The organism is Melioribacteraceae bacterium (assembly GCA_019638015.1).
Taxonomy (GTDB): domain Bacteria; phylum Bacteroidota; class Ignavibacteria; order Ignavibacteriales; family Melioribacteraceae; genus JAHBUP01.
The window spans coordinates 1268773-1326443 of the sequence record JAHBUP010000001.1 but is presented as its reverse complement, the minus strand read 5'-3'; the positions used below and the strand labels follow the sequence as shown (position 1 = coordinate 1326443).

Annotated in this window: 51 protein-coding genes (2 of these 51 only partly in view); 6 read left to right on the top strand and 45 right to left on the bottom strand. The window is 35.1% G+C overall.

The window, feature by feature from the left end:
• On the top strand, positions 1 to 954 hold the 3' portion of the coding sequence (locus tag KF816_05315; GenBank protein MBX3007434.1) for an LptF/LptG family permease. The gene continues 129 nt to the left of window position 1, outside the view; the window shows 954 of its 1083 coding nt (coding positions 130-1083); its start codon lies beyond the left edge, outside the window; its stop codon occupies positions 952 to 954.
• Between the two features lies 1 nt (position 955).
• Here KF816_05315 and KF816_05310 read toward each other — a convergent pair whose 3' ends face one another.
• From KF816_05310 to KF816_05285, 6 genes are all read right to left on the bottom strand, one after another.
• The gene (locus tag KF816_05310) at positions 956 to 3169 is read right to left on the bottom strand and encodes an adenylate/guanylate cyclase domain-containing protein (GenBank protein MBX3007433.1); all 2214 of its coding nucleotides are present in this window, start codon (positions 3167 to 3169) and stop codon (positions 956 to 958) included.
• A 5-nt stretch (positions 3170 to 3174) separates the two neighbouring features.
• Positions 3175 to 5580 carry a hypothetical protein gene (locus tag KF816_05305; protein ID MBX3007432.1) on the bottom strand — a complete coding sequence of 802 codons (2406 nt, stop codon included), beginning with the start codon at positions 5578 to 5580 and terminating at the stop codon, positions 3175 to 3177.
• 36 nt (positions 5581 to 5616) lie between these two features.
• Positions 5617 to 6306, bottom strand: coding sequence for a FecR domain-containing protein (locus tag KF816_05300; protein MBX3007431.1), 690 nt, complete (start codon positions 6304 to 6306; stop codon positions 5617 to 5619).
• A 14-nt stretch (positions 6307 to 6320) separates the two neighbouring features.
• On the bottom strand, positions 6321 to 7391 hold the full coding sequence (locus KF816_05295) for a hypothetical protein (protein ID MBX3007430.1): 1071 nt from the start codon (positions 7389 to 7391) through the stop codon (positions 6321 to 6323).
• Between the two features lie 153 nt (positions 7392 to 7544).
• Entirely contained in the window at positions 7545 to 7871 is a 327-nt protein-coding gene (locus tag KF816_05290) for a DUF3467 domain-containing protein (GenBank protein MBX3007429.1), read from the bottom strand.
• Positions 7872 to 7944: 73 nt separating this feature from the next.
• On the bottom strand, positions 7945 to 9084 hold the full coding sequence (locus tag KF816_05285; GenBank protein ID MBX3007428.1) for a tetratricopeptide repeat protein: 1140 nt from the start codon (positions 9082 to 9084) through the stop codon (positions 7945 to 7947).
• 196 nt (positions 9085 to 9280) lie between these two features.
• Here KF816_05285 and KF816_05280 point away from each other — a divergent pair, with 196 nt between their 5' ends.
• The 4 genes from KF816_05280 (at position 9281) to KF816_05265 (ending at position 13696) form a co-directional block, all read left to right on the top strand.
• Positions 9281 to 10369, top strand: coding sequence for an adenosine deaminase (locus KF816_05280; GenBank protein MBX3007427.1), 1089 nt, complete (start codon positions 9281 to 9283; stop codon positions 10367 to 10369).
• A 100-nt stretch (positions 10370 to 10469) separates the two neighbouring features.
• A complete protein-coding gene (locus KF816_05275; protein MBX3007426.1) occupies positions 10470 to 10715 on the top strand; it encodes a hypothetical protein in 246 nt (81 codons plus the stop codon).
• A 17-nt stretch (positions 10716 to 10732) separates the two neighbouring features.
• Entirely contained in the window at positions 10733 to 12382 is a 1650-nt protein-coding gene (hutU, locus tag KF816_05270) for a urocanate hydratase (GenBank protein ID MBX3007425.1), read from the top strand.
• A 126-nt stretch (positions 12383 to 12508) separates the two neighbouring features.
• Positions 12509 to 13696, top strand: coding sequence for a phosphoglycerate dehydrogenase (locus tag KF816_05265; GenBank protein MBX3007424.1), 1188 nt, complete (start codon positions 12509 to 12511; stop codon positions 13694 to 13696).
• Between the two features lie 39 nt (positions 13697 to 13735).
• Here KF816_05265 and KF816_05260 read toward each other — a convergent pair whose 3' ends face one another.
• The 38 genes from KF816_05260 to KF816_05075 all read right to left on the bottom strand — a co-directional run bounded on the left by KF816_05260 (position 13736) and on the right by KF816_05075 (position 55748).
• A complete protein-coding gene (locus KF816_05260) occupies positions 13736 to 14494 on the bottom strand; it encodes a hypothetical protein (GenBank protein ID MBX3007423.1) in 759 nt (252 codons plus the stop codon).
• A gap of 50 nt (positions 14495 to 14544) precedes the next feature.
• Positions 14545 to 14895 (bottom strand): 50S ribosomal protein L19, encoded by a 351-nt coding sequence (rplS, locus tag KF816_05255; GenBank protein ID MBX3007422.1) that lies wholly within the window; start codon positions 14893 to 14895, stop codon positions 14545 to 14547.
• Positions 14896 to 15579: a tRNA (guanosine(37)-N1)-methyltransferase TrmD gene (gene trmD, locus KF816_05250; protein MBX3007421.1), complete on the bottom strand. Its 684-nt coding sequence runs from the start codon at positions 15577 to 15579 to the stop codon at positions 14896 to 14898.
• Positions 15566 to 16084, bottom strand: a complete 519-nt coding sequence (rimM, locus tag KF816_05245; GenBank protein MBX3007420.1) for a 16S rRNA processing protein RimM — start codon at positions 16082 to 16084, stop codon at positions 15566 to 15568. The genes trmD and rimM overlap by 14 nt, the downstream gene beginning before the upstream one ends.
• Before the next feature lie 12 nt (positions 16085 to 16096).
• On the bottom strand, positions 16097 to 16330 hold the full coding sequence (locus tag KF816_05240; GenBank protein MBX3007419.1) for a KH domain-containing protein: 234 nt from the start codon (positions 16328 to 16330) through the stop codon (positions 16097 to 16099).
• Positions 16331 to 16418: 88 nt separating this feature from the next.
• Entirely contained in the window at positions 16419 to 16844 is a 426-nt protein-coding gene (rpsP, locus tag KF816_05235; protein ID MBX3007418.1) for a 30S ribosomal protein S16, read from the bottom strand.
• Positions 16845 to 16868: 24 nt separating this feature from the next.
• Positions 16869 to 18200 (bottom strand): signal recognition particle protein, encoded by a 1332-nt coding sequence (gene ffh, locus KF816_05230; GenBank protein MBX3007417.1) that lies wholly within the window; start codon positions 18198 to 18200, stop codon positions 16869 to 16871.
• A gap of 55 nt (positions 18201 to 18255) precedes the next feature.
• Positions 18256 to 19140, bottom strand: coding sequence for an ATP synthase F1 subunit gamma (atpG, locus tag KF816_05225; protein ID MBX3007416.1), 885 nt, complete (start codon positions 19138 to 19140; stop codon positions 18256 to 18258).
• A gap of 3 nt (positions 19141 to 19143) precedes the next feature.
• Positions 19144 to 20691, bottom strand: a complete 1548-nt coding sequence (atpA, locus tag KF816_05220; protein ID MBX3007415.1) for a F0F1 ATP synthase subunit alpha — start codon at positions 20689 to 20691, stop codon at positions 19144 to 19146.
• 22 nt (positions 20692 to 20713) lie between these two features.
• The gene (gene atpH, locus KF816_05215) at positions 20714 to 21271 is read right to left on the bottom strand and encodes an ATP synthase F1 subunit delta (GenBank protein MBX3007414.1); all 558 of its coding nucleotides are present in this window, start codon (positions 21269 to 21271) and stop codon (positions 20714 to 20716) included.
• 2 nt (positions 21272 to 21273) lie between these two features.
• Positions 21274 to 21816, bottom strand: a complete 543-nt coding sequence (gene atpF / locus KF816_05210; GenBank protein ID MBX3007413.1) for a F0F1 ATP synthase subunit B — start codon at positions 21814 to 21816, stop codon at positions 21274 to 21276.
• Positions 21817 to 21851: 35 nt separating this feature from the next.
• Positions 21852 to 22070 (bottom strand): ATP synthase F0 subunit C, encoded by a 219-nt coding sequence (gene atpE, locus KF816_05205; GenBank protein ID MBX3007412.1) that lies wholly within the window; start codon positions 22068 to 22070, stop codon positions 21852 to 21854.
• 30 nt (positions 22071 to 22100) lie between these two features.
• Positions 22101 to 22940 carry a F0F1 ATP synthase subunit A gene (gene atpB, locus KF816_05200; protein ID MBX3007411.1) on the bottom strand — a complete coding sequence of 280 codons (840 nt, stop codon included), beginning with the start codon at positions 22938 to 22940 and terminating at the stop codon, positions 22101 to 22103.
• Positions 22941 to 23319: 379 nt separating this feature from the next.
• Positions 23320 to 23568 (bottom strand): AtpZ/AtpI family protein, encoded by a 249-nt coding sequence (locus tag KF816_05195; protein ID MBX3007410.1) that lies wholly within the window; start codon positions 23566 to 23568, stop codon positions 23320 to 23322.
• Positions 23561 to 23923, bottom strand: a complete 363-nt coding sequence (locus KF816_05190) for a polymer-forming cytoskeletal protein (GenBank protein MBX3007409.1) — start codon at positions 23921 to 23923, stop codon at positions 23561 to 23563. The genes KF816_05195 and KF816_05190 overlap by 8 nt, the downstream gene beginning before the upstream one ends.
• A gap of 9 nt (positions 23924 to 23932) precedes the next feature.
• Positions 23933 to 24772 carry a M23 family metallopeptidase gene (locus KF816_05185; protein MBX3007408.1) on the bottom strand — a complete coding sequence of 280 codons (840 nt, stop codon included), beginning with the start codon at positions 24770 to 24772 and terminating at the stop codon, positions 23933 to 23935.
• A 47-nt stretch (positions 24773 to 24819) separates the two neighbouring features.
• Complete coding sequence (locus KF816_05180) at positions 24820 to 25845, bottom strand: glycosyltransferase family 9 protein (protein ID MBX3007407.1); 1026 nt, start codon at positions 25843 to 25845, stop codon at positions 24820 to 24822.
• Positions 25833 to 26708: a hypothetical protein gene (locus KF816_05175; protein ID MBX3007406.1), complete on the bottom strand. Its 876-nt coding sequence runs from the start codon at positions 26706 to 26708 to the stop codon at positions 25833 to 25835. Before KF816_05175 ends, KF816_05180 begins: the two co-directional genes overlap by 13 nt.
• A gap of 3 nt (positions 26709 to 26711) precedes the next feature.
• The gene (locus KF816_05170) at positions 26712 to 28091 is read right to left on the bottom strand and encodes a GWxTD domain-containing protein (GenBank protein ID MBX3007405.1); all 1380 of its coding nucleotides are present in this window, start codon (positions 28089 to 28091) and stop codon (positions 26712 to 26714) included.
• A gap of 159 nt (positions 28092 to 28250) precedes the next feature.
• On the bottom strand, positions 28251 to 29282 hold the full coding sequence (locus KF816_05165; GenBank protein MBX3007404.1) for a PorV/PorQ family protein: 1032 nt from the start codon (positions 29280 to 29282) through the stop codon (positions 28251 to 28253).
• 20 nt (positions 29283 to 29302) lie between these two features.
• Positions 29303 to 32635: a T9SS type A sorting domain-containing protein gene (locus KF816_05160; GenBank protein MBX3007403.1), complete on the bottom strand. Its 3333-nt coding sequence runs from the start codon at positions 32633 to 32635 to the stop codon at positions 29303 to 29305.
• A 33-nt stretch (positions 32636 to 32668) separates the two neighbouring features.
• Positions 32669 to 35647, bottom strand: coding sequence for a TonB-dependent receptor (locus tag KF816_05155; GenBank protein ID MBX3007402.1), 2979 nt, complete (start codon positions 35645 to 35647; stop codon positions 32669 to 32671).
• A gap of 365 nt (positions 35648 to 36012) precedes the next feature.
• A complete protein-coding gene (gene serA, locus KF816_05150; GenBank protein ID MBX3007401.1) occupies positions 36013 to 37593 on the bottom strand; it encodes a phosphoglycerate dehydrogenase in 1581 nt (526 codons plus the stop codon).
• A 157-nt stretch (positions 37594 to 37750) separates the two neighbouring features.
• Positions 37751 to 38773 (bottom strand): hypothetical protein, encoded by a 1023-nt coding sequence (locus KF816_05145; GenBank protein MBX3007400.1) that lies wholly within the window; start codon positions 38771 to 38773, stop codon positions 37751 to 37753.
• Entirely contained in the window at positions 38748 to 39068 is a 321-nt protein-coding gene (trxA, locus tag KF816_05140) for a thioredoxin (GenBank protein ID MBX3007399.1), read from the bottom strand. The genes KF816_05145 and trxA overlap by 26 nt, the downstream gene beginning before the upstream one ends.
• A 30-nt stretch (positions 39069 to 39098) precedes the next feature.
• Positions 39099 to 40241 carry an acyl-CoA dehydrogenase family protein gene (locus tag KF816_05135; protein MBX3007398.1) on the bottom strand — a complete coding sequence of 381 codons (1143 nt, stop codon included), beginning with the start codon at positions 40239 to 40241 and terminating at the stop codon, positions 39099 to 39101.
• A 13-nt stretch (positions 40242 to 40254) separates the two neighbouring features.
• Positions 40255 to 41079 carry an SDR family oxidoreductase gene (locus tag KF816_05130; GenBank protein MBX3007397.1) on the bottom strand — a complete coding sequence of 275 codons (825 nt, stop codon included), beginning with the start codon at positions 41077 to 41079 and terminating at the stop codon, positions 40255 to 40257.
• A gap of 83 nt (positions 41080 to 41162) precedes the next feature.
• A complete protein-coding gene (gene dnaE, locus KF816_05125) occupies positions 41163 to 44618 on the bottom strand; it encodes a DNA polymerase III subunit alpha (protein ID MBX3007396.1) in 3456 nt (1151 codons plus the stop codon).
• A gap of 196 nt (positions 44619 to 44814) precedes the next feature.
• Positions 44815 to 45270 carry a dUTP diphosphatase gene (dut, locus tag KF816_05120; protein MBX3007395.1) on the bottom strand — a complete coding sequence of 152 codons (456 nt, stop codon included), beginning with the start codon at positions 45268 to 45270 and terminating at the stop codon, positions 44815 to 44817.
• A 78-nt stretch (positions 45271 to 45348) separates the two neighbouring features.
• A complete protein-coding gene (locus KF816_05115; GenBank protein MBX3007394.1) occupies positions 45349 to 46818 on the bottom strand; it encodes a polysaccharide biosynthesis C-terminal domain-containing protein in 1470 nt (489 codons plus the stop codon).
• Between the two features lie 50 nt (positions 46819 to 46868).
• Positions 46869 to 47291, bottom strand: coding sequence for an acyl-CoA thioesterase (locus KF816_05110; GenBank protein MBX3007393.1), 423 nt, complete (start codon positions 47289 to 47291; stop codon positions 46869 to 46871).
• Positions 47292 to 47311: 20 nt separating this feature from the next.
• Positions 47312 to 48262, bottom strand: a complete 951-nt coding sequence (locus KF816_05105; protein MBX3007392.1) for an acetyl-CoA carboxylase carboxyltransferase subunit alpha — start codon at positions 48260 to 48262, stop codon at positions 47312 to 47314.
• A gap of 2 nt (positions 48263 to 48264) precedes the next feature.
• Positions 48265 to 50250, bottom strand: coding sequence for a glycosyltransferase (locus KF816_05100; protein MBX3007391.1), 1986 nt, complete (start codon positions 50248 to 50250; stop codon positions 48265 to 48267).
• 11 nt (positions 50251 to 50261) lie between these two features.
• On the bottom strand, positions 50262 to 50978 hold the full coding sequence (locus tag KF816_05095) for a polyprenol monophosphomannose synthase (protein MBX3007390.1): 717 nt from the start codon (positions 50976 to 50978) through the stop codon (positions 50262 to 50264).
• Positions 50979 to 50990: 12 nt separating this feature from the next.
• Positions 50991 to 52394, bottom strand: coding sequence for a sugar transferase (locus tag KF816_05090; protein MBX3007389.1), 1404 nt, complete (start codon positions 52392 to 52394; stop codon positions 50991 to 50993).
• A 53-nt stretch (positions 52395 to 52447) separates the two neighbouring features.
• Entirely contained in the window at positions 52448 to 53608 is a 1161-nt protein-coding gene (locus KF816_05085; protein ID MBX3007388.1) for a glycosyltransferase, read from the bottom strand.
• The gene (locus tag KF816_05080; GenBank protein ID MBX3007387.1) at positions 53608 to 54804 is read right to left on the bottom strand and encodes a glycosyltransferase; all 1197 of its coding nucleotides are present in this window, start codon (positions 54802 to 54804) and stop codon (positions 53608 to 53610) included. Before KF816_05080 ends, KF816_05085 begins: the two co-directional genes overlap by 1 nt.
• Positions 54801 to 55748, bottom strand: coding sequence for a glycosyltransferase family 2 protein (locus tag KF816_05075; protein ID MBX3007386.1), 948 nt, complete (start codon positions 55746 to 55748; stop codon positions 54801 to 54803). Before KF816_05075 ends, KF816_05080 begins: the two co-directional genes overlap by 4 nt.
• A 116-nt stretch (positions 55749 to 55864) precedes the next feature.
• Between KF816_05075 and KF816_05070 the strand changes: the two genes are divergently transcribed.
• Positions 55865 to 56656: a hypothetical protein gene (locus tag KF816_05070; protein MBX3007385.1), complete on the top strand. Its 792-nt coding sequence runs from the start codon at positions 55865 to 55867 to the stop codon at positions 56654 to 56656.
• Between the two features lie 31 nt (positions 56657 to 56687).
• Here KF816_05070 and KF816_05065 read toward each other — a convergent pair whose 3' ends face one another.
• Positions 56688 to 57671, bottom strand: the 3' portion of a protein-coding gene (locus KF816_05065) for an oligosaccharide flippase family protein (protein MBX3007384.1). 102 nt of this gene lie beyond the right edge of the window; 984 of the gene's 1086 nt are visible here — the last part of the coding sequence; its start codon lies off the right edge, out of view; it ends in the stop codon at positions 56688 to 56690.

Sequence of the window (57671 nt, the reverse complement as noted above, 5' to 3'; positions counted from 1 at the left end):
GTGCCCACAAATATAATCTTCGAATATTACTTTGTATTTATTCCAGAAATAATAAGATTGATTACCCCCGTAGCTGTGTTATTGGCGAGTTTGTTTGTTGCCGGAAAAATGTCCAACCTCAATGAACTAACCGCATTAAAAGCAAGCGGAGTTAGCTTATACCGGTTTATGACACCATTTATTTTAACCTCTGTTCTTGTCTCCCTGTTAAGTGTTTACTTTGGAGGATTTGTTGTACCAGATGCCAACAAACGAAAAGTATATATAGAACGAGATTTCATGAAAAAAGGCATTGTGAACTTTAGCAATAATATTTTCTTTCAGGACTCCCCCAGCAGAATTATTTCTATTAATCATTACGACACCTACACTCAGTCTGCTAATCAAGTAAGTATTCAAGAATATAGCCCCTATGATAAAACCAAATTAATATATCGAACTGATGCATTTAGGATGGAATACGATTCGCTAAAAAAAGCATGGGTTTGTTTTGAAGGTGTAAGCCGTACTTTTACAGACAGCACAGAAATACTTGAAAAATTTGTCGCTAAAGAATTTTCGAATTTTTTTATAAGACCTTCCGATGTTCTCAAAAAGCAAACTAAGTCGGAAGAAATGACGCTTACGGAGTTATCTGAATTTTCAGCGGAGCAAAAGAGAACAGGAAACAACCCAATTGAAATTGATATAGAATATCATTCAAGAATAGCTTATGCGTTTGCATGTGTTGTGGTAGTATTATTTGGACTGCCAATCGCTTCAAATAAAAGAAGGGGCGGGTTGGCAATACAGTTTGGATTTAACTTGTTAATTACTTTCGTTTATCTGTTATTCATGAAAATAAGTCAAGCATATGGCAAAAGTGGAATGTTGAGTCCATTTCTGACTTCATGGTTTGCAAATTTTATTTTTCTAGCGGCGGCTATAATAAATATAGAACGCGCCCGTAAATAATTTATTTAGTCTTCAATTCAAAAACACCATCCCATTTTACATCCGGTGGAGTAATTATAAATGATTGGCACCTATCAGAATATATTTTTGAAGTATCATCATTAAACTCTCTACTAACAGAATCAAATAAAATTTTTGCTTGCTCAAATTCCTTTTGCTTGTACATATTTAATGCACGAGAATAATCCTCTAATAATTTTTCAACACTCGCATTGTTCAATTCTTCCTTCAATCCAATCAACTCAAAGACTTTTGTTGGTTTAACCTTCCCTTTTACTTTAATCAAATCTAATTCACGCGCCAGAAACTTATCCTTAATTAATTCGTAGGTCGATTCTCCAATCATAATTTTAGAATTGTACTGTTTATTCGCGCCTTCCAATCTCGAAGCCAGGTTTACATTATCTCCCATCACAGTATAATCAAACCTCTTAACGCCCCCCATATTGCCAACAATTACCTCGCCGGAATTTATTCCTATTCTAATTTTTAATGGTTGTTCACCGGTGGAGATCCATCTTTTACTAATTTCATTGGTTGATTTTTGCATCTCAAGTGCAGTAATACAAGCTTTATGTGCATGGTTTTCTACTTCAAGTGGAGCACCCCAAAACGCCATTATTGCATCACCTAAATATTTATCGAGCGTTCCCTCATTTTTTAGAACTATGTCGGTCATTTCATTTAAGTATTCATTTATAAACAAAACCAATTCTTCCGGTTGTTTACCTTCGGAAAAAGTGGTGAAGCCGGCAATATCACTAAATAGAATAGTAACATTTTTCTTTTCGCCGCCTAGTTTTAGTTTATCGGGATTATTCAACAACTCATTTACCACATCTTTGCTCACATAAGTGCTGAACATTCCTTTTATTAAAACATTCTGCTGTCGTTCTTTTATAAAATGATAGGCGGTCGATGCGAAATAACTTATTAGAATTGATACTGCTGGAGCAATTATTGAAATAATGAGTTTATGAGTTATGAAAAAATAGATACTTATTTGGTAAAGCAAGAAAATAGATAGTGAAACTATAATTAGATTTATGAGCTCCAGAAATAAATTGTTTTTTAATTTCAGTCTTCTAATTACATCTGTGATAAAGAAAATAATTAATACCAATATTATGATTTCTAATATCTCCGTTAACTTTGACTGCTTACTCAGAAAATCCCTATTCAAAACATTATTTATCGCGTTGGCATGTATCTCAACACCGTAAATTAGGTTGTCCCCCTCAAGATCCCCCTTCGCAAAAGATGTTGGAAAGAGGTCTCTATCTTCCGGCATTGTAGAACCAATTAAAACAACTTTATCCTTGAAAATACCGCTTTGCAATAATCCATCATCCATATCCCATGTATTAAGTTCAACTTCAAGTTCAATTTCATCAGTTGTTAAGAAATCTTTATCATCTAAAACATCTATAAATTTTATTTTGGGGAAAGTTGAACTGGGTCCATAAAAATTAATAAGATATGTATAGTTATCGAACATAGGAATTTGAGTTCCGTTAAAATCGAAATATCCATCTTTGCGCTGAGCAGTATAATCATGATTGAGATTATAATATTTATTCAATACGGCGCCGCCAAAACTTGGAATATTTTTATTAATTGATGAAGTAAAAACGTATGGCAGATACCTTCTAAAAACCCCATCATAATCTGGTGGTAATTGTACAATTCCAATTGAACTATCTGCATCATAAAAAATATTTGAGAAATTAATTTTTTGATTTTGAATCAGCGTATTTCTTTCATCAATACTTCTTTCTAAAACTTCATCTATTTTTCCCGCAAGTACAACTTTCCCCGATTTCCTTATTGCCGCTTTCATCAAAGAATCGTTTTTGGGCGAAAACTGATCGGGACCCAGCATATTAATATCGATGCCAATAGCTTTCACGCCGGCTTCAGTTAAGTTTTCTATAACATTAACATAAATTGATCTCGCCCAGGGCCATTTATTATAAGGTTGAGGAATTTGATCATACGAATCTTGAGTAATTTCTAATATTATAACTTTTGATGAGTCTTTAATATTTACCGGTCCCCGCTCACTAAATCGGGAATCAATAAATTTAAGCTCTAGTTTTTTTAGGGGACTAATAGTAAAAAATAATTCTTGAGTAAGTGTGATGCTTAAAATGAAGGCAAGAATAATTAAATAAAATTTAGAAAAATCTTTTTTACTACTCTTGCCCTGTTTCATTTTAATTATATAGTGAGCCTTGTAGTTAAACCAATAATTGAATTAGTTGACGATCCGGGAATTCTAAATATTCTAGCTTGAAAGCCCAAATTTAGATTAGCCAAGATATTATAATCGGCGAGTAACTCTAATGTTTGTCTTTCAAAATCACCAAAACTAGGAGCAAAATTAGCAGATAAGAGTAATTTATTCTCTAGGAGTCGATATCTTCCGCCAAAATTAACAGTAAAATAGCTGAATGGAATTCCCGCAATTTCGCTTGAACTAAAGAGTAACCCAAAATTTGAAGAGATGTCGCGAGTCCAAAAACTATTCACAGAAAATGAGCCGGTATTAAAAGAGGCGTCATTCTTCAACAAACTATTATCTTCTCTGCTGGAAGTAGTAAAGGAAAGTGAAGTACTATGGCGAACCAAATAATCTATATCATAAGATAGCTGAAGCAAAAACCGGTTTGTTAAATCATCAATTGCGTAGATGCCATACTTTGGATCAGTAATTTTTAACTCATTTGCATTTTGATATCTATTAAATCCTATGGTTATGTTTGGAAAATCAGCGCGCGGAAAAAGAGAAAGTGAAGCGCTATAAGTTTTATAAGTAATTGTAGAAATTTTTGTTTTTTGTAAATTATCCTTTAATTCTTCATAACCAATCGCCAGAAAAACCCGGTTATCGAACATTCTAATTCTATCTTGAATATTTAATCCCTTCACATCCGTTCGTATAAAAGATTGACCAAAAGATTGATACTCATTCCCTCTATAAATATATGAAGCACGAAGCGAGTTATTAAAATAATTTAGCGAAAGTGCTGATTCTCCAGCAAATGAGGCAAGTTCTTGGGGATTCCAAGGACCTAAATATTGGTTTACCGTTATGAATCTATCTATTATATCCCTAATATCTTTAACACTTTTAGGATCGATATCGAACGTGGAATTGTCACTGAATATGGAATCGATCTGAGCATCTGTTAAAGTTCCTGAGGCAATATCTTTATTAATAATTGATAGAGCGGCTTGCGTGGTAAATAAAATATTTTGATCATCAGCCGCAATTTTTAAATCGGTGCCAATTACAACATTTTCTTGAGGGCGAACACCAAAATCGATAGAACCGGGATCATCTTTTGCGTGTAAATAACTAAATCCAAGTTGGAAATTTTGACCGCTTCCAAAGGAGGGGCGTACGGCAAATATTTGCCGATTAAATGTGCCAAACCTCACCCGCGCGTAGGGTGAACCATATTTCTGCATATCAATTGGAATAATATCCGAACCGAGAGGTACATTTCCCGCGTTATATTTCTCAATTATATTCCCTTCAACTTTTCTCACGCTTTCACCGTAAGCCGCTTGAATATTAAACGCACCCAAATTTAAGCTACCATTAAAACCACGAATTCTTCTGCCATCAAGAATCAAATTTGGAAAGCGGGGAAATGCATCTCCAACTCTCAAATCCAGCCAATCTCCATTTTTTACCGAAGCGAAATATCTGTTGTATGGCTGTTGGGTTGATTTTTCCTCACTTGTAATAAAAGCGAATGCGTTAAATCTCCAATCGGACGCGGAGGCATTTAAGTCTGTACTCAAATTATTAAACCATGTACTTGATGAATTAAAGCTTTCATTTCGAGATTCACCTTTAATATTGCCCGAATATTTCCAAAGTGATTCGATGCTCTGAGCTACTTCAAAACTAACTATATTAAATGATTGATTGACAGTGTGGTATAAATTACCATCTTTATCGTATGCTTCTATCCTAACAATACCTGCGCCGCTTTTAAATTGCGCCCCCAAATTTTCACCGCTCAAAAGGATTAAATCTCCCGCCAAAAGCATCGATGAACTTATATCAATATTATTTAGAAATATTTTTGTTTTGGCTACGTCAATTGTATCTGGGGCTTTAATAAATGATATTGAAATAAGTAGATCCTCAATTTTAACATTCTCTCCCGCATCGGGGCTCAGCACCATAATCTCTTTATCTTTATTGGAAACGGTTGAAATCATTAGTTGAAACGGCGCAACTCCTTCGTTAACACCTATGGGAAAAGTTTGCATCGAGCCATCTTTGAGGGAAATTATAAAATAGTATTCGAGGAGCGGTGGTTTAGCAACTTCAGGGGGAATTGTCACTATTGCACTATTCCCGGTAATCAACATTTCAGATTTCGTGTACTCACTTTCTCCAAATTCCTTATAGGCAATATCGATATTCGAAATCGACTCAACAGAAATTAAGTTAACCACAATTGAAATTGGATTTTTTTCTTTTGCGTCACCTATTCGTACTTCAGATATATTATCGCTCACCTGCGCAATTACTGAAGTAGCAAACAAAAATGTCAATGTTATCAAATTACAAACTAGGGCACAGTTTCTAATTGTATTTTTCATTGTGTTATCCAAAAATTTTTGAAATTAAACAACCTTTTATTCAGCAGTATAGTATTCTATTATAACATCGCCTTGAGGCGTTTTAATTTTTATTTTTTTGGTATTTGTTCTTTGGGATTGAATATTTACCTGTTTGTCATCTTCAGTTTGAGAAGAAACTAGGATTTCTCCGTTAGGATTAATTAAAGCGGTATTGCCCCCAGATAGATCCTGATCACCGGTAGATGTTTGTAAATATACATTCCCGCTGTCCAATCTAACGGTTGTGGTTGAATCCTGATCATCAAACTCAATACTTCCGCCGGTACCGCGAATTGAAGCCACAACGGTAGGTGTAGTGAATTTAAACTCGTCGCCTTCCTCTTGAGTGGTAATTTCAAACCCAACCAGTCCTCTTTGAATGAAAGTGTTTTTCTTAACATTTTTATTTTCAGTTTCACCATATATTTTTAGAATTGCGTTTTCCCTTACTCGAATTATACTTTTATCTAGGAATGTTACAAGCGCAAGAGATTTGTCCCCTGTTTTCAACTCTTCTCCATCTTTGAGGGGAACAGTAAGTTTAGCCGGCTCCCAGTCATCTTTATCTACTTTTTTATGCGTTACATCTTTTACAATTTTTTTTACGAAAGCAATTGGATTATTTGATTTGGAATCTTTTTTCTCTTCGGTAGTAAAACCGAAGGATATTGAAACGGCTAATACGATTATTAAAAATTTTTTCATTTTAATTGCCCTCATTATTTGGCGCTAAACGAAATATCTGTTATAGAAGAGTTGTTCGCTTCAAGATAATTTAGAATTGCGGTTAAATCGGTAAACTGAAGCACCTGCCCATTTTCATCTTCCAATTGAATTTGTGAAGGATCAATTGAACCATTCGTTAAACTATCTAAGAAAGTTTGATCAACTTTATCTTTTAGCAAATTGACCAATCTTTGAATTTCGGGATTTACGGTGAACTGTCTCTGAAGACTAGCATTACTGTTTCTTGCTACAATTACTAATTCCCTTAAATCTCCTTCTGTAACCACTTCTCTTCCACTAAATGAAGCAACTGTAGAGACCTGCAAAGCTAAATGCATATTTTCTGTTGCTTCTCGTAATTTATACGCGCCGTCAAAAAGATTAATTGATGTAATAGCTTTATCAACTTCGGTGTTAACGAATGGATTTGAGCAGGATTGAATTGCCTCTTCAAGAGATTGACCTTCTCTCATTTCACAAAGTAATATTTTATATCTGACTGCTCCTAATGCGGGGTTCCAGCTTACTTGCGCAATACCTAGTTGTACTTCGGTAGCTTGATTATCGGGTAAATTAATTGATGGCGCTGTTGGGTTAAGAAAAACTAAGTCTTTTGAATCCATTGCAAGATAGTTATCAAACTCATCATACATTTGAAGTGTAATAGTAAAAATACCTGTCGGTTTTCCTCGTGCAGCTAAATCTTTTCCCCTTTTTTCATCTCCAGAAACATCTTTTAGTGAAATGTCCATACTTCCAAGCTGATCATTAAAAAAATTCTTTGGTGAAAAAACTTCGGTAGTAAAATTTAGAAGTTCTGCAGCAGATGAATTATAACTTTCTTGCCAGTCAACTCTTCCTCTAATTTTAACTTTTGGCTTATCTGTTATTATGCTTACAAAGAATATTCTCGGTTGCCCGGATAAATTGTTATTCAATAAAAATGCGCCCGGATCCAGCGAGGAAATATCTTGCATAACATCCAATTTTATCACATGCTGGGGAAAAATATCTGCACCAATCAATAATATAGCAGCGAATAAAAATATCCTAATTCGTTTCATATCAATCCCTTAATTATGATATTGAAATATTCTCTTTTAAACTAAAATTAAGCTAATTATTTATTTTGAGTAACTCAAGAAAGAATTTTGACTGGTGATTTGCGATAAGAAGCTAGTCCACTTGGCAAGTGAACTAGCCATTATTCCGAAAGTTTAGTTTATTGGGGTATTTTTTTCGGGATTTATAAAACCAAATTGAGGAGCATTTTGCTGATCAATTTTAATTTCACCAAATCTCGATTCAAAACGTTCAATATTATCTTTTAAAGCTCGAAGTAGCATTTTTGCATGTTGGGGTGTGGTTATAATTCTTGATAATACCCGCGCTTTTGGTACGCCAGGAACTACTCGAGTAAAGTCGATTACAAACTCGGCTGGAGAATGAGTAATAATTGCTAGGTTAGAATAAATTCCTTCAGCTTCTTTTTCTCCTAGTTCAATATTTATTTGTTGTGCTTGTGTATCATTATTCTGACTCATATAAACCTCATATCATAAAAAACCCACAATTCGAAAACAAACTGTGGGTTGAATTCCAAATTAATTTAATTTCTTATCTGTTTGCATCAGCTTTTTCAAAAGCTTCTAGTGATTTTTCCTGCATTCCAAGATTAGCGTAAACTCTTCCCAACAATTCCCATATTACTGGTTCTTTGGGATTAACTGATAAGTATTTTTCTAAATGAGGAATAGCTAATTTGAATTTTTCTTTATAAAGCTCATTGTTTTCTCCTTTAGCTTCCATCTCCTCTCTCATCTTTGCGCCCCATCTAACATAAGTAACCGCGAGGTTATATACCGCATTTGTGTACTCGGAATCCAGAGCAACTGCTTTAGTAAATTGTTCTTCTGCAGCCGGGAAATCGCCGGAGTTTAATAAGAGAACACCATAATTATATTTATAAAATTTATTATCCGGTTCTTGAACAACGCCCTTCTTAAAAGCGTCCATAGCAACTTCTAACTTATTAGCTCCAATATAGGCATTGGAAACTCGCAATAAAATTTCGCTGTCATCTGGAAATTTTTCTCTTCCTTTTTCTAATATCGAAATAGCTTTCTCAAAATTTACTTGAGCAGCCGCAGAATCGGCTTTGTCGTTTAGTTCATTTCCTTTATCCAAATATATTTGACCAAGCATGACATAAGCATCAGCTGATTTTCCGAATGATACTAACTTCTCGAGTGGAGAAACTGCCTTTTCATTTTCTCCCATGTTAATATATGTCATAGCTAAATTTGTATAGGTAATTTCAGAATCTGGTTCACATTTTATAGCTGAGATAAAAAGATCAGCCGATTTTTGAAAATACATTTTAATTGAATCAGCATCAGTGGTCTTTGAGGCATTATTGAAAACACTCACACCTTTATTAAATGAAGTAGCCCAATGGTAAAGTTTTGCTTCTTTGATTTGAGGAGCAAATTTATTACTTGCACTCATGGATTTATCAAATGCTGCTAACATTTCATCAATATTACCATCTTCACCATGCAGAAATCCAAGTAAATACCAACCTTCATCACTTAATGGATTTTTTGCTACTTCTTTATTGAGAGCTTCTTTAGCTTTCTCGTACTGCTTTTGATTGATATATAATTTTGCGCCGGTCAATTCAGCTGAAGCACATTGAAATGCCATAATACCGAATATCATCGATGCAAGGCTTAAGTAAATAAATACTTTTTTCATTTATTCTCCTAATTTTAGAAAGTTTATTTTTAACCGGGGTAAAAATAACCAATTTGAATAGGTATTTCAAGACAAATTAACCCTATTTTAATCAACGAAAGTACTGATTAATAATGCTATATCATTTAATTCATATTTTGTTATTAATTGATTTTAGAGGTACAAAGAGATATTTTTTGACGTAAAAAGGGATAAAATGAAAACTGAAGAAATCATTAGAGGAGTACCAAAAGTACAATTGCACGATCATTTAGATGGGGGGTTAAGACCGGCAACAATAATCGAAATCGCCAAAGAAATGAAGTACAGCAAACTACCAACTTCTGACCCCGCTGAACTGGCTGAATGGTTTCATAGAGGAGCAAATAAGGGAAATTTGGTGGAATATCTGCAAGGTTTTGAACACACTTGTGCAGTAATGCAAACTAAGGAATCGTTACGAAGAGTTGCTTATGAAATGATGGAGGATATGAAAAATGATGGAGTTTGTTATGTTGAGACAAGATTTGCACCGGTTTTTCATACCTCGAAAGGACTATATCAAGAAGACGCTGTAAATGCCGTTTTAGAAGGTCTTGAGAAGGGAAAAAAGGATTTTGGTGTTGGTTATGGCTTGATTATTTGCGGAATGAGAAATATGAAGAATACACTAGAAGCTGCTGAGCTTGCCGTTGGTTTTAGGAATCAGGGAGTTGTGGGATTTGATTTAGCGGGTGAAGAGGGAGGTTATCCTCCAAAAAAACATATTGATGCTTTCCAATATATTAAGGAAAAGAATTTTCATATCACTATTCACGCTGGAGAAGCGTTTGGGAAGGAATCTATTTGGCAGGCAATTCAAATTTGTGGGGCGCATAGAATTGGACACGCTACCCGGTTGATTGAAGATATGGTGTTTGATAAAAATGGTAATATTATTGCATTGGGTGAACTCGCCCAATATATCCTTGATACCCGCTTACCACTCGAAATATGTTTGTTAAGCAACGTTCATACCGGTGCTGTTGATAAAATTGAGAATCACCCATTCATAAAATTGTATAAATCCAAATTTCGTGTTTTCCTCAATACAGACGATAGATTAATGAGCGACACAACTCTCACTAAAGAGTATTTGACTGCAAGCGAATTGTTTGGGATTAACTTGGATGATATTGAAAAATTAAATATCAACGCAATGAAATCCTCATTTTTAAAACATACAGAGAGACTTGAATATATCTACAAAATAATTAAACCCGGCTACCAAAAAATGCGGGAAAACTTATTATCATTAAAAATATAATACAACTATGGCAAAACCTTTATTCAAAAACTACAACTTTCAATTCGATAAGAATGAAAAAAAAATTCTGATTAACTTCTGTAAATCAATCATAAAACAGATGGCGGCAGATGAAAAATTTTCGGTCGAAATTAAAACTTATAATTCTATAATCGATAAGCTTAACGAGCCGGCTGAAGAAGTAAAATTTACAAAGGATGAAAAAACTAAGCTGGTTCTTCATCTCAAAGAAAACATAAAACATATGGAAGTGATGCTCAAAAAAAGTGGTTTCCTAAAAAGATGGCTTTATAAATCTGCATTAACCCAGTATAAAAGCTTGATGGAAAATAAATTTAACAACTAAATTTTATTGAATACCATATGAGTAAAATTATTAAGGCGCCAACCGGTGCTAAAATTTCATGTAAGGGGTGGATTCAAGAAGCCGCACTAAGAATGCTGATGAATAATCTCGATCCGGAAGTTGCCGAACGTCCCGAAGATCTAATTGTGTATGGCGGATATGGAAAAGCCGCTCGCAATTGGGAATCGTACAATGCCATAATTAAATCTCTGCAAAACCTCGAAAACGATGAAACACTTTTAGTTCAATCGGGTAAACCGGTTGGTATATTCAAAACTCATGATAACGCGCCAAGAGTAATTATCTCAAACTCGATGCTTGTGCCCGATTGGGCAACTTGGGATGAATTCCGCAGACTCGATTCTCTCGGTTTAACAATGTATGGACAGATGACTGCCGGCAGTTGGATTTATATTGGCTCACAAGGAATATTGCAAGGGACTTATGAAACTTTTGCAGAGTGTGCTAGGCAGTATTTTAATGGTTCGCTATCGGGCAAATTTTTATTAACTGCCGGTTTAGGAGGTATGGGAGGCGCTCAGCCTTTAGCCGCAACTATGAATGGCGCCGCATGTTTGGGTATTGATGTTGACAGATCCCGAATTCAAAAAAGAATTGATACCGGTTATTTAGATATTATCACCGAAAATATTGATGAAGCGTTAAAATTAATTGTTGCAGCAAAGAAATCGAAAAAAGCATTATCAGTTGGATTGGTCGGCAACGCCGGTGAAGTGCTTCCGGAAATATTGAAAAGAAATATTATACCCGATATACTTACAGACCAGACCAGTGCGCATGATACTCTGAATGGATATGTACCAATGGGAATGAGTTTTGAGGAAGCAGTCACGCTTCGTAAATCTGATCCTAATAAATATATGGCATTGTCAAAATCAACGATTGTTACCCACGTAACAGCAATGTTAGAATTTCAAAAAAGGGGCGCAATTACTTTTGATTATGGCAACAATATAAGGGGTGAAGCAAAAGAAAATGGATTGACAAATGCTTTTGATATTCCGGGATTTGTCCCCGAATATATTCGTCCCCTATTTTGTGATGGTAAAGGTCCCTTCAGATGGGCCGCATTGAGTGGTGATCCTAATGATATTTTTGAAACTGATAAAGCTGTAATAGAGACCTTCCCAGAGAATTCCGCATTAATTAGATGGATTGAACTCGCACAAAAGAAGGTACACTTTCAAGGATTGCCTGCCAGAATTTGCTGGTTAGGTTATGGTGAAAGAGCAAAGATGGGAAAAGTATTCAACAAACTTGTTGCCGATGGAAAAGTAAGCGCTCCAATTGTAATTGGGAGAGATCATCTGGATTGCGGGTCTGTTGCATCACCAAACCGGGAAACAGAAGCAATGAAAGATGGAAGCGACGCGATTGCCGATTGGCCAATATTAAACGCGTTATTAAATGCAATTGGCGGCGCTAGTTGGGTTTCGGTTCATCATGGGGGCGGTGTGGGAATTGGGAAATCAATACATGCCGGAATGGTGGTTGTGGCTGATGGAACTCCCGAAGCAGAAAAAAGAATTGAGCGTGTACTAACCTACGATCCCGGAATGGGAATTATACGCCATGCCGATGCCGGTTATGAGCGGGCAATTGATAATTCTAAAAAATTCAATGTAAAAATTCCTATGATGAAATAGTTAATCGGTAATTAGAGTAATAGTTTCCTCCGAAAGTAGTTTGTTTAATTTATACGAGTTATTAACTTTCTTTCACTAAAAAATTATTTCACTTAATTCTGATGTTTAAGGAGGTAAAAAATGAAGATGAAAGTTTTAATAGCCGACAAATTCCCCGACCAGTATATTCAGAAGTTAAAAAATTCTGATATCGATGTAATTTACAATCCTAAACTCGGTGAAAACGATCTACCGAAAGCTGCCGAAGAAGTTGATTGTTTGGTTGTCCGTTCCACAATTGTTAATGCGGCAACAATCGAGAATTCAAAACAACTTAATTTAATTGTGCGTGCCGGCGCCGGTGTTAATAATATTGATATTAAAGCCGCAAATAAAAAAGGTATTTACGTTTCTAATTGTCCGGGTAAAAACTCAATTGCAGTTGCAGAACTTGCGATTGGATTAATGCTGGCACTCGATCGAAGAATTCCACATAATGTTTCCGATTTCAAAAATGGTAAATGGAACAAAGGGGAATATTCAAAAGCTGAGGGTCTATTCGGTAAAACTCTAGCTATTGTTGGTTACGGAGCAATTGGTAAAGAAGTTGCTAAAAGAGCTCAGGCGTTTGGATTAAATATTTACGCTAAGGATGTTTCCCGAATTGAAGGTTACGGAGTTAAAGATTTTTCCGAGTTTGATCAAATTCTCCCTATAGCTGATATTATTACACTTCATCTCCCCGCTACTCCGCAAACAAAGGGATTATTCAACGACAAAATGTTTTCTATGATGAAAGATGGAGCAATTCTCATCAACACCAGCAGACAAGATTTGATAAATGAAGACGATTTAGTTAAAGCAATTAAAGAGAAGAATTTAAAAGTCGGCCTAGATGTATTTAAAGGTGAACCCGAATCGAAAGATGGTGTTGTATCATCACGATTGCAGGAACTTGAGAATGTTTATGTAACACATCATATTGGCGCGTCAACCGAACAAGCGCAAAACGCTGTTGCTGAAGAAACCGTAAACATTATTTTACAATATATTAACAGTCGCGTAATCGCACACTGGGTTAACCGTGCAAAAGTTACAGACGCACATTATCAATTAATTGTAAAACATTATGATAAACCGGGCGTTCTCGCGGCAATTCTTGATGTTTTACGAAGCGGTAATATTAATATTGAGGAAGTTGAAAATATTATTTTTGATGGTGGATTAGTAGCATGTTGTACTTTACAACTTCAAGCTCCGGCTACATCAGAGATGCTTGAATTAATCCGAAAAAATCCAAATGTACTCACTTACTCACACATCTCTTTAGATTAATAGTGCCAAAGGGATTCGTTAAATCGAATCCCTTTCATTCTAATCAACAAATTTAATATCAAACATATCATCTACTATTCGGTGGAAGTATGTTAGTTTTATCAATTCTTCAAGTGCAATTCTCTCATTCTCAGTAAATTCTAAATAAACAGAATTATAATTTGAGAGCAGATGGTCGGTTATTTTTGAATCGAAAATTTCCATTGAAATATCCCTCAAAAATTTTTCAATCGTCATATCAACATCTATTAAATTGCCGTTGAGAGTTTGAATTGATTCCTTATCCTGAGAAGCAAATATGTAATTAACATACGGTAAATCGAGTAGCTCAGCCACTTCATCAGAAAAACTTAATCCCTTATTAAAGCAATCAGTCTCATAATTTTCATTTCCGGCTATTAATAGAATTTTTGAGAAGTCCGGTTTTTCAGAAGTATCCAGTATAATTTCAGTTGATAATGAAAAGTGTTCTTGAAAAATTATTTTTGATATAATAATTTCATTAAGGCTTATATCGCCACGTAGATAAATATTATTAAGGTTACTTCCCTTTTCATTAAAATATAAAAAACTGTTTGCGAGAGGTCCATCAAAAGAGATTGAAGCTTTTGAGGAAATATTAAAAGTTTTATTTGTAATTAAATCCAGCGATGGGATTAATCCGATTGCTTGAGTGTCTAACAACAAATCTTTAGAGATTAATGAAGAGGGGCGGTATATTATTTCCGTAAACAGCGATTTTGGCAGTGTTGCGGCAAATAATTTGGCGAATACATTTGGGGGCAATATTAGTTTCATCGTTATAAAAATTAAAAAGCCGCTTAAAAAGCGGCTTTGCAGTTGCAGAATTATTTTTGATTTTTATCTTTAATTCTAGCGGCTTTACCGGAAAGTTTTCTGAGATAAAACAATTTAGCTCTTCTAACTTTGCCTTCGCGAACCACTTCAACTTTTGCGATTTTTGGTGAACTGTATGAAAATATTCTTTCAACGCCTACACCGCTTGATATCTTTCGAACTGTAAAAGTTTTACTCATACCAATGCCTCTGATGTTTATAACATCACCTTCATAAGGTTGAACTCTTTCTTTATCACCTTCAATAACTCTAACATGCACCCGGATGTGATCTCCCGACTTAAATGCCGGAAAATCAGCCCGAATCTGATCTTCGGTTAGCTCTTTCAGCTTATCCATAATTTACTCCATACTATTTATTTTTTTCCAATGTTCAGTTAAAACTTTTGATTGTTCTGCTTTCCAATCTTTAATAATTTTTTCATTTCCCGAAAGCAGAACATCCGGAACCTTTAATCCCTTGTACTCAGCCGGACGAGTAAAATAAGGGGCTTCAACAGTATCTCCATCCATTAGCGAATCGTTTAATGCTGATTCGCTGTCATTCAAAACACCTGGAATTAATCGAATTACAGCATCCGCAATTACAAGCGCAGGTAATTCTCCTCCGCTCAAAACATAATTACCAATCGAAACATCATCGGTAGAAAACCTTTGATGAACTCTATCGTCAATACCTTTATAATGCCCGGCAACTATTAATAAGTTTGAAGCGAGCGAAAATTTATTAGCCAATTTTTGATTAAATATTTTTCCTTTAGGAGTAGGAAAAATAATGTGTAAATATTTTCTCTCGCTCAATAATTTCTCAATACATTCAAAGAACGGTTCTGGTTTTAGCAGCATTCCCGGACCGCCGCCAAAAGGTTTATCATCAATCTGCTTATGCTTATCGTAAGCATAATCGCGAAGATTGTGAATAAAAATTTCGACCTTCTTTTTATCCTGTGCTCTTTTAATTATGCTTGTATTTAAAGGAGAAGCAAGCAAATCCGGCACAGCAGAAATAATGTCAATCCTCATCATAATAAGTCAAATCAAATTCCGGTGTAATATCAACTCTCTTTTTCTTCGCATCAAACTTTTGGATAAAATCCTTCACAGCCGGAATTAATATTTCCTTTTTTACCCTATTCTTCACTAAATAAACATCATTAGCCGGAAGTTTTAGAACATCAACAATAACTCCAATAAGTCTCTCTTTTTGAAAGACCTCGCTTCCGATGAGATCATGAATAAAAAAAACATCCCCCGATGCAGGAATAGCCTCACTTTGGCAAACAAATAAATTTTTACCAATAAAAATCGAAGCATCATCACTATTATTGAAACCTTCAATTTTAATAACTATTTTTTTCGAAAAATAGTCAACGGCTTCAACAATAAATTCCTTTCTGACACCAAAAAAATCTGCGAAAACTTTTTCTAATTTTAAAAAGCGATCTTGAAAATCGGAAAAAGATTCAATAGATAAAAAACCATCGTTGCCGTGGATCGATTTTACTTTTGCGATTAATAAGAAATCATCCACAACTGCAAAAGATTAATCTAATATTTTTAGAATTGCTCTTTTACCGTCTTTGGCAGCAATAGCAGTGAGTAAGGTTCTCATTGCTTGAGCTGTTTTACCTTGCTTACCAATAACTTTACCAACATCGTCGGCACCAACTTTAAGGGTAAGTTCGATTGTTTTCTCATCGGGTGTGGCTTCTTCCAAAGCAACATTATCCGGACTATCAACCAAGTGTTTTGCGATAAATTCGATGAATTCCTTCATGAGAATACCTTTATTTTAATGATGTAGGGTACCCAATTATTTATATGCAGATTTCCATTAGGGTATTTGGATCTTCGGAAGCAGTACCCTATACTTCCGCTACATTTTCTGTTTTATCATTCTCTTTAACAGCCGATGATTTTTTAGCTTTTAGTTTTTCTTCTTTTTTCTTTAAAGACGCGGCTAATGTTGCTTCTTTCAATTTATTCCATTCTTCAAGCTTCACATTAATTTGCTCGTCCGACAAACCTTGCTTCGCCAATTCTTTCTTCAATAATATTCCAGTATTTGAAAGTAGGTTTTTTACAGTGATTGTAGGTTGAGCTCCAACACCTAACCAATATAACGCACGGTCTTCCTGAATTTCAATAGTAGCCGGATCAGTTTTTGGATTATAGAGTCCGATTGCTTCAATAAATTTACCATCTCTGGGTGAACGGGAATCCGCTGCAACAACTTTATAAATTGGTTGACGTTTTTTACCCATTCTTTTCAGTCTTAACTTAACTGCCAATTTGTTTATTCCTCCTGATTATTTTCAATTAAATCTTATATTCTTCATGTTTGGAAAGCCCAGCTTTCCGCCCTTGTTTAACATGCGCATCATCTGCTGCATCTGTTCAAACTGTTTTATCAATCTGTTCACATCTTGAATAGAATTACCGCTTCCGCGTGCAATTCTTTTTCTTCTGCTTCCATTTAATACTTTTGGATTCGATCTCTCTTGCTTAGTCATTGATTGAATTATCGACTCAACTTTAACTAGTTGTTTATCGTCAACATCGGCATTTTTCATGGCTGAGTTCAATCCGGGAACCATTCCAAGCAAAGATTTTAAAGAACCCATCTTCTTAATCATTTTAATTTGTTTTAAGAAGTCATCAAAATCAAATTTGTTCGAGAGTATCTTTTTCTCGAGTTCTTCGGCTTCCTTTTCATCAATTTGAGACTGAGCTTTTTCAACTAGTGAAACAACATCTCCCTTACCCAAAATACGAGAAGCCATTCGCTCAGGATAAAAAATCTCGATAGAATCAAGTTTTTCACCCAAACTAGCAAATTTTATCGGTTCATTAACAACCGCACGAATTGAAAGAACACAACCGCCTCTGGAATCACCATCCAGTTTTGTTACTACAACACCATCAAAATTTACTTTTTCATGAAATGCTTTAGCCGAATTTACGGCATCCTGCCCGGTCATCGAATCAACAACAAATAAAGTTTCTGTAGGATTTATGGCCGCTTTTATTGCAGATGCTTCATTCATCATTTCATCATCAACATGCAAGCGTCCAGCGGTATCAATAATTACAGTATTAAGATTATTCGCCTTGGCAAAATCCATTGATTCAGATGCAATCTTAACCGGATCTTTACTACCATCAATCGAAAAAACCGGAATATTAATCTTGCTTCCAAGAATTTTCAACTGTTCAATAGCCGCGGGTCTATAAACATCAGCGGCAACTAAAAGAACCGAGCGCTTTCTTTCGGTTAAGTACTTTGCAAGTTTAGCACTAAAAGTAGTTTTTCCGCATCCCTGAAGTCCGATTAACATAATCGTGGTAGTGCCCGTCGGATTTATTGTAAGCTCCGAACCTGAACTACCTAGCAATACAGTTAATTCATCATATAAAATTTTAGTTATTAACTGTCCGGGGGTAACAGAATTAATTACTTCGGTGCCAAGAGCTTTTGATTTTACATCATCAATAAACTGTTTAGCTACTTTGTAGTTAACGTCAGCATCTAAAAGAACACGTCTGATCTCACGAAGAGTATCAGATATATTTGTTTCTGTAATTTTACCTTGTCCGGTTATCTTTTTAAGAGTCCGTTCAAGTTTCTCGGTCAATTCATCAAGCATAGAATCTAACCCTTAATAAGATACTAAAAAGATAATCCATTTCAAATAAAAGTAATTAAGACTCTTTGAGCGCGTTGGCACCCGAAACAATTTCCAAAATTTCCTTAGTTATAGTTGCCTGCCTAACTTTATTATAGGTTAATTGTAAAGATCGTATCAATTCCTTAGCGTTTTCAGTAGCCATATCCATAGCTGTCATTCTAGCGCCTAACTCAGCGGCAAAAGAATCCAGCAATATTCTCCACATCTGTGCATTTAAATACTTCGGCAGTAAATTATTTATAATAGCAACTTTATTTGGTTCGTAAATATAATCGGCAACACTAATTGTTTCGGATATTTTATCATCGATAGGTTTTATTGGGAGTAGTTGTTGGATAACCGTTTTTTGTTGAATGACAGATTTAAATTCATTAAAAACAACAATTACCTTATCTAATTCACCACTGGAAAATTTTGATGAAAAGCTTTTAATTAGTGAAGAGGCAAAATCAAACTTTAATGATGAAAAAACACCGGTGTGGGAATCGGCTAATTTGTAATCTCTTTTGGAGAAATAATCACTTCCCTTTTTCCCGATACAATATAAATCGAGATTACCCGACAATTGATAATCGGCATATTCCGTTTTGATTTGCTCCTCGGCAGTACGAATAACATTCATATTGAAACTACCGCATAAACCACGATCGGATGTAACAACAATTACAGCAACCCGTTTAACGTCTCTTTCGACTAGTAACGGATTAGAAAAACTTTTTTCGCTAAGCATGAGATGAGACAATACTTCAGAGATTTTTTTTGAGTAAGGTCTTGCATTAATAATATTTTCTTGGGCTCTACGCAGTCTTGCCGCGGCAACCATTTTCATTGCTTTGGTAATTTGCTGAGTATTTTTAACTCCAACAATTCTTCTCTTTATGTCTCTTAAAGTTGCCATCTATCAGCTTTTTTTAAACTTTTCTAAAAACTCTTCTACTGCTTTTTTAATTAGACTAACAGTATCATCCTTCAATTCTTTTGTTAATAAAATATTTTCAAAAATCTGAGGATATTTTAATTCAACATATTCTAGAAATTCTTTTTCAAATCTTTTTACATCTTTAACTTCAATCGAATCGAAATAATTATTTGTTCCGATAAAAATTGCCACAACCTGCTTTTCAATAGGAACCGGAGCGTATTGTCCTTGCTTCAATAACTCAACTAATCTAGCCCCTTTGGAAAGAGTTCTTTTTGTTGACTTATCAAGATCAGATCCAAATTTTGCGAACGCTTCTAATTCCCTATATTGAGCAAGATCAAGTTTAAGTGAGCCGGCAACTTTTTTCATAGCTTTAATTTGAGCATTACCACCCACACGAGATACTGAAATACCTACGTTAATAGCGGGGCGAACACCAGAGTTGAATAAACTTGGCTCAAGATAAATTTGCCCATCTGTAATTGATATCACGTTAGTAGGAATATATGCTGAAACGTCTCCCTGCTGTGTTTCAATAATTGGGAGTGCGGTTAAACTTCCTCCACCCAAATCTTCACTTAATTTTGAAGAACGTTCGAGCAATCTAGAATGAAGATAAAATACGTCGCCTGGATAAGCTTCACGTCCAGGAGGTCTGCGTAGAAGCAATGATAATTCTCTATAAGCCGCGGCTTGTTTGGAAAGATCATCATAAATAACTAATGCATGTTTACCATTATCTCTAAAAAATTCACCAAGTGTAGCACCAGAATAAGGGGCGATATATTGAAGAGGAGCCGGTGATGATGCCGGTGCCGAAACTATGGTAGTGTATTCCATGGCGCCAGCTTCCTGCAGTTTACCAACAACCTGAGCAACAGTTGAATTTTTTTGACCAATAGCTACATAAACGCAATAAACAGGTTTAACGCCATATTTTTTTGCTTCTTCGGTATGAGTATATTTTTGATTTATAATAGTATCTATAGCAATTGCAGTTTTGCCAGTTTGGCGGTCACCAATGATAAGTTCTCGTTGGCCACGTCCAATTGGTATCATCGCATCAATTGCGCCTATACCAGTTTGAAGTGGTTCTTTAACTGGTTGTCGTTGAATTACTCCAAGAGCTTTTCTTTCAATAGGCATATATTTGTCAAATTGAACAGTCCCCTTTCCATCAACAGGTTCACCGAGAGGAGTAACTACTCTACCAAGCATTTTATCGCCGACAGGAAATGAGGCAACTCTTTTAGTTCTCTTTACAGTGTCCCCTTCTTTGATCAAGGAACTTTCACCAAACAAAACGCAACCAACACTGTCTTCATCCAAATTCAATACCATTCCTGTAACATCGTTTGGAAATTCTACTAACTCGCTCGCCATTACATTCGATAATCCATATACTCGTGCAATACCATCGCCAACTTGAAGAACAGTACCAACATCATAAACATCAACATCATTTTCAAAGCCGGCAAGTTGCTTACGAAGTATTGCTGATATTTCGTCAGGTCTAATTTCTGCCATTTTTATATTCCTAATTTTTCGACTAGTTAAAAGATATACTCACTTCTTCGGAAAATTTCTTTTTAAGATTTCGAAGCTGCTGCTTTATTGACGCATCATAAATCGTATCATTTATGTTGATTGTAAAACCTCCAATCAAACTTTCATTTACAATAAAATCTGCTTCAATGTTTTTATTAGTTTTTACGGAAAATTTACTAAGGATCTCTTTTTTCGCGTTTTCAGATAATTCGATTGCCGACGATACTCTCGCTCTAACTACACCATTTTTTTTATCGCACAATACCAGAAATTCTTTAAGTATCTCAAAAAGAATATCTTCTCTCCCCTTATCAATTACAAACTCTAAAAAAGTAAGTAAATCATGAGAAACTTTACCTTTAAAAACCTGCGTAAGTATTGATTTTTTATCAGTGGTTTTAATAACTGGACTTTTTAAAACAGCTCTCAACTCTTTAGATTGAATAAGAGTTTTAAAACAAAGGGTAACATCCTGAGATACTTTATCAAAGATTTTCTTTTCAACTGCCAATTGAAATAAAGAATTTGCATAACGATATGATATTCTGTAAACGCTCATTATTAATTTTTAGTGATATCGTCTAGATATTTGTTAACAATATTAAGTTGTTTCTCTTTATCCAAATTTTGACGGATAATTTTTTCGGCGGCATCAACTGCAATTTCCGCAACCTGAGATTTTAGTTTAGAAAATGCTTCTGCATTTTTTCTTTCAATTTCTACCGAAGCATCAGCAATCATTTTTTTTGCGTTTAATTTACTTTCCTCAAGGATCTGTGTTTTCAGTTTTTCGGCATATTCTCTGCTTTGCTCAACAATTTTTTGAGCTTCCTCCTCCGCCTTAAATATATTGGCTTTATTGGCCGCAATTAATTTTTCAGCTTCGAGGCGCGCGGTTTCAGCTTTTTCAAGCGATTCCTTTATTTGGCTTTCTCTTTCATGAAGGGAAGAGAGTATTGGCTTCCAGGCAAATTTTGAAAGAATAAACAATAAAATAAGGAATGTAACAACCGTCCATAAAATTAGGCCGGGATTTACATCCAGTGGGCCGCCAACTTCGCCGCCGGCAAATGCAAGTATGTTTGATATTAAAAGTAAATTCATTTCACTTACCTTTTTGACAAAGAGAAAACCGTTTTTTATTTAAGAGCTAATAAGATACAGATTACAAGTGCAAATAAAGAAATACCTTCAATAAGAGCGGCAGCAATAATCATTGATGTTCTGATATCACCTGCGGCTTCTGGTTGACGTCCACTTGCTTCCATAGCTGAACTTGCTAATTTTCCGATACCGAAAGCACCGCCAATTACTGTTAATGCTGCGCCAAATCCGGCTGCTAAATATGCGAAATCCATTTAGATCCTCCTGTTATATTCTGTTTATTATTAATGTTCTTGATGAACTGCCATTCCAATAAATAGTGATGACAGCATGGTAAAAATATATGCTTGTATTAACGCTACTAAAATTTCGAGTAAATATATAAACAACGCAAACGCTATTGATACTGGAATTACCACATAAGTATTTAGTATAAATATTAATCCCAATAGCGCTAGTATTACAATATGTCCAGCTGTCATGTTCGCAAATAAACGAATTGCCAATGCAAATGGTTTTGTGAATAATCCTAACAATTCTACTACTAACATTATTGGGATAAGCCAAGTTGGTAAGCCATGCGGCAGCAGTCCTTTAAAGTAACCAAAGAAACCATTCTGCTTTATTCCACCCAATTGAATTACAAAAAACGAAAGAGTCGCTAAAGTTGCTGTAACAGCAATATTTCCGGTAGCGGTTGATCCGTAAGGAAGTAATCCTAAAAAATTACAAGTAAGAATAAAAAAGAACGCAGTTAATAAATAAGGGAGAAATCTTTCGTACCCTTTGCCAATAGTTGGTTTTGCAATTTCATCTCTTACAAATAGTATCAACACTTCTGTAAAATTCGAAACACCTTTTGGTACTAAAGAATTTTTATATGATTTAGCTACTATTCTTAAAACGACAAATAAAATAATTGCTGCAAGCCAGAGAAAAACTACATGCTTTGTAATGGAAATATCAAAACCAAAAAGATGAAGCTGGGGCAGATGAATAATTCCGAAAGGAGAAAAATCTAATTCCCTAGCATCCAACACATGGTGCATTATCCATCCAGTATCTTGAGATTTTGATGCTGCCGCAACAGTATCCGCTACATTATTTGCTTCACTGAAATACATTAGAATCGGCTATACCTTATTATTTAGTTTGCCCTTCACCAGGACAATTTCAACAGTTAATGACAACACGTACCATACAAAGAGTGCAAATATAAAGCCAGTTTCGTCAATTTTCAAGAATTTTAACGATATTAATACTAAAAGAAGTACAATAAAGAGCCTAACACCCATCCCCCCCATAATGTAAATTAGGAAGAGATTGTTCTTTTTACCGATCGATAAATTGAAAAACAGGAGATAAAGTATAAAATTTATTATAATAATTACTCCAGCAATCAGTATTGAGTAGAAAATATTATTGTTTATCAAATTTGTGATATTGAGGAAAAAGGTGATTAATAGTGGGCTTAAAAGCACTATTGTTGAAATTTTTAATTGCTTACTTGTCATTTTTCTTATTTAAGTTTAATACAGTTTTAATGAAATTATAAATCCCCGAAAATGCTCCGAGAAATGCTCCACTAATTGTTAAAATTGGCCGGGTACCAAGGTAATCATCTCCCCATTTCCCAATGAAAAAGGAAAACACCATTGTTGCGGCTAATTGAAGTCCTAATCCAAGGTAAGGTCCAATTTCTCTATAGGACTTAGCAATCTTTTCAAATGAAGATGAATCTTTATCAAACATTTTGACTTATTGTTGGAGAAGTCATAGAGCTATTTCCCTCAAATTTGGCTCCTTCTTCAATAATTAATAGTTTTGAGATAATATCCCCATTCACAACTGCTTTATTTTCCAAGCGAAGTCTTTCAACTGCTGTAACTTTACCATTCACTGAACCGCTTAAAGTTACATTTCTCGCAATCATTTCCCCATGAATATCTCCCCCTTCGCCAAGAGTTAGGTTACCAGTAACTTTAACATTACCAACTACTTTTCCATCTATTCGAACATTACCGTTACTCGTCAAATTTCCATCAATACTAACACCGCCAGCAATTATGCTAACTTCTTCATGTGAGAGTTCTTTTTTTGACGCCATATAAATCTCCTATTTTAATAATATCGATTCCGGGTCTAGCGACTTACCATTATGCCATATTTCGAAGTGTAAGTGGGGACCTGTTGTATTTGTACCAGAGTTGCCGCTCAATGCAATTAATTCACCTTGATAAACGATGTCTCTTGACTTTTTTAATAAAGATGAACAATGCTTATATAATGTTATATAATTATTGTCATGTTTAATAATTATTGTGTAACCAAAATCGGGGGTAAAGCCAGAAAATATAACTAATCCACCAGCTGAGGCAAATACGGGAGAACCTTTTTTTACACCATAGTCGGTTCCAAAATGTCCTTTTTCAGGTTTATAACTTTGAGTAATAACTCCCTGCGTAGGTTCAATAAATATCATTTTATTATTGATTGTATCTGAATTCGGGAAATATTTATCTATTAGCGAGATAAATGCAGTGTAGAAATCGCCTCCAATTTTTATCTTCTTTTTAATAGTTTTTTGTAGAGTATTATATAAAGAATCATCTTTTTTTATACTGTCTCTTTGCGCTAGCTGAAATGCAAATTTTAGTCTTTCATTATTAGTAGCAAGACTTTGAAGCTGGGCAGTGAGATCATAAACCTTGTTCTGCAGAGCTTCAATTTTTTCTGCCTGCGCAACCATTTCGTTATCATCAATTACAAAAAGCGAGTTTTTTAAGGGGGTCACAGAAAGAATAACAAGAAGAAATAGCCAGGCTGTAATTGTGTATAAGCCAATATACATCAACATTTTAATAAGACTAAATTTATAACGCGTTGTAGTTGTTGTTTTAAAATTAGGAGTTATATAGACAGAAAAATCGCGTATATCTTTTAAATTAAATTTCATTAAAATTCCTTTTAGGCAGAGCAAATATAAAGATTCACAGGTTAGTATTAAAGTTTGAGCATTTCAGATATTTTTGAATTAACCATTTCCGGTGTCAATTTTAGTCCGCAATCGAAGGTTTTGATTGGACAGCTATCCAAACCATGAATTCCGCATGGTTTGCATTTAAGGTTATCAAAAGAAAGATACCCGCTATTTTCTAAATATGGATAAAAACCAAATTCCTTTACAGTCGAACAATACAATGTAAGAGTAGCCGTACCAGCAATCATTCCAAGATGAGTTGGAGCGCTGTCGTTACAAATTAATAATTGACTCTTCTTGATCAGTGCGACCGATTCAATAATGGATAAATCCCCGGCATACGATTTAACATACCCCTCAAATCGATCCTCAAATTCCTGGCACAAATAAGAATCTTTTTTGCCACCAATCATAAAAATTTTAATGCCTTTGCCGATAAGAAATCTTGTGATTTGAAAGTAATAATCTTTAGGATAAATTTTAGTTTTCCAAACCGAACCAGGTGCAATTACCGCAATTTTACTATATGGAAATTGCTCCACTAATTTATTTATTCTAATAACTGCCTCTGCAGGTATTGTAATTCTGGGTCTAATTTTCCATGTATTCTTTTCGAGGTTGTATCCAGCTAAACTCAAGTTTCTGGCAACTTCATGAATCTTATCATCATACTTTATTTTATTTTTTAATAGAAATGAAAATGCGGCTCTATCAAAACCGTAAGTATCCTTGGCTCCAGAAAACCGGGTGATTAAAATTGATCGGGCAGAGCGATGTGGAGTGTACACAACATCAAATCTTTTGGATTTAATTAAACCAATAAATTCCTTTAAACTAAATAACGATTTATCATTTCCTTTTTTATCATATTCAATTACCTCATCTACAAAAGGAGAATGACGAAATAGTTCGGCGGTATCCGGAATAGTCACGACCGTAATGTTCGACGATGGAAATTTATTTTTGATAACTTCAATCATTGGTAGCGTAAGTACAGCATCCCCTAAAAACGCTGTTTGAATAACCAAAATATTTTTTAATGTTTCCAAAGTTTATGCATCCAAAAATATTGTTCGGGGTTTTGCCTTACCACACTCTCAACAAATGAAATATAGTTTTGAGTAATTCTATTAACTCTTTTTTCCTTTTCCCTAATATCTAAAGCTAAATCAATTCTTTTAAAGTCTACTTTATACTTATTATTTGGAAGACGCACAAAACAATATGCTACTATTGGAGATTCAGTTTTTACAGATATGTTGGCCAACCCGGTGTATAGCGCTGTAGATGTATTAAAGAATGTAAAACGGGGACCGTGAGCATCTCCACGCTGATCTCCTGCAATTATTACAATCTCCTCTCTTTTAAGAGCTTCATATAAGTGCCGGATAGAAATATTTGCCGGAATTATTTTACATCCATTACTGCTTCTCGATTTGCTAAGCCATGCAGTAACTCCGGGATTACTCTGCTCTCGCACCAATACATTTATAGTTCTACTAATAATTAGAGGTAATGAGACAATTGAAAACTCCCATCCGCCAAGGTGGGCAGTTACTAACAGCAACGATTTATGATTGACAATTTCCTCATTAAATTTTGTGAAGCTCGCATGCTCGATTTGCTCAAGTATTTCATTATTACTTAATGATGAGCATACCATCATTTCAAAAAAAGTTATGAGAGTATTGCGATAGTTTTCGAATGCGATATTTTTAATTTCTTCATAACTTTTTTCGGGAAATGCCTTTGTGAGATTTGAGATTACAACATTTCTTCTCGCACGGATTAAATAAAACAAAACCCGGGCTAGCACCGAAGCCAGCTGCCGGGTATTATTCAATCCAATTATTTTAAAAAGAGAAACAAAAAAATAAAATAATAGATACTCGATTTTATGTTTTGGCCTCATCTTTTATTCGGTGCTAATTCGTCTCATCCAATTATCATCTTTAACTTCGTCTCGTTTTGTTGAATGAAGAAGCTCGAAATTTCCAAAACCGGTAACATCACCAAAAATAAACGTTACACCTCCTTCTATGGCATTATAGAACCAGGTTTCATAAGGTTTTAAATGCGCTTCATTGGAGTAAAAATCGCGCTGATCCGGTTCACCGTACATCAGAAGTATTCTTCCTCTATCGGAAAGATATCCTTCACGCTTCATTATGCTGTAATTTTGATTAGCGAAATTAACTCTTCGCATATAATCAGTTTTATATTCATTTACCGGGGTTGATGGATTTGAATCTCTTCCCCTCCAGAAATTAAACATAAACTCCCTCTTTGTGCTAACCGAATCCAGTTTAGCATACTGTTCCTTTTCTCTTTGAGTTGCTATGTAGCGTATATACTGAAACATTGCGTCGCAATCTTCAGCAGACATAATTCCATATTCACTTGAAGCTACATTTGCGTTAAATGCCACATCCGACACAGCGGTTTGAACTTTAGGATTATATAAATAAAATCTTTTTGAACTTGAAAATGCATGGTTAGTTGCAGGATCGACTAAACTCAATTCAAAAATATATGAATCTGTTGGAAATTTACTCAGATTTAGTGTCCCCACTTCCACAACCGACTTTTTCCCGGGCTTAATTACTTTTTCTGTTCTATTTACCTGCTGGCCCGAACTATTAAACAAATTTTTATGAAGTACAAAATTCTGTTCGGGATTAGTTAAGAATAAATTATAAAGTTCGGCATAGAAAAAGAGCATCGGCATTTTCTCGGTATAAACCATTGTTGGGTTTGGTGTAACTTCCAATGTATTTTTATAAAATATGGAATTCGGGTCGGCATCCTGAAGTTTGAGATTTGACGCAAGTTGAATATCACTCATCTCAAATTTTTCGGAATTGAATGCTTTTAGCTCCAAATTTTCTGAAATCCTTTTATTAAGCGCTTGGTTTTCTGCGTCGTACGCATTAACCTGTAATTCATATTTACCTACTGGAACCGCAAAACCGAGTACTCCTTTGAATGAATTGGCTATTCTTATGGAATCATTCTCATCAAGAATATCTTCAATTTTCCATTTTCTATTTATAAAATATTCGCCTGTTTCGCTGTTCTTCATTTCTATATGAACAATAGCCTCTATCTTATCCCCCATTTCCGTTGTAGATATTGCCATACCTTTCGGATTAAGCTCATAATAAAACTCAAGATAAACTGTTGAAGAATCGTAACTAAATCGGGCGTAATCAAATTCAAAATTTAATTGATTTTGCGGCAAAGCTACTTGCGCGGTTAACATTAAGAAAAGAAATATTTTAAGAACATTGTTCATTTTAATTCCTCAAAAAATTAGGCGTTCTATTTAACTGAAAATAGTAATTGAAACAAAGATAAAATTTATCTCTTTCTAAAATAAACACTAATGGCTTAAAAAGAAAAAGCCCATTTCCTAAAAAGGAAACGGGCTTTTTTGCAAAAATGGAGAGATTCTTTAGAATCCTAAACCAACTGTAAATACATGGTTAGCATCAAAGAATTTAACTTCGCGGTAAGCGTAATCCAATTTAAGATCAACGCCGCCCATATTATATTTAACACCAAAACCAGCAGTTAAACCATAGATATCGTTATCTGCATCAAGTTCTGGTAATAAATCGTAACCGCCTCTGATAAATAAAGTATTATCAAAACCGTATTCAGCGCCTAATTTGTATTCATCGCCATAGAAGTTGCTGTTTTGGAAAACGCCATTTAATAACAATGCATTAGATTCATTGAAATTGTATGCGTATCCGAAACCAAGTTCTAATGTAGATGGTAATTCAAATCCGGCTCCATCCAATTTATAAAATTGGGTTGGTCTCTTTAAGTCGCCGGCTGTAGCTCTAACCAATAAACCTGATCCATCATATTTCATTTGAGGACCTAAGTTTTTAAGAACGAGAGCAAAGCTCAAACCGTCAACGTTTCCTAAGTTTTTGTAGGAAATACCAACGTTAAAAGCGATACCGGTTGATGAAACCAATTCAATTTTTTCTGTAACAAAGTTAGCTGTCAAACCAACCGCAATTCTATCACTAAGAAGGCGTGAATAGGTAACGCCTAAAGTCATGAATTGAGGAGCAAAAGTTTGACCAGTACCATCAGGATTATCAACAGTAGTAACTGCAATACTGCCGATATCAAGAGATTTAAGACTTAAACCGATAGCGCCGAATCCTTCAATATTTGTAGAAACTGCGCCATATTGAACACCGATATCAGCAATATGATTCATGTGTGAAAACATAACATTTGTTGCCGATTCACCGCGTGATAAGTTAGCGGGGTTCCAGAATATTGCTTCAACACCGCTCGAACCAACTAATGACGCTCCTGACATCGCAATTCCACGAGCACCTACAGGAATAAGAAGCTGTGCGGCACCAGCAGTACCGTTACGGCTTCCTCCACCTGCAAAAATGCTGCTGGAGGCGAAGAGCGAAATTATTAGTAAACTACCAATTAATTTTATTTTCTTCATTTTTTATTCTCCTTCGTTTTTTAGAATCTATCCAGCAGCTGTTGTTCTTGAATAATTGCGACCTTTAAGATTTTTGTTTCACCTAAATCTGGCATGTCAACATGTACTATGTATAAACCGCTTGCAACAGGTAATTGACTTTGATTCTGAAGATCCCATCTGAAGAATTGTTCAGGTGTATCTTTTTGAAGTGTTCTTACCAATTGTCCGGCTAAATTGAATATTCTGATTGTAGCTTTTGCAGGTAAATGAGTGAAAGTTACAAATCTTTGATACTTATTCAATTCTTGTGCGTTTACGCCATAGTATGGATTTGGAAATACGTTAATTTCTTTAACGTCTTCTTTTGCCAATTCATCTGAAACAGTTACTGAAGGAGCTGTAATTTCATATTTATCAGAAGCTGTAATTACTTTATTTGCGAATATTTGTAATACGTCATCTCCCGTAGCGCCTGGTGAAAATGCAACCGCGCCTCTTCTGTTCCATGTAGCTGTGTACATTATTCTATGTGGATCTTGAGGAGCAGTGCTGATAAGAGCAGCTTGATTAACTGGATTTACAGTTTCAGAGTATGGTTCATCAAATATAAATAACCATTCTCTTGTACTTGTAGCCGCACTTACGTTATCGGTTATAACATTAAAGTCACCTGGCCAATAAACACCATCAACCAAACCAGCTGCTACGTTGTTTTCAAGGAATCCGACTGCTAAACGTTTTGGATTCGCAGGATCGTCTATATTCCATGCGGAGAGAGGAACGTTTTTCTCGAATGCTTGGAACGAGTAATTACCTACTTTATTAATAATGAAAGGTGCGAATTCAGGTTTTGCAGCTGCAGCTGTAGCAGCTCTCATATATCTGTAACCATATGATACGTTTGGATCTGCAGGGTTTAAAGTTGGGCCAAAATTGCCTGTAAAATCAACTTTCGCAAAACGGAGTTCAACATTCTTAGCTTCGTGAGCTTTAACCACCATGTTTCCATCACGGAAGATAGCACGAGGACTTGTCCAGCCAAGAGCGCCATTAAATCCTTCTAAATGGAATCCATCGCCGCCTGCCCATGTTAATCTTCTTGTACCCTTAACCCAATTCCATCCCCAAAGTTTGGTATTATCTGTAGTAAATAAGTCATCATGTTTAATACCTGGAGGAGGACCTTGAACTTTTACCTGAAGACCATCAACAATCAAGTAGTCATCATCACCACTTAAATTAGCTTGATCTTTTAATAACACAGTTGAACCCTGAGCTAAAGTCCAGAGAACTGCACCTGGATGAGCAGGATCATCAGCAAATGTAATTGTATATTTTTTACCGGTTACTTTTGCAGGATCAACTACAGTGGCACCAATAATTCCATCACTAACACCAGCCACACGAACCGCTGTTACTGCGTCACCAGCTTTAGCGTTTAATCTAACACCTGGGTTTGGTTTTTGTGGTACTAAACCAGCTTGTCCACCTGAACCAATAATAGCAATTGGATTTTCAAGAATTTTTGGACCGAATGGAGGAGCAGGATTATAAGCATAAGAAGTGATAGCGAAGAAATAACGGGAACCATTAACTAATGGTAGCCCAGCTTTCAACGCATCAGTTTTAATTCTTATTGATCTGCTGATACCTGTATCGTCACCAAATGCAACAAGCTGTTGAACTTCAACACCTTGATCTAGAACAACGTCAACAACTTTCTTCACGTCATCAACTATGTCGAATGTAGCAATACGAACGGCTTCAGCGGCTTGTGCAGTAGCTGAAGGAAGTTGATAAACATTATATCCTTGGAAATGGTAACCGAAATTTGAATAACCTTCAGTTGCGGCAACTCCAGCAGGATCACTTCCCCAAACAAGAATAAGTTCGCCATCAAGAGCAGAAGCAGTAACTCTTGGAGCTTGTGGAGGTCTTGGAAGATCGAAGAAACGGTTGTATGCAATTTGAGCTGCTACGTCATATGCTTTTAATAATTGAATAGCTTGCAGTCTGTCGATTCCAGGAGTTGCACCGGCGCATATTTCAGCTAATACAACTTCTTGAGTATCGCCGTAAGCCATATTAAATGGACCGGAAGCCATACCTAAACGTCTATCTCCAGGTGGGTGTAACTGACCATCTAACCAACCTGTCTTTGCTATTGGATCGCCGGCAAGAGCGAACTTAGTTGGCAAGTTTGTATTTGGATCTATAAATGGATTACCAGTTGTTGATACTCTTCCCTGGAATAAATTATAGAATCCTAATGTACCTCTTTCATAGTTACCTTGTGTAGGATCTGTATAGATAGCATCACTATTAATAAAGAAGTAGAAAGATGTCATAGGCATATTCTTTTTGCCTGGTACATATTTTCCTTTAAAGATAGCTGTATCTGTAGCTACGCCAGGAATAATTGGACCCTGGAAGTAGTCAAATCCAACTGCTGGAGGAGGAAATGGATTGTAAGTAGCATCTGTAGCGTTTGCGTTGTAGCAATATCCCAATGATAACGTAGTGTCGCAACCAACATAATCGTCACCGGCATCACCTAGATCGGGATCGCTCCACCATGATACGAACATATCTGTGAAAGCTTTTCTATCAGCACTTTTATTAATAATAATAAATTTTCTAAATAGCATATTACCTAAAGCGCCTGTGGCATTATAGCCCCAAACAACTGCTTGTTGTTCAATACCCATTGGTAATGATCCATACATGAAGTCTGTTTGAGCGGCGTCGAAATCGTTAGCAACATAAAATACAGTTTGATCCGCGCCTGGAACGCCAGGAATATCAATTGCTGGATTGTAATGTTTGTCACCATCAACGTCTTCGTAAGGAGCGCCTTGATGAACAGGCCATTCCATCCAATCTTTTTCATACTGGGCACGAACTTCTTCTGCAGTGGCGCCGTCGCCGTCAGCTACTTCAGAATTCATTGAACCTTCAGCCCAATCTCTTCTAACTCTATAAATTCTTACATCAGAAGCTTCCGGCATCACTCTTGATCCATCAGCTTTAATGTAACCAGGAACAAGTCCTTGACGGTAAACCGAACCGCCAACACGAACTTGGCCATCTACTTTACCACCCCAAAGAAATCCTGACTGAAACACTGCAGCTCTGTTACTGCCTTTTGGGAAAACCAATCCGGAGTTACCATTTTGATTAATATCTGTTTCACCATCGTTTTTAATCCAGGTAGAAATATTATTAATATTGAATTTGGTATAAACCGGTTCGCCGGCAGACTTGTAAAGAGTTGCAGCTTTTTTACCACCGCTTCCCTTAGCAATCACCAAGCCGGAGATAGCTAACACAAGCAGTGCTGCGGTAAATAATCTGCTTAATTTTATATTCATGTTTTACTCCTGTTAATTTTTCGTTTCTTGAAATTAATATTCCAACCTGAATCCTAAACGGATTTGACGTGGTTGACCCCATAAGAAGCCGTCACCACCATAACCACCTTGATAATCAATCTGTAATGCTCTATATAAATCAGCATATCTTGGTCCATAGGTAGCTAACAATTGAGCTGAAAGTTCAGGATTGCTAATTACAGCATCATCTTCAGCAGAACCAGTTCTTAGGAATACGTTTTCAACATTTTTCTTGTCGAATAAATTTATTACAAAAACATAAATATTTAATGACAACCGGTCGAACAAACGGATGGTTTTATCAACACGTAAATCTACATTTAATGCAGAAGGTGTTGAAGAAGAGTTTAATGGTTCAATTGGTGATCTGAAACGAGCATCTGTTTCAGCATTCAATGCACCAGTACCTCTTGTGTATGGGTGACCGCTGTTAAATCTTGCTAATAATGAAACACCAAAATCGTTAAGAATTGCTGGTCCATCATTTGAGCCAAATCTATAATCAATATTCATGTTTCCTGATAGAGCCTGATTAAATGTAAGAGGGCTGATATATTTTGGATAGAATACAGTTACGCCATCGAGTGGAGCGCCAACAACACCGGTATTTGAGTAAGGATTAGATCCGGTACCGCGCGCATCCTGGAATGATAATGACGCGTTAACTGCTAATCTTTGATATCTTCTCATATTAAGAGTTAATTCAACACCCTTTGTAGTTGCAAAGTCGCCATTTGTTAAGATAGCATAATTCTGGAATGCAGAAAGTCTATCTACTGCTTGGCTTGCGTATTGAACTTGATCTCTGATATCTCTATAGTAACCGGTAATGTCGAATGACATAAAGTCGGTTAATTGTTGTGTAAATCCTAATTCATATTGAGTTGTTCTTGTAGGTCTGATCGTAGAACCAGATGGTTGGGAAATAAAGAAACCGCCCTTTAATTCAAAACCTAATCTATAATAGCCTCTATATGCTGTATTTAAAGATGGCTGTTGAACGAATTTTCCAAATTGGGCATGGAATACAGTTCTGTCTGTAACCGGGAATGAGAAACCGATACGTGGACTTACAGCGCTAAATGTAGGAACTTTTTTCCAGCCTGCTTCAATTAGTTCACCAGTTGTGCTGTTGATTGCTTGATCAGCTCTGGTTGGGTCAACAAATTCAAGATTATCGATATCGATATAATCGTATCTCAAACCAGCGTTAATTATAAGATCTTCATATTCAATTCTGTCTTGAATATAAGCGCTTGCAAATACTGGTTTATGAGGAGCGTCGAACATACCATCATCAGTTTCATTTCCAAATACATCGTAACCGTAATTGTTCACACCTTCGGTGATGAGCAATTGACGTTTCCATGAATCCAATGTTGGGTACTGAGGACTAACTGCATAATTAGCAACTTTTGCTGCAAGACCTGTCATAGCTGTTAGGCCCAAGCCCCAGTTTCTAATTACATATTGCATATACTCCCCGCCTACTTTGAATGAGTGAGCTTTACCAACTAAGAAAGAAAGAGAACCATTAAACACAATATTATTTCTATCAGAAATAGCCCATGCTTGTGGAACCGCACCATTTCTATTGAAAGTAAATCCAAGAACATTGATTGTAGTTGGAGTTCTGTAACGTCCGATTCTTCCGTTAGCGATATCCTGAGGTGTTCTAGGAATTGTCCAGCCTGTATTAGCACTGGCAACGCTATCACCATAAGCCCAGTAATCACTTCCTAAACCAGGTGTATAAGTTTCAGCTGATTGGAAATAATAACCTGCAGATAATTCATAAAACATAGATGGACTTAAAACGTGAGTAAGTTTTAAGCCGAATGAGCCGTTTGAGCTTTCATTCATACCTTGACGTGTTTGATATAAACTACGAATACCTCCGCCGCCGCTTTGACCTTTAGCATCGGTATAAGTACCAGATACTCTTAACATAACCGGTTTTAAATCAAAGTTTAATGTACCAGTAAATGTATAACGTTGATCTTGAACCCCTTTACGAGGACCAGCAGGGTAGGTTAAATCAATTGTATCTTGAGTTGCTGGATCACCAATAATACCAAGGTTTGCACCTGGCCAGGGTTGTGGACTTCCATCTCTATTATATTGGTAGTTAAAATTTGTAAAGAACTTAATTTTATTTTCGAAAAGAGGACCGCTTAAAACAGCACTCAATTCATCATAACCCCACCAGTGAGCACCTAAACGTTTTTCGCCATTAAAAGCATCCGATTTACTTTGGAAAGTAACATTATCGGTAATGTATTCTAAACTTGCTTTTAATTGTGATCCGCCAGATCTGAATTGTTGACGGATAATACCGGCATTAGCTCCTCCGAATTCAGCGGTGTAACCACCAGCTTGTACTTGAATTTCTTCAAGCGCGTCTTGAGAAAGAGTAACACCTCTACCGCCGGCAACAGGGTTTGTAATTGAAATACCCTCTAAGTAGTAACCAACTTCATCGGATCTTCCGCCACGTACATAAATTGTTCCGTTTTGTAGAACAACACCAGCGGTTAAACCAATAATGTTATTAACGCCTCGAATTGGCAATGCTTGAATATCTTCACTTGTTGTAATACGAACCGCGTTTGTATTATCTTTTTGCACCATAGGTCTCTGTGCAACAATAGTAACAGTACCTACTTGAACATCTTCGCTTGGAAGCTCGAAATCCACGTAAGTTGTTAAATCGGCATTTACTCTCACATTTGTAATTGTGATTGATTGATAGCCGATGTAGGAAGTGCGGACAGAATAAACACCCGCTTCAAGGTTTTGTAAGAGAAAATCACCATTTGCGTCGGATGAAGCTCCAGTACTGGTGCCTAATACAATAATGTTAGCACCTATTAATGCTTCGCCTGTCTGCAAATCGACTACTTTTCCCTTAATTCTTCCCTTTGTTCCTGCTTGAAGTAACGCAGGGCAAAGAGCTAGAAAAAGCAAAAAGTAAAAAATCTTTCGATGCATATTTTACTCCTTAGTTTTGTTGGTTAATTAAGAAAGGGTTTTCTGAAATGTTAAATCTTGTAAAAAGGGTATCAATAATTTCCTCCCTGGCTTGTTTATGTATCATTTTATTTTCTTTCAAAATTATGGTACTTTTTTTTTGCCCTTAATACCATGGAACTTAATTAATAATGACATCGTCCAAAGACGAAATTTGATTTAGATACATTATAGCGTGTACAAAATAAACGAACAGAGCTATTAAATCAAATTTTTTTAACGATTTTTGGTGTCATTTGCCAAAAATCCCTATTTTTTTTCGAGAAATTACTATTCAGAAGCTTTTTTGTCAAGCAATTAATCGAGAACCCGACTAAAAGTCCAATCTAAAATTTTATTGTAAATACCGCAGTTACCGCTTCAAGCTTTTTCATTTTTTCAATTACATCTTCTTTAGGTGTATCATCAACGCTAATTACAGTAACTGCTTGCTTCCCTTTTTCGAACCGGCTCAATGATAAACCCGCGATATTAATATTTGATTCAGATAGAACTGAACTCACTTTTGCAAGCACACCCGGTTTATCAATATTGTAATAGAGAACAATATTTCCGTCAGGCTTAAACTCGGCATTAAAATCATCAATACTTACAATGCGAAGATCATCATTCAACATTATAGTACCGGCAATTTTTTTTGTACCGGTTTCTGAGATAACCTGAACACTTAATAAATTAGAATATATTCCATCCGGTGTACTTTTTATTTCCTCTAAAATAATTCCTTTAGCTTCGGCTAAGGATGGAGCATTAATAAGATTAACCGGCTGTGCAATCATTTTTTGAAGAATGCCCTTTAATAATGCGGATTTTATTAATTCAGAAGATTTTCCCAGAAGCTGTCCCCGGTAAGTTATAATTATTTTATTGATATTCGACTTCAGCAACTGGACATGAAGCGAGCCAATTTTTTCGGCTAAAGAGACATAGGGGCGAACTTTTTCATCCTTTAATAAATTAATTGCTACGGCATTCACGGTACCTACTAAATCGTTACCATTAACCCAATCAACAATTTGATTAGCAATTTGAACTGCCACTTTTTCTTGTGCTTCATCGGTTGATGCGCCAAGATGAGGCGTTGCAACTACTTTAGGATGATTGATCAGTTCCCAATAAATTGGTGGTTCTGATTCATATACATCAATTGCCGCGGAAGATACTTTACCAGATTTAATTGCTTCAAGAAGTTCAGGTTCATTTATTAATCCGCCTCTTGCGCAATTAATAATTTTAACACCCGATTTACATTTGGAGATCGTTTCTTTACCTATTAAATTTTTTGTCTCTTCAGTTAAAGGAACATGCAATGTAATTATATCCGCATTTGCATATAATTCTTCGAGACCGACTAATAATATACCATATTCATCGGCAAATCCCGAAGAAGCGAGAGGATCGAAACCAAGTATATTCATTCCAAATGCTTTCGCGCGCAATGCGAATTCTTTTCCAATTTTGCCTAGCCCAATCACCCCTAAATTTTTTCCGAAGAGCTCAGTTCCCGAAAATGATTTCCGGTCCCACTTTCCCTCTTTCATTGATTTATCCGCTTGAGGAATATGGCGGCACATCGACAACATTAATGAAAATGCATGCTCGGCGGCAGAAATAGTATTACCCCCGGGAGTATTCATTACGATAATCCCCTTTTTTGTCGCGGCATCCGAATCAATATTATCTACGCCGGTACCAGCCCGCCCAATCAATTCAAGATTATCGGCTTTATCTATTAACTCTTTGGTAACCTGGGTTGCACTTCGAACTACTAGAATTTGATACTTCCCAATAATTCCAGATAGTTCTTCCTTTTTAAGATCGGGCAAATAATCAACATCAAGTGAATTACTCTTTAATATATCAACGAGCTTTGAATTAACCTTTTCACTAATTAGTACTTTTTTCATATGAATGATTTATAGCGGATTTTGGGTTTTAGAGAGTCTCAAGTTTATGAATTATCAATAATTTCGTTTTTTAAGCTCACAAAGATATAATTATTTTCAAAAAAACCTAACATAATAAGTTATAATTGTCTTTTTACATTAATAAAGTAAAGCGAGGTTATTTTATTATTATGGAATCCTCATTAAATAGACAGAGGCCTGAATTAAGCGTACAAAACCACTTGGTGTTGTTTGAATCAACAAATGTTGAAAAGATAGTATCTTCTATCAGTTCACTGTTTTTACTATTCAAGTGATACCAAACTCCATCGGCATATTTTAGTACCCCCATTCCGAATGATGAGGCAAAAACATTTTTATTATGATCTACCGTTATTGAATAAAATCCCTCGATTGGCAATCCTGAATCTCTTTTAAATATTTTAAAACTATTTCCATCAAAAATTGTAATACCCCCAAATTTATAAGCTATATAAATATTATTATCGCTCACTGCAATTGAGTAGGGAGTTTCATCAATTGCATTATATCCAATCATTGATTGAGTTTTCAATTTATTTTTTTCAAGAAGAAATAGTGAGTCGGAGGTCCCAATCCATAAATTATTTTTTTTGTCGCAAGCTAAAGTTGTTATTTTATTTGAGGTGAGCGATGAATTGGAGTTATTGTAAATTTTCCATTTATTTTTATAAAACCGGGTAAGTCCTTCGGAATAGGTTCCGATCCAGATTCTATTTTGTTTATCGATAGAAATAGCATAAATCCAATCGTTGGGCAAACCGGAATTTTTCGAATTATATACTCTCCATTTATTTCTTCCATCAAATTTTACCAATCCACCGCCATATGTTCCAATCCAGATATTATCATATTTATCGGTAGTTAAGTAAAAGATATAGTTATTGGGGATTTTGGAATTCGATGTATTATAAGAAGTCCATTTCTTTCCGTCAAATTTTATAAGACCATTATCAATGGATGCAATCCAATAATTTCCTTTTTTATCCTGGATTACCTGACGAATGCTATTAGAAGGGATTCCGGAATTATCTTTATTAAAATATTTCCATTCCCCGGCATCTACCGGGGAAATGGAAAGCAAAATTAAAGATATCAGTAGAAAAAAATATTTTTTATAAATCAAACTGATTTTATTAAACCAACTTTGTAATTTTTTCAATGAATACAGATTTAGGAACAGCTCCTATTACTTGATCTACTACCTGTCCCCCTTTTAAAAATAAAACGGTTGGGATAGAGCGAACTCCATATTTTATTGCTATCTGCTGATTATCATCAACATTAAGTTTACCAACTTTCACCGTGTCTTTATATTCATCACTTAATTCCTCAATTATAGGACCGATTAATCGGCATGGACCGCACCATTCAGCCCAAAAATCTACTATAACCGGTTTTTCACTTTGAAGTGCTTCAGTCGTAAAATTTGTATCCGTAAATTCAAATGCTTTCATTTATGAGTAACTCCTATTCTATTAATAAAACTATTGAGCACCATTTCTTTTTAAAACATCGCGTGCAATAATTCCTTTTTGAATTTCATTAGTACCTTCAAAAATTCTGTTGATTCTCGAATCGCGGTAATATCTTTCAATCGGCAATTCACGTGAATAACCCATTCCACCATGAATTTGAACCGCGTAATCGGCAATTTTATCAAGAGACTCTGAGCAATATAACTTTACAATAGCCGAATATCGGGATATATCTTTTTTAAGATCATAATCAACTGCAGTTCTATAAACCATAGATTCCATCGCATAAATCATAGCAGACATTTCAGCGAGCATAAATTGAATTGCCTGAAAACTTGAAATTGTTTGGTCGAACTGTTTTCTCTGTTTTGCATAAACAGCACTCATTTCCATTAATTCTTTTGCCGCGCCGAGGCATGCCGCACCCAAGCCTAAACGACCGGCATCAAGTGTTTTCATTGCAAGAACAAATCCTCTTCCATCTGTTCCAATTAAATTTTCTTTTGGTATTCTAACATTATCAAAAGTGATTGCATTAGTTGCACTCCCCTTTATGCCCATCTTCTTTTCCGGCGGACCGGCTTGATAGCCCGGAGTTTCGGTTGGTACTACAAAAGCGCTAATTCCTTTTTCGGTTCTCGCAAAAACAGAAACAATATTAGCAATACCACCATTTGTAATCCAAAGCTTTTCACCATTAATTACCCACTCGTTACCATCAAGCTGAGCGCGTGTTTTTACATTAAAAGAATCGGAACCGGCCTGCGCTTCGGTTAAACAGAAGGCTCCAATCTTTTCTCCCTTTGCAAGTGGTGCTAAATATTTTTGTTTTTGTTCTTCTGTTCCACCAATATAAATTACATTAGAGCCGATTGATTGATGCGCGCCGATAAATGTGGCAGTAGACATACATCCCCGCGCAATTTCTTCCTGCATCACACAATAACCAACCTCTCCAAATCCACCACCTCCATATTCTTCCGGAAACGCTACACCCAAAAATCCAAGCTCACCTAATTTCTTAATTAAATCTGTTGGTATTTTTTCATCTGAATCTATTTTTGAAGCAATTGGTTTAATCTCGTTATTAACAAAATCGCGGGTCATTTCCCGCAGCATTTTTTGTTCTTCAGTAAATTGAAATTCGTTCATTTATATATCCATTTTATTTGATGATCTGGGAAGTTTTTTCACCGATATAATTTACAATGTACTCACCACCGTCAACACCCAATACATTTCCTGAGATCCAATCTGCTCGTTCATCGCAGAGAAGTACAATTGCTTTTGCGACATCTTCAGGAGTGGTTAATCTTCCATGTGGGTTTTTCATTTTAGCGGCCGACATCATTTTATCGAACATTGGAATTTTATTTCCTGCGGGAGTATCGGTTACACCAGCCATTATAGAGTTACAAGAAATTTTAAATTGACCAAGTTCTACAGATAGCTGACGAATATGTGCTTCGAGCGCTGCTTTTGCCGCAGATACTGCACCATAGTTTGGAATTACAGAATGGGAACCTGCGCTGGTGAGAGCAAATATTCTTCCACCCTGTGCAAATAATTCTCTATGGATTAAACCTTGAGTCCAATAAACTAATGAATGTGCCATAACATCCAGTGTCATATTCATTTGGGATGGAGAAATAACGGAATTTGGGTCTTTTGATATGAAAGGTTTTAATGTACCGAAAGCGAGCGAATGAATTAATACATGAACATAAGGATGTTCTTTGGTAGCAAATCTTTCCTTTATTTCATCCAGTGTATCATTAATCTTAATTTGATCGGCGGCATTGATATTGAAAAAAACCGCTTTCTGACCTACTCTTTCAATCTTTCTGGTTATAGAATGAACATTAGTCATTGTAGCCTGGCGGTCTAAATGAACACCGAAAATATTATAACCATTTTTTGCAAGTTCAACTGCTGTTGCTCCGCCAAACCCGCTAGAAGCTCCTAAAATTAGAGCCCATTTCTTTTCCATCTATTTTATCCTCTTTACATTTGAGGCACAAACATAACAAATCGAAAAAATAAATCAAATGAATAGAAGTTATTGCTATCCACTTAAACCGGGAAATAAACTATAGATTCTTCTCCGAGAAGCTCAATTATTCTTTTAATAGTTGTTGAATTGAAAGAAATTTTTTGAGTTAAATAAAACTCTCTTACAACTCCTTTATCTTTGACACATAGAGCGAGTGGCATATTTCCTTCACACTCCTCAATAATTTTTTTTATTTGTGAGGTTATTGATTCGTCATGAATTGATGAATCCAGTATGATCCCTATTCTTTTAGTAAGAAGCTCCGCTGATTTTTCAAGCGGAAGTACTTCATCCACATGAAGTTTTACCGCATCTCCACTGCTCTCAAGTGTCCCTTTTACTAATACTGTAGATTCAGGCATAATTAAGTCTTCACAAACGGCAAATACTTTTGAAAAAGTTAAACACTCACATGAGCCGGAAAAATCATCTAATTTGAAGAAAGCCATCTTTTTGCCGGCTTTATCAATTTTTGTTTTGACATCAGTAATAACTCCACAAGCAATTATCTTTTCTTCAAATTTATATGTTTCGGTTTCACCGAGATGAACCGAGGCAAAAGACCGATATTCTAATTCAAAATTTCTTAAGGGATGATCGGTTAAATAAAATCCTAAAACTTCTCTCTCTTTTGCAAGACGTTCCTTAGTTGTCCATGGTTGATTTTGTGGAAGTTCAGGTTCTTGAATGTGCAATTCAGAATTATCGGCTCCAAACAAACTATCGGAATGAGATATTTTTGCAGAATGAAGTTTATTTCCGAATGAGATAGCTTCTTCAATGGCAGCAAAATTTTGTGCCCTGCTTCCGCCGCAGGAATCGAACGCGCCGGCAAGTACTAATCCTTCCAATGCACGCTTATTTACAACTCGTGTATCATTGTAGGCACAGAAATCATATATGCTGGTAAAACTTCTATTTATTTTTTTGTGTGATGCTTTAATAGATTCCACAGCGTTAACGCCTACATTTTTAATTGCCGACATTCCAAAAATTATTTGTTTATCTCTAACAATAAATTTGGTTGAAGGATTATTAATATCCGGCGGCAAAACTTTAATTCCAAGTTTACGACAGTCCTCCAGTAAAGTAGTTACTTTATCAGTATCGCCAAATTCATTTGAAAGGTTAGCGGCTAAAAATTCTTCGGGATAATGCGCTTTTAGATAAGCTGTCTGAAAAGCAACAATTGAATATGCAACCGAATGGCTCTTGTTAAATCCATAGTTTGCGAACTTATCTATCACATCAAAAATTTCTTCAGAAATTTTCTTCTTTATATTATTTTTTTCGGCACCTTCAACAAACTTGGTTTTCTGCTCAGCCATAGCTTTTAAATCTTTCTTACCCATTGCACGTCGGAGAAGATCTGCCTCTGCTAAAGTCATCCCTGCAATTTTATTGGCAATCTGTATTACCTGTTCTTGATAAACAATAACACCATATGTTTCCTTTAAAATTGGTTCGAGGATTGGATGAAGGTATGTAATTTTTTTCTTACCATGTTTACATGAAATGAATTCTTCAATATAATCCATTGGACCGGGACGATACAAAGCATTCATAGCGGAGAGGTCACTAATAGAAGTGGCTTTTAATCTTTTTAGATATTCACGCATCGGGGCACTTTCAAACTGAAATACCGCAGTAGTCTGTCCTTTGCTGAATAGTTCATATGTTTTAGGGTCATCAACAGGTATATCATCAATATCTATATCCTTGCCGCGAGTTTGTTTCACAAGTTCAATTGTATCTCTGATGATTGAAAGCGTACGAAGACCAAGAAAATCCATTTTAAGAAGTCCCGCTTCTTCAAGTTCTTTCATATTGAATTGCGTAACAAGCGAATTATCATCACCATATGTAGCTAGAGGAACATAATCACTAACATCACCCGGCGTAATTACAACACCGGCGGCATGTTTGGAAGCATTCCTATTCATTCCCTCAAGAACTCTAGCGTACTTCAGTAATTCCTGCATTAGAGGATCTTCTGTATTCTTGAGCCATTTTAATTCAGAGACTTCATTTATTGCTTGATCAATTGTATAAACTCTGCCAAACTTAGACGGAATCCACTTAGTAATATTATTAACTGTTGGAATTGGGATTTTGAGTACACGGGCAACATCACGCAACACTGCTTTTGAAGAAAGACGGTTAAAAGTAATAATTTGAGCAACCGAACTTTCGCCATATTTTTCTTTCACATATTTAATAACATCTTCCCGTTTATCATCCGCGAAATCAACATCAATATCGGGCATAGATTTTCGGGCAGGATTTAAAAACCGCTCAAACAATAAATCATACTTCAGTGGATCGACATTTGTAATTCCCAAAACGTAGGCAACCAAACTTCCCGCGGCGCTTCCTCTTCCTGGGCCAACCGGGATTCCGCTTTCTTTTGATGCATTGATGAAATCTTGCACAATCAAAAAATAACCGGCATAGCCCATTTCATTAATTACTTTTATTTCATAACGAAACCGGTCTTCGACTTCGGGAGTAATTGTTTTATATCTTCTTTGAACTTTTTCTTCAGAAAGCTGAACAAAATATTCATCTAAAGTTTTTGCTTTTGAATTCTCTGGAATCGGGAATTTAGGATATAGATGCCCCGACATTTTTAAGTCTAGATTTATCTTTTCTTCAATCTCAACGGTATGCTCAATTGCGCCTTTATAATCTTTAAAAAGTTTTTTCATCTCATCAGCACTTTTGAAATATATTTCATCGGTACCGTATCGAAGATCTTTATAATCAACATTTCCGGTTTTATCGCCAAGACACAATAAAACATTGTGAGGAACAGCGTGTTCTTTTTCTAAATAATGAATATCATTTGTAGCAACAAGTTTTATATTAAGATCGTGAGCTAGTTTTGGCATACCATGCAAAATCGGCTGTTCAACATCTAATCCATGATTTTGAACTTCGAGATAAAAATCCTCATCAAATAACTCTTTAAGTTGAATGGCTATTCGGCGAGCTTTATCGTAATCATCATTAACTAATGCGGTTGATATTGGTCCGGCCGGACAAGCAGAGGTAGCAATCAAACCTTCGCTATATTTAGTTAAAGTTTCGAAATCAATTCGGGGACGATAATAGAACCCTTCTGTAAAACCGATTGTGGAAAGCTTCATTAAATTTTTGTAGCCAGTGAGATTTTTTGCAAGGAGCAGAAGATGATTATAATGCTTTTTCTTTTGACCATAATCCGGTTCGTCACCTTTTTTATCGAAGCGGGTTCCATCAATTACAATATATGCTTCCATCCCAATAATTGGTTTAATCCCCTCTTTGGAAGCTTTTTTATAAAATTCAGAAACTCCAAACATTACACCATGATCGGTTAAAGCGACCGCATGCATGCCATGTTTTTTTGCGCCATACACAAGTGATTCCACCGTGCAAGCGCCATCCTGCAAGCTGTAATGGGAATGATTATGTAAGTGTACGAAATCGCTCATAGATTTAATTGTGAACTGATAATCCGCCAAAAGCTGGGCGGACAAGTTCTGAATTAATAATTATTATAAATTTTATATCAGTAAAAAACATCAATAACCTTTAATTTTATTTTAATTCAAACAAAACACTTGTATATTATTTTATAAATCATTTAATCAAACTCCAATCTCAAAACTCTATACTCATAATTCTCAATTAATGTTTTCCCGTGTGTCCAAAACCGCCTTCACCTCGTTGGCTTTCCTTCAAGTTTTCTTCTTCAACAAGAATCATTTTATAAACTTCTGATAATACCATCTGGGCAATTCGCTCTCCCCTTTTAATGATAAAATCTTCATTGCTAAAATTGAAGAGAATAATTTTTATTTCTCCTCTGTAATCAGAGTCGATTGTGCCTGGAGAATTTAAAACGCCAATTCCATTTTTTGCGGCTAACCCGCTTCGTGGACGGATTTGTATTTCATAACCAAGAGGAATTTCAACTCTTATATTTGTTGGAATTAAGGCGAATGAATTTTTCTTTAAAATAAATTCAGATTCAACCGCGGCTCTTAAATCCAAACCGCTGCTGCCTTCGGTTGAATATGATGGCAGTGGCAAGTCGTTAAAATCTTCTGTTACTTTTTGAATTTTTATTTCGATTGTTTTCATTGATATCAAAGATGTGTTGAGGCAAAGATAAAAACAAAAGAAGAATAATCAAGGATTGACTTTAAATAATTTTACTGCTTAGCGTTTAATCCGCAAAAATGTTTTAACAATTTTAATTAGCTCCTCTTTTTGTATAATTTTAAGGAGCAATAGCAAAATCATAAAAACAAGAAGAAATACAATCTTTTGAAGAAGAGTAATTCCAAATTCAAAATAAAGATAATAATATAATCCGCACGAAATAAGGACAAGAGTGAGAAGCCGGGCTATTTTAGCCGTTTCATATTCAATCCTATAATACTTTTGACTGAAATAATATAACCCTCCCGCCATTATAATATAACTTGCAAGTGTAGCTATTGCGGCTCCCATTACTCCCATTTTAGGAATCAACAGCACATTCACAGCAACATTGGCAACAGCTCCGGAGAATGTTACATAAGGAAAATATTTTGTTTTTTCTTCAATATAAATTCCCGCTTGAAAATTGTAATACATCCCGTTAAACAGATAGCCAAGTAAAATTATTGGTACTATTATTATCCCACTTAAATATTCTTTACCAATGATTGATTTCCCGGGGAGAAATTCAAATCTTGCAAAATCTTCAACAAATAATGTTAGTATTATCCAGATAAGACTCGAAATCAAAACGAATAATGTTAATATTTTTGAAAATAATTCCTTCGCGTTTTTTTCTTTCGCGTTATTTAGGAAAAAAGGCTGCCACGCCTGCTGAAACATTGATACAAAAAGCATCATAAATATACCAAGCTTGTAATTAGCTTGATATATTCCGAGAGTTTTTTCATCAGTCAAAGCGAGTACCACCGGCCGATCGATCACCTGCACAATCATCGCGGCAATACTTCCTGGCAGATAGGGCAATCCAAACTTTATTAATTTATTTAAAATTTCTTTATCAATATTCCAGTTTAACGATTGAATTATCTCCGGAAGCAGTATAACAAATGAAAATAGTGAAGCAATGATATTCGCTATGAAAATTGCTTCAATACCCATATTGTATTTAAGAACTAAAACAAAATTGAGAGTGAGATTAACTAATATATTCCCAAATTTTATTGCCGAAAATTTTGCGGCCTTGCGCTTTAATCTTAAATCCGCGAATGGAATCAATGCAAGCGTGTCAAGTAATAGAATACCAATAAAATAGAAGTAGATGCTTTCAAATCTATCCGGTAGTTCCATTAAACTTTTCATCGGGTTCATCACAAAATATAAAACCAAACAGAATAACAAACTTGTACCGGTAACAAATAGGTAAGAAGTTGAAAAGACTTTTCGTTTACGATCGACATCCTCAGAAACAGACGCAAACTTCATATATGCGGCATCCATTCCATAGATAAATAGAATATTGATGAATGCTATATACGCGTAAACATTCGAGAATATTCCGTAATCGCCAGGGAGAAGTACATTTGTGTAAAATGGGGTGAGCAAAAATCCTAGAAATCTGCCAATTATTGTGCTGATTCCATAAATAGCTGTGTCTTTTGTAAGTTCTTTTAGTTTATCGCGCATTAGTATAATAGTTTAAACTCGTTAGTCAAACATTTTATAAGTAACCAATCTTAAGTTGAAGGTTTCTTGAAATATGGCGCGAGAATGTCAACATAAATTTTGGGAGGACGGACAGCTTTCTTTGTATCAGTTTTTATAAAGATATGAGAAGTAAAACCCTCGCAAATAATCTCCTCAGTTCCTTTCCTCTTGATAACATATTCGATATGAACTTTTGGTGTATAGAGTTCCGATACAGTAGCGCACACTTCTAAAAGATCATCATACTTTGCGGCATTTAAATATTTTAAACCAGCTTCTAGTAAAGGAAGCTGATAGCCCTCATTTTCAACTTTGCTATAGGGTAAGCCGCAACTTCGAAGTAATTCAGTTCTACCGACTTCAAAGTACTCGAGATATTTTCCGTTATATACAAATTGCATTTTATCTGTATCAGCGTAGCGGACTCTTATTTCGCAAGTATGTTTAACCATTATAATTTATTCAAAGTTTATTATTCTACCACCATTCCCATCTTACTGAATTTTTCAAGACGGTTATTAATTAGCTTATCAGGTTTAATCTTTATTAAATTTTGCAGTTCTTCTTTTAAAACACTCTTTAAAGTTGCGGCCATTAATTGATGATCTTTATGAGCTCCGCCAAGTGGTTCCGGAATAATTCTATCAATTATACCCTGCTCAAGTAAATCTTCGGCTGTTAGTTTTAAAGCTTCTGCGGCTTGTTCTTTGTAATCCCAGCTACGCCATAGAATGCTTGAACAAGATTCAGGACTGATTACAGAATACCAGGTATTTTGGAGCATCAATATTCTATCTCCAACACCAAGACCCAAAGCACCGCCGCTAGCTCCTTCACCAATAATTGTAACAATTATCGGGACTTTCAATCTGCTCATTTCAAATAAATTTCGGGCTATCGCTTCTGCTTGTCCTCTTTGCTCGGCTTCGAGTCCGGGATAAGCTCCGGGAGTATCGAGCATCGTAATTACCGGCACATTAAATTTCTCGGCAAGTTTCATTAACCGCAGAGCTTTTCTATATCCTTCAGGATTAGGCATTCCAAAATTTCTAATCAAATTTGATTTTGTATCGCGCCCTTTTTGATGCCCAATAATTAATACTTTATACTCATCGAGCATAGCAAAGCCGGCAATAATTGCTTTATCATCTTTATATTGTCGATCACCATGAAGCTCAATAAAATTTTCGGTAATCATATAAATATAATCTGATGTATACGGTCTTTCGGGATGACGGGCTAATTGCACCTTCTGCCATCGGGTGAGGTTATCGTACACATTATGTTTGAGCTGATTTACCTTATCTTCCAGATTTTTTATCTCATCAGAAATATCGAGAGAGTTTTCATATTTTTTCATCTCTTCAATTTTCTTTTCGAGTTCGATAATTGGTTTTTCAAACTCCAATATATTTTTTGCCATTTTTATTCTCCGCTTATAAAAACTTTTGAAAATGACTTGCCAAGAATTTCCAGATCGAGCCATAAACTTTGATTCTTCGCATAAAACAGATCCAATTTTTTCATCTCAACATTATCCGTAATAGAAATGTTCTCTATAAACCAAAAACCGGTTAATCCCGCTTTCCCAACATACAATCCATCAATAAATTCGATCTCCTTTGGACCCACTAAACTTTTTTTGCCTGATAAAACTTCCGGTACCGACATTATAAATTCGGTGAATTTTCCCCCCTTGCCACTTATTAATTGCAATAAATATACGAATGGATAAATTAGCAACAAAAGAAAGCCGAGCAGAAGGTCCATCATTCGTTTAGAAATTCTGTGGGAGAATGATGAAATATTATATTGAAGTTTTAGGAGCGGAATATCATCCAGCATTGTGATTGATGATTTTCCAACCATATAATCCATCTCTTTGCCGGCGAGAAGAAACTCAACATTTAAGCCATTACACTCGGAAACCAATCCAAACATTTGTGTATACGAAATTCCATCCGACGAGATAATAACTTTCTGAATATTCTCCTCTAAAATAATTTTTTTCAAATTCTCGGTTGACCCAAGAACTTTTAAAGAGCCGAAAGATTCACCAATATTTTTTCTTGATGAACCAATAAATCCAATAATTTGATGCAGTTTTATAAAGTTTGAGTTTATTCTGGATGCAAGCTCGTTAAAGTTATTTATATTACCTACAATCAAGGTACGGGCATTTCTTGTATCAGTCTCTAATCCAAACTTAAAGACTGCTTTTGCTATAATTCGCCAAAAAGTAAATGAGAAAAATGAGATTAAATATGTAATTAAAACCACCGCTCTGCTAAACGCGAACTGTTTAAAGAAATAAGTTAGAGAGGTTAAAACCAGCATTCCAAAAAACAGTGTAACCGTTGAACGAAGTACCGAAAAAGATCTCTTCTTATATGCTCCTCCCAAACTTGAAATAATAACTTGAATGATTGCGGGTAAAAAATAAACCCAGGGAGTGGCAAATTCTGGAAATCCAATCCAATGTTCGTTGCTGTAAATTTTTTCGGCAAAATAAACTGATGCGGTAAAAATTATTAGATCTGCAATAACGGCAAGAATTATATTTTTATAAATATTTGTAAAAGCAATAAACTTTCGGATAAAAATCGCAAACTGTAAAATTGATTCAACAATAAAAGATGCCGAAAAATGTTTCTGTACAAAGAGATGCATGGCGTCATAAAAGACTTTAGTTTCATCAATACTACTTCTCTTTGTACTTTCCCCTTTATAATGAATTATTTCTGTTTCATGGAAATAATAAATTTTATAACCGGCTTTTTGGGTTCGGAAACATAAATCTAAATCTTCACCATACATAAAAAACTGAGAATCAAATCCTCCCATCAATTCATAAATTTCCCGTTTCATCATCATGAATGAACCACTTACGGCATCTACCTCATAGGATTTATTTTCATCGAGATAGGTTAGATTATAGCGGGCGAAAGTTTTGCTATTTGGGAATAATGCGCTTAACCCAACAATTTTGGTGAATGAAGTCCAAGGACCAGGAAATCCTCTTCTGCATGCCAGTTGTAAAGTTCCATCCGGATTTAACACCTTGCACCCGGCAATTCCAATATCGTCTCTGCTTTGAAACAATAAAATCATTTTTTCGAAGGTATCTTCACGAACAATTGTATCGGGATTTAAGAGCAGAATATACTTTCCCTCTGCTACTTTCATACCCTGGTTATTTGCTCTTCCAAAACCAACATTTTCTTTATTGGAAATCAATTTTACGGCAGGATATTTATCTTGTATTAATTCAACGCTGTCATCATCTGAAGCATTATCAACAATTATGATTTCCGATTTAATATTCTTGGAAGCTTCTTGAATAGATTGAAGAAGGTTTAACACAAATTCTTTTACGTTATAATTAACTATTATTATCGAAAGATCAATCATAGTATTGGTGTTTAATCCAGTTTGCCTAATGCACTCTTTAATCTGAGTTTCCAAACCATAAAAATTGCTTCACGCACAATCTTCTTCGACATTTTTGAAGTACCTTGAACTCGGTCAACAAAAGTTATTGGGATTTCAATAATTTTAAATTCCTTTTTCCATGCTTTAAAATTCATCTCTATCTGGAAAGAGTAACCATTCGATTTTATATTATCCAAATTGATTGATTCGAGAACCGATCTTCTAAAACATTTGAATCCGCCGGTACCATCTTTAACCGGCATTCCTGTAATAATTCTTGAGTAAAGATTGGCAAAATAACTTAGCAGCAGTCGCTGAATTGGCCAATTAATAACTCGTACACCATAAATGTATCTGCTCCCAATAACGAGATCGAACTCTTGAATATTCTCTAAAAACCTTTTTAATTCTTTCGGATCATGAGAAAAATCGGCATCCATTTGCATGGCACAATCGTACCCATTGGCCAGCATATATTTGAATCCCGCAACATAAGCAGTACCTAAACCTAATTTAGCTTCCCGTTTAATTAATTTTATTCGTGAGTTATTCTCACTCAATTTCAGAACATAATCGGCAGTTCCGTCGGGTGAATTATCATCCACAATTAGAATATCCAAACCGGGATAAGATTCCAGCAGTTGCGGAACTAGAAGCTGAATATTATGAATTTCATTATAAGTTGGAATAATTACTATACTTTTCATGATTTCTCAATTTTATTCATAATGACCTTTACCAAAGAGTACAACAAAAATTGTTTTGAATAATATTTTAAGATCCATACGCAGACTCATATTTTCAATATAGAATAGATCATAACGCAACTTAACTTTTACATCTTCAACAGTTTCATCATACTTATGTTTTACTTGTGCCCATCCTGTAATTCCCGGTCGAACTTTTAAACGGCGTTTATACAAAGGAATTTCATTCGCTAATTTCTCAACAAAAATTGGCCGTTCGGGGCGCGGACCAACAAAACTCATATCCCCTCTAAATATATTAATTACTTGTGGAATTTCATCGAGTCGCACTTTTCTAATAAATCTACCAACCCGGGTAATTCTCGGATCTCCTTTAGTTGACCATATTGGACCGGTTTTCTTTTCGGCGTCCTGAACCATTGACCTGAATTTATAAATCTTAAACACTTTTCCATTTAGCCCGCTTCTTTCCTGCTTATAAAAAACTGGTCCCTTACTCTCAATTTTTATTGCGATAGCAGTAATTATTGTTGCCGGCGCTGTAATTATTAGGAGGAGGAAAGATAGAACTATATCCATAACTCTTTTAAGCCTTCTTTCCCACTCAGGCATTAACTCAGGCATAACATCAATTAATGGAAAACTATAGAGTTGAGATATTTTAGCTTGACCGCTGAGGATATCGTATAAATCGGGGACAATTTTTATCTCTACACCTTTACCTTCGCATCTGGTAATTACCTCTAAAATTACTTCTTCTTCGTGTCTGCCTAAACAAATAATTACATTTTTAATTTCAAAGTCCAACAAAACTTTTTCAAGGTTATGATAAGTATCCACAACTTTAACATCTTTATATGAAGAATTAAGCTCGGACTCTGCAACCGCTAAATAACTAACAATATCAAGCCCTAGTTCACGATGGCGCAAAATAGATGAATGTACTTCATTAGCTTTTTGGTTGAATCCAATTATGATTGTATTTCTTCTTCCAATTCCTCTAATAAGAAGATTGCGCTGAAAACTTCTTATAAATAATCTTCCGGAACCAACAAGAACCAAAAATATTGCCCAGTAAATAAATATGTAAAACCGCATAGAATTGGAGACACCGGTTGTAACATCATCCCAGATAATAAAAAATACTAGGATGAAAATTCCCACAAATGAAGCTTTTAGGAGAGTTGAGAGTTCGTCAAGACGGGAAAGTGCAAACCATGTTCGGTACATTCCAACAAAAGTGAAGACAATAACCCAATAAAAATAAACAACAATCATTGGAAGGAAAAAATCGGGTTGAGTAATAAGATTAAACCATCCCGACTCTACTCTGAAATAAAAAAAGAGCAGCCATGCTAAATTTACAGTGATAAAATCTGTAGCTAATATTAAAAGTTTTTCTGTACGTTTATTCAAGTAAAATCATCCATAAATTAAGAGGGTTAAAAATATTATTTTTAATTTATCTGCTATCTCTCAGTCGAGTTCCAAATCACACTATGTTTTTTATTTATGAATCTAATAAATCCCTTTAGTACAGCGATATTTGAAACAACAAAAAAATTGGGTAGCGAAAACACTTTAATCCGAATTTTGAGAGTCGAAAATACAAATCCAAGAAATGCAAAACAGTAGAATAATAACTGAGCATAAAATAGAATCTTATAAGTTCCTTGCGATATGAATAGAATTCCATTTAACATAATCAATAAAATTAAAAGGAAAGGTAAAATCCAGCGTGTAATCTTATGAGAAAAAAAAGCATAGCTTAGAAGAATATTTCTATTAAGCAAAAGATTTTTAAAACGAACCAATGTCTGAAAATTTGTAGCGCTGAACCTAACTTTTCTATCGAATTCCGACTTAATATCTTTACCGGTATTTTCAGACGCTATAGCATTTTCGCTGTAATTAAATTTAAAACCTTGCTCAACCACAGAAAGAGAAATATATAAATCATCGGTAACCGCGCGTTCCAAAGGAATGGCGGAAAATAAATTTTTTCGAATCGCGAATATTCCTCCATTTGCAGCAAATGCAATACCCAGCTTGCCTTCAGAAGTTTTTATGTGAGTTTCATATTTCCAGTAACTTGATTCTTCGACACCTTCATCGATCACCTTTTTATCGCTGAGTAGAATTAATTTACCGCAAACTCCACCAACTGTGGGATCACTAAAATCGTTGGTCAGATTTTTTAGTGCATTTTTGTTGAATTGGGTATTTGCGTCGGTAAAAACCAGAATTTCATAACTAGCTTGTTTTATCAATTCATTAAGTATGCCCGCTTTACCTCTTCTTTTATCCGAAATAAATACTTTAAGCCATGGATATTTATTTTGTTGTTCTAATAAAATTGAGTTTGTGGTGTCGGATGAATTATCAGAGCCTATTAACAATTCTACTTTTGATAAATCGTAATTAATTGAGGCAATATTTTCAATTCGTTGAGCAATTGATTTTTCCTCATTATAAGCGGCAATCATGATTGTAACAGATGGTTCGTATTCCGTCAAATTAGGTTTCTTTTTAAATTGCCCTAATAAAAAGATAACAAGGGGATACCCGAAAAAGGAATTAAATATTACAAACAAAATTACCAGTAGTGATATTTCATAAACTGGGGTCATCAATTTTCCAAAAGTTTGTTGTATTGATCTTCAAATCTTTCAGCAATAATATTCCAGTCATAATTCTCACGGATAACTTTACGTGCATTCTCAGTTATCTCATCAAGGGAATAATTATCAATAAATACTTTTTCAATTTTTTGTGCAAATAATTCCGGATCATCGGCAATCAAGATTTCTTTTTCATCTGTTAGTGGTATACCTTCAACACCAATCGAGGTTGAAATAACAGCATTACCGGCAGCGCATAATTCTAATATCTTAACTCTAATCCCACCCCCAATTCTTAGAGGAACTACAGCTAATTGTTTATCATTTATCTCCTGCCAAATATCCTCAACAAATCCTTTTAATACAATATTTTTATTGAAGTCATTTATTCGATTTATCAAGTGATAATTGCCCCCGCCATATAAGTAAAGTTTAGTTTGAGGGAAATTGCTCACCAAGCGCTCAAATACGTTATTAATGAACCAATTTATTCCATTTAAATTTGGGTACCAATCGAGTGAACCAATATGACATAGTGAAAAAGGCTCGGGTTTGCTTTTTTTAATATTAAAAAGATGATTATCAACTCCAAGAGGAATTGTTACCGTATTAACTCCTGGTCCTAATTTTTGAAGTTCGGCCTCATCATTTTTACTGATCATTATATTTAAATTCATTTTTGAGCATAATTTAGGTTCATATCTTAGTAGTTTTTTATACTGGAGATAAGAATATAATTTAATTAATGGATTGGACTGGGATTGAGAAAACCGCTTCATTATCATTAACTCTAAATTTTCTTCTCTAAGAATGACCGGAGCATCACTAAATTTTCTAATTGTATCAACAATCCACCCCATATGAGAATTTGTTATTTGAACTATATCCGGCTTGTTATAAAAAAGGTACTCTTCAAGAAATTTTGTCAATTCTTTTCTTTCATATTTCCACAAATTATATGGACGAGAGGAGAATAAATTAATGATCATACCTTTAATGCTGTTAGGGGTTCTAACATTTAAAATATTAGGATTACAGAATTCTTGGAGTTCTCGGTATTTGTGCAATTTTTCAAATTGCGAATAGGCAACTAAATCAATTTTATGCCCACGTAAAGCCAGATGCTTAATTACCCCAAATATACTTTTCCGGTGACCATCTACAGGTGGATAAGGAATTTTAGGAGAGATAAATAATATTCTCATGATTCTTTTTTATCCTTAAAAACATTGTTAGGATAAACAAACAACTGTCTAAAGAAGAAAAAACCCTTTATAAATAAATTTTTCCGAAATAATATAATTCCTACAGTACAATTAATCACTCCACGTAAAAACAATCCAATAAAATGAATGATTATAACAGATATAAAATTGAACCCCGAAAAATGTTTTTGATAGTACTGAATCTTTCCTATTGTTTGATTTTTGTACTTAAACCAAAGATTCTTGTCTGAAGTAGAACCTCCGTAATGTATGATTTTATATTGAGGTAAAAACAAAATTCGCCCTCCCATATCTTTGAATCTTTTACATAAATCGGTTTCTTCGCTATAAAAAAAGAATCGATCATCAAATCCATTGAGAGAATCAATAATATCTCTGGGGCAAAACATAAATGCCCCTTTAATAACATCAGCTTCTACCGGCTCATAATAATCAAGATGATTTTGATAATACTTATTAAATAATTTGGAATTTGGGAATAACTTGTAAAGGAACATATTTTCTGTAAACCCATTCCATAATGAAGGAAACTCAACAATCGATTCTTGCTTTGATAAGTCAGAATTTAGAAGCTGGCACCCAGCAAATATTGGAGAATTTATTTTTTCGCAGTAGCTAAATACATCATAAAATATATTAGATATTAAACGGGTATCATTATTAAGAAATAAAACATACTTCCCTCTTGCTACTCCCAATCCATCATTATTTGCGGCGGCGAAACCTTTATTATATTCATTAATTACAAAATGAACATTAGGAAATCGAGACTGCCAACTCCGTAAATTAAAATCAACAGTTCCATTATCAACGACAATTGTCTCATATACAATTTTGGAAGTGTACTCTTCGATCGAGCAAAGGCAATCCTCGAGATATTTTTCCCCATTGTAATTAATGATTATAATTGATAGATCTATCATAAAATTTTTAATTATTTGGCGTAAATATAAGTTTAAATCTAATAATAAAGATTAGGCGAGGAGCAAATCTAAAGGGTAAAATAATTATATTCATCTACAACAAAATTAAGTTAATCATGAAAAAGCTATCTATTTTATTTTTAATAATAATCTCAATTTCTGGTTCTACTTTAAGTCAGAGTCTGCCTAAGGGTTACGAAGTTGTTGAGGGAAAAATTGTGGGTATCTGGCCCCATACAAATAAGTTTTACTCTCAACAACAGCTTGAGAGACTTAAAAATTATTTCGGGTTTAATTATCTGCTGGTCGCCGCACCCTATGGTGAAGAAGTATATAAAAATGTTAAAGCCGCCGGATATGATTCTCTGCACATTATGAAACAAATCTATATTCCCGATTACGTAACCCGAAACGAATGGTTCTGGAATAATATAAATTCACTTGGTAAAGTATGGGCATACTATTTTGATGAACCTCTGAGTCGTAACTTTTCTTTTATAACTTTAACTAAAATTCTAATCAATCTTAATGAAAAACAGCTCTACCCAAAATCGGGTTATGTTATAAGTGAATTGGATGAAAAGAAAGCAGCCCGTTTTTTACGGCTTACTTCTTCCATAATGTATAGTGGCTATGGAGATAAAAAAAAATTAGGGACAGATCAAGTTAAAACATGGAATGAGTGGGGGGATTATCTGGGTCCAACATTTTCGATGTTATGGATTGGAGCCCATGAAGACTCTGCCGAGTATTCAACATTACTAAATGCGGCAAAGGATTTGAAATTTGATTCGATTTGGCTTTATCAATATGAACCGTTAGATAAAGACAAAGAAATTGGTGATGATAATATCATCAAATTTTGCGAAGCCGCAGCCAATGCAGGATTCTTGAGAAGAAAGAAATAGTTCTGAAAACGTTTTATAATTTTTTAGTTTTTTAAGCTAAGAACTTAAACCGCGCTAATAGATTTTTAGCCATTTCTTCTCTATTCACCAGTTTGAAGAAAGCAATGATTTCATCTTTTTCAAAAAACTTTAGCCCGATGGTTAATATGAATATTACAATCGCGGATAAGGTTAGATAAACTACGAGAGGCATATCAGAAAGCAACCATAAAATCAGCGCTAACAATCCGCTCCAGAGCAGCATTTTATATCTACCGATTGAAGGCTTTAATCCAAGTTTTGAAAGCACATAAATGATGTAAACAAATCCCACAAAACTTGCTATTAATTTTGCGATTGAAGCCCCGACAAATGAATAATTAGGAACTAGCAATAATATGAATACTAGATTTATAAGGACTTGCACCAACCCAAAAATAAAATTGTAGTGCTGTTTATTGTTAGCAATTAAAACAGAAAGACTGTAGTAAGTAAAGAAAATAAATATCTGACACCAGTAAAGGATTGAAGCAGAAAATGAACTCGAGGCATATTCTCTTCCAAATACCACTCTCACAATCTCAGCTGAACCGAAACTAAATACAGAAGCGATTACGAATGAAATAAAGAATAGAAGCTTGATCACTAAATTGGTAATAAATTCGGTGCTCTCTTCGTCAGCCATTTTTTTAACAAGTATAGGAAAAACCGAAGTTACTATTGCGCCGGGAATAATATTAAGCGGCATGGTAAGCCTAACTCCGGCCGAGTAAATTCCAACATCATAATTACCCTTTAATGAACTTAGTATTACAATATCTATTTGTTGAAAGATATTTGATAAGATTACAAATCCAAATAGTGGGAGCGATTCTTTGATTATCCAGCTAAAGTTTTCGTAAGCAACTATGTATTTATAGTTGAATTTTTTATATAAATAATAAAATGAAAGAATAAAACCGGGAAGATTTGAAACTGTGTATGCAATAATAAAATACAAAATCTTATTCTGAACAAATGGGATAAACAATATCAA

Excerpts from the sequence above, each read along its gene's own strand:
- ffh (MBX3007417.1), bottom strand. The coding sequence starts at position 18,200 with ATGCTTGATGAATTGACCGAGAAACTTGAACGGACTCTTAAAAAGATA.
- KF816_05105 (MBX3007392.1), bottom strand. The coding sequence starts at position 48,262 with ATGGCAAAAAATATATTGGAGTTTGAAAAACCAATTATCGAACTCGAA.
- KF816_05080 (MBX3007387.1), bottom strand. The coding sequence starts at position 54,804 with ATGAGAATATTATTTATCTCTCCTAAAATTCCTTATCCACCTGTAGAT.
- KF816_05100 (MBX3007391.1), bottom strand. The coding sequence starts at position 50,250 with ATGATTGATCTTTCGATAATAATAGTTAATTATAACGTAAAAGAATTT.
- KF816_05160 (MBX3007403.1), bottom strand. The coding sequence starts at position 32,635 with ATGAATATAAAATTAAGCAGATTATTTACCGCAGCACTGCTTGTGTTA.
- atpE (MBX3007412.1), bottom strand. The coding sequence starts at position 22,070 with ATGGATTTCGCATATTTAGCAGCCGGATTTGGCGCAGCATTAACAGTA.
- KF816_05195 (MBX3007410.1), bottom strand. The coding sequence starts at position 23,568 with ATGTTTGATAAAGATTCATCTTCATTTGAAAAGATTGCTAAGTCCTAT.
- KF816_05185 (MBX3007408.1), bottom strand. The coding sequence starts at position 24,772 with ATGAAATTTAATTTAAAAGATATACGCGATTTTTCTGTCTATATAACT.
- KF816_05295 (MBX3007430.1), bottom strand. The coding sequence starts at position 7,391 with ATGAAACGAATTAGGATATTTTTATTCGCTGCTATATTATTGATTGGT.
- KF816_05175 (MBX3007406.1), bottom strand. The coding sequence starts at position 26,708 with ATGAGGCCAAAACATAAAATCGAGTATCTATTATTTTATTTTTTTGTT.
- hutU (MBX3007425.1), top strand. The coding sequence starts at position 10,733 with ATGAGTAAAATTATTAAGGCGCCAACCGGTGCTAAAATTTCATGTAAG.
- atpH (MBX3007414.1), bottom strand. The coding sequence starts at position 21,271 with ATGAGCGTTTACAGAATATCATATCGTTATGCAAATTCTTTATTTCAA.
- KF816_05305 (MBX3007432.1), bottom strand. The coding sequence starts at position 5,580 with ATGAAAAATACAATTAGAAACTGTGCCCTAGTTTGTAATTTGATAACA.
- KF816_05075 (MBX3007386.1), bottom strand. The coding sequence starts at position 55,748 with ATGATAGATCTATCAATTATAATCATTAATTACAATGGGGAAAAATAT.
- KF816_05280 (MBX3007427.1), top strand. The coding sequence starts at position 9,281 with ATGAAAACTGAAGAAATCATTAGAGGAGTACCAAAAGTACAATTGCAC.
- KF816_05290 (MBX3007429.1), bottom strand. The coding sequence starts at position 7,871 with ATGAGTCAGAATAATGATACACAAGCACAACAAATAAATATTGAACTA.
- KF816_05130 (MBX3007397.1), bottom strand. The coding sequence starts at position 41,079 with ATGGAAAAGAAATGGGCTCTAATTTTAGGAGCTTCTAGCGGGTTTGGC.
- atpB (MBX3007411.1), bottom strand. The coding sequence starts at position 22,940 with ATGTATTTCAGTGAAGCAAATAATGTAGCGGATACTGTTGCGGCAGCA.
- KF816_05170 (MBX3007405.1), bottom strand. The coding sequence starts at position 28,091 with ATGAACAATGTTCTTAAAATATTTCTTTTCTTAATGTTAACCGCGCAA.
- KF816_05275 (MBX3007426.1), top strand. The coding sequence starts at position 10,470 with ATGGCGGCAGATGAAAAATTTTCGGTCGAAATTAAAACTTATAATTCT.
- atpF (MBX3007413.1), bottom strand. The coding sequence starts at position 21,816 with ATGAATTTACTTTTAATATCAAACATACTTGCATTTGCCGGCGGCGAA.
- KF816_05115 (MBX3007394.1), bottom strand. The coding sequence starts at position 46,818 with ATGCGCGATAAACTAAAAGAACTTACAAAAGACACAGCTATTTATGGA.
- KF816_05070 (MBX3007385.1), top strand. The coding sequence starts at position 55,865 with ATGAAAAAGCTATCTATTTTATTTTTAATAATAATCTCAATTTCTGGT.
- KF816_05155 (MBX3007402.1), bottom strand. The coding sequence starts at position 35,647 with ATGCATCGAAAGATTTTTTACTTTTTGCTTTTTCTAGCTCTTTGCCCT.
- KF816_05085 (MBX3007388.1), bottom strand. The coding sequence starts at position 53,608 with ATGACCCCAGTTTATGAAATATCACTACTGGTAATTTTGTTTGTAATA.
- KF816_05135 (MBX3007398.1), bottom strand. The coding sequence starts at position 40,241 with ATGAACGAATTTCAATTTACTGAAGAACAAAAAATGCTGCGGGAAATG.
- atpG (MBX3007416.1), bottom strand. The coding sequence starts at position 19,140 with ATGGCAACTTTAAGAGACATAAAGAGAAGAATTGTTGGAGTTAAAAAT.
- serA (MBX3007401.1), bottom strand. The coding sequence starts at position 37,593 with ATGAAAAAAGTACTAATTAGTGAAAAGGTTAATTCAAAGCTCGTTGAT.
- dnaE (MBX3007396.1), bottom strand. The coding sequence starts at position 44,618 with ATGAGCGATTTCGTACACTTACATAATCATTCCCATTACAGCTTGCAG.
- trxA (MBX3007399.1), bottom strand. The coding sequence starts at position 39,068 with ATGAAAGCATTTGAATTTACGGATACAAATTTTACGACTGAAGCACTT.
- KF816_05240 (MBX3007419.1), bottom strand. The coding sequence starts at position 16,330 with ATGAAGGAATTCATCGAATTTATCGCAAAACACTTGGTTGATAGTCCG.
- KF816_05310 (MBX3007433.1), bottom strand. The coding sequence starts at position 3,169 with ATGAAACAGGGCAAGAGTAGTAAAAAAGATTTTTCTAAATTTTATTTA.
- KF816_05260 (MBX3007423.1), bottom strand. The coding sequence starts at position 14,494 with ATGAAACTAATATTGCCCCCAAATGTATTCGCCAAATTATTTGCCGCA.
- KF816_05110 (MBX3007393.1), bottom strand. The coding sequence starts at position 47,291 with ATGGTTAAACATACTTGCGAAATAAGAGTCCGCTACGCTGATACAGAT.
- KF816_05190 (MBX3007409.1), bottom strand. The coding sequence starts at position 23,923 with ATGGCGTCAAAAAAAGAACTCTCACATGAAGAAGTTAGCATAATTGCT.
- KF816_05285 (MBX3007428.1), bottom strand. The coding sequence starts at position 9,084 with ATGAAAAAAGTATTTATTTACTTAAGCCTTGCATCGATGATATTCGGT.
- KF816_05300 (MBX3007431.1), bottom strand. The coding sequence starts at position 6,306 with ATGAAAAAATTTTTAATAATCGTATTAGCCGTTTCAATATCCTTCGGT.
- dut (MBX3007395.1), bottom strand. The coding sequence starts at position 45,270 with ATGAAAACAATCGAAATAAAAATTCAAAAAGTAACAGAAGATTTTAAC.
- KF816_05165 (MBX3007404.1), bottom strand. The coding sequence starts at position 29,282 with ATGAAGAAAATAAAATTAATTGGTAGTTTACTAATAATTTCGCTCTTC.
- KF816_05095 (MBX3007390.1), bottom strand. The coding sequence starts at position 50,978 with ATGAAAAGTATAGTAATTATTCCAACTTATAATGAAATTCATAATATT.
- atpA (MBX3007415.1), bottom strand. The coding sequence starts at position 20,691 with ATGGCAGAAATTAGACCTGACGAAATATCAGCAATACTTCGTAAGCAA.
- trmD (MBX3007421.1), bottom strand. The coding sequence starts at position 15,579 with ATGATGAGGATTGACATTATTTCTGCTGTGCCGGATTTGCTTGCTTCT.
- KF816_05265 (MBX3007424.1), top strand. The coding sequence starts at position 12,509 with ATGAAAGTTTTAATAGCCGACAAATTCCCCGACCAGTATATTCAGAAG.